This window comes from Pseudactinotalea sp. HY158, assembly GCF_009660225.1.
GTDB lineage: Bacteria > Actinomycetota > Actinomycetes > Actinomycetales > Beutenbergiaceae > HY158.
This window is the reverse complement of sequence record NZ_CP045920.1, coordinates 2,296,348-2,354,018: the sequence shown is the minus strand read 5'-3', so window position 1 is coordinate 2,354,018 and position 57,671 is coordinate 2,296,348. Positions and strand designations below refer to the sequence as shown.

Sequence of the window (57,671 nt, the reverse complement as noted above, 5' to 3'; positions counted from 1 at the left end):
AGCCCGCGCGGATGCGGCACGAACCCGGCGCCCCGGAGCGCGGCGGTGGCGGCCGCGCCGGTCAGGGCGGCCGCGCCGTCGATCGTGGTGAGGGTGATCCGGCCCAGCCGGCCCGCGCGGATCGCCTCGGCGAGCGCGTCGGCGGCGATCGCCAGTACACCCGGCTCCGTGGTGAACGTCAGCAGGGAGCGGCCGCCGCGCTCGAGGTAGAACACGAGCCGGCCGGCCACGAGGGCGACGCACGCGCCGATCTTCCGGCCCGGACGGTGGCCGCCCGGGCCGCATGCCTCGGGCCAGGCGAGCGCGGCGCCGTAGGCCTGCGCCGGGTCCGTGGCGGCGAGCACGAGCCCGGACGGCGGGCCGGGCGCCGGGGCGGCGGCGGCGCGGAGGCGTTCGACCGCCTCGGGCAGCGCGAACTGCGCGGCGCCGAGACCCTCGACGAAGTATCCACGCCGCACCTGCCCCGACTCCTCCGCGCGGGCGAGCACCCGGTAGACCGACCCGAAACCGCCGGGCAGTCCCTCGGGCACCGAGCCGCGCAGCACCACCCCGTCCCGGTCCACCAGCGCGAGCGAGCGGCCGAGGATCCGGGCGGTGGCCTCGCCCGCGCCCGGAACGAGCGACCAGCGTCCGCTCAGGTGCGGCGCGGTGGTCGACGGGGCGTCGATCCGCCGGCGGGCCCGCATCGATCGCAGCCCGGAGCGGGCCCGCGGTGCCCGAGTGGCCCGGGTGGCACGGGTGGCCGGAGCGGCCAGGGTGGCCGGATGGGCGGACCCGCCGAGGCGGGCGCGCAGCGGCGCGAGGGAGTCGTTGCTCAGGAAGCCGGCCCACGCGAGCTCCCAGATCGCCTCCGCGAACTCGGCCGGCGTCGGCGGGGGGAGCGGCGGCGCCGTCGCGCCCGCCCGTGCCGCGACCTCGGGCGCCAGTTCGCGGGCGAATCGGCCGACTCCGGCCGGCCGGGCGGCGAAGATCTCGAGAATCCACCGGGCCGGCTGCGAGAGCTCGGTGATCTCGACCCGCCGATCGGGTGCGAGATCGGCCACCGCGTCGGCCGGGACGAGCGCGACCCAGCCTTCCAGGCCCGTGGCACTCGCCCCGGCCCCGATCCAGACGACCTCCCCGCTCGTGGTCAGCTCGTCGAGGTACTCGGGCCGGTAGTCGACCACCCGCGCCGGGAGCACGAGCGACTCCAGCGCGCTCGCCGCCACCGGGGTGCCGGCGAGGGTCTCGACCGCGGCCGCCACGCCGTCGACGCCCCGCAGCCGGCCGACCTCGTGCCAGCCCGGGAGGAAACCCGCGAACACCTCCGGCGGCACGGGCTCGACGTCGGCCCGCAGCGCCGCGAGGGAGCGCCGGCGGATCCGGCGAAGCACGTCGACGTCGCAGTAGTCCGGGCCGGGCATCCGGGCGCGGCGGGCGCCGGCGCTCGGCGACGCAGGTCGCCGCTCGTCAGGGAGCCGGCGGCCACGAGGGCCGCCAGCGCCGCCATGACCGCGCCGAGCCCGATCCCGTACGCCGCGGCCACCTCGCCCCCGCGGAACGGGCCGTGGGTGCGAGCGAACCGGCGCACCAGCTCGAGCAGCGCCTCGGGATTCGCCCGCGTGAACGGCTCGGGCACCCCCGGCGGGAGGGCGACGCCGAGCCCGTCACGCAACCGGGCGGCGTCCTCGATCACCGCCCACGCCTCCCGGCCGGCGACGCGCACCCGCAGGACGCGCCGCGACCGCTCGAGGTCGTCCAGCCAGGCGGGCACGCCCCCGGGCTCCGCGGCCCGCTGCGCCAGGCCGTCCCCGCTCCGGCCCGGCGAGCCGGAGCACGTCGACGAGCTGCTCGGCGGAGGTGATCCGCCACGCCTCGGTGCGCAGCCCCACCTCCGCCTCGACCGAGGCGATCGCCTCCGGATCGAGCAGGTCGGCCAGGCCGCCGGGGCCGCCGAACCCGTCACCGAGCAGGTCGGAGAGCAGGCCCGGGTCGAGGGTGAGGGCCGCCGCGCGACGCTCGGCGAGCGGGGCGTCGCCGTCGTAGACGAACTGGGCCACGTACCCGAACAGCAGCGACTTCGCGAACGGTGAGGGCGCGGCGGTCTCGACCTCGACGACCCGGACCCGGCGCTGCCGCACCGCCGTCATGAGCTCGACGAGCGCGGCGACGTCGAAGTCGTCACTCAGGCACTCCCGGACCGCCTCGAGCATGACCGGGAACTGCGGGAATCCGGCCGCCACGGCCAGCAGCTGGGCCGCGCGCTGCCGCTGCTGCCACAGGGGCCGGCGCCGATCCGGACGCCGCCGCGGCAACAGCAGGGAGCGGGCGGCGGCCTCGCGGAACCGGGCCGCGAAATGGGCCGACCCGCCGAGCGCGTCGACCACGAGCGAGCGGACCTCCTCCGGCTCGAGCAGCAGCTCCTCCAGCTCGACCCGTGCCCCGCCTCCCGGTCTACCTGGGCCGCCCGGGCCACTGAGGCCGCCCGAGTCATCCGCGCCCACATCGGTGCCGGTCGGGAGGGCGAGCGGGTCGAACGGGTCGATCGCCTCCTCGGTGTCCGGCAGCCGCAGCACGATCCCGTCGTCGGTGTGCATCGCCGCCACGTCCCCGAACCGCTCGCGCAGCCGGGCCGCGAGCACGATCGCCCACGGCGCGTGAACCTGAGCGCCCCAGGGGGAGTGGATGACGATCCGCCAATCGCCCAGCTCGTCGCGGAACCGCTCCACCACGAGCACCTCGTGGGTGGCCAGCCTCGTCGCGCTCGCCCGCTGCTCGCGCAGGTAGGCGAGCAGGTTCGCACTCGCCCACTCGTCCAGCCCCCAGCCGGCGATCGCGGCGGGATCGAAGTCGGCCTCCTCCAGCTCCGCCAGCCGCTCGCCGAGGGCCCGGCCCAGCTCCGCGGGGCGGGCCGGGGAGTCGCCGCGCCAGAACGGCAGCCGGCCCGGCAGCCCGGGGGCGGGGGAGACGAGCACGCGGTCCGGGGTGATCTCCTCGATCCGCCACGTCGAGGACCCGAGGGTGAACGTGTCGCCGGCGCGCGACTCGTAGACCATCTCCTCGTCGAGTTCACCCACCCGCTTGCCGCCCCGGGCCGCGGCGCCGCCCTCGCCGGCGACGTAGACCCCGTAGAGCCCCCGGTCCGGGATCGTCCCGCCGCTCGTGGTCGCGAGCCGCTGCGCGCCCGGCCGGCCGGTGAGCGTATCGCTCACCCGGTCCCACACCACGCGCGGTCGCAGTTCGGCGAACTCCTCGCTCGGGTACCTGCCCGAGAGCATGTCCACGACGGCGACGAGGGTCGCCTCGGTCAGGGTGTGGAACGGGTCGGCCCGGCGCGCGAGCTCGGCCAGCTCGGACATCGTCACGGGGTCGAGGGCGGTGATCGCGACGATGTGCTGGGCGAGCACGTCGAGCGGGTTGCTCAGCACGTGACTGCGTTCGATCAGGCCGGCGCGGGCACGCAGGCAGGTGGTGGCCGCGGCGAGCAGCTCGCCGCGGTGGGTCGGGATGACGACCCCGCGGGAGGCCTCACCCACCTGGTGCCCGGCCCGACCGATCCGCTGGAGCGTGCTCGCCACGCTCGGGGGCGCCCCGACCTGCACCACGAGGTCGACGCTGCCCATGTCGATCCCGAGCTCGAGGGAACTCGTGGCCACGACCGCGGGCAGGGTGCCCTGCTTCAGGGCGGTCTCGATCGCGGTCCGTTCGCTGCGGCTCATCGACCCGTGGTGGGCGCGGGCCAACACGCGGGCCGCGGGGACCGGGAGAGCCGTGCCCGCCTGGCCGGGGAGCTGGGCCGCCCAGGTCGAGCCCGCCGAGCCCGTCGAGCCCGCTGAGCCCGCCGCGCCCGCGTCGACGTCGCCCACGCCCGCCCGCGCGGCCGCCTCCTCGTTGATGCGGGCCGTGAGACGTTCGGCGCCGCGCCGGGAGTTCGCGAACACGATCGTGGACCGGTGTGCGGTGATGAGGTCGACGAGCCGGGAGGTGACATGCGGCCAGATCGACCCGGGTTCGCGCCGGGCGCCGGCCGCGTCACCACTCAGGTCGGCGCCCGGGCCCGAGTCTTGGCCGATCACCGGGCCGATCACCGGGCCGATCGCCGGGCCGATCGCCGGGCCGATCGCCGGGCCGATCGCCCGGCCGGTCGGTGGCCCGGTCGTCGGCGCGGCGGCGAGGTCGGTCAGGTCGGGGACCGGAACGGCGATGTCGATCTCCACCTGCGGCCCCTGACCGGGCGCGATCACGCGGACGTCCCGGCCGCCGTCGGCCCGGTCGCGGTGGCCGGCGAGGAAGGCGGCCACGTCGCCCGGCGGGCGCACCGTGGCCGACAGCCCGATCCGCTGCGCCGGCCGCTCGAGCAGGAGGTCGAGCCGCTCGAGGGAGAGGGCCAGGTGGGCGCCCCGCTTCGTGCCGGCGAGCACGTGGATCTCGTCGACGATGACGGTGCGCACCCCGCGCAACCCCGCCCGCGCCCCGGAGGTGAGCATGAGGAACAGGGACTCTGGCGTGGTGATGAGGATGTCCGGCGGCCGCGTGGCCATCGAGCGCCGTTCGGAGGCGGGGGTGTCGCCGGTGCGGACCCCGACGCGGAGGTCTCCCGCCGCGCCGGTCGCGGGGCCGAGCGCGCGCATCCCCGCCAGCGGCGCCCGGAGGTTGCGCTCGATGTCCGCCGCGAGCGCCTTGAGCGGCGAGACGTACAGCACGCGGCATCGCAGCGCCGGCTCGGGCGTCGGCTCCGTGGCGAGCCGGTCGAGCGCCCAGAAGAATGCCGCGAGGGTCTTGCCCGAGCCCGTCGGGGCGACGACGAGCGCGTGATCGCCCGAGGAGACGGCCTCCCACGTGCCCGCCTGGGCCGGGGTGGGCTCCGGGAACGCACCGGTGAACCAGGCACGGGCGACCGGGCTGAACCCGGCCAGCGCATCCGAGGAGTTCACGCACCCATTGTGCCGACAGCCTCCGACATTCGCACGGGTGCGCGATCCCTCCGACGCACGTTCTCACACGCCGATGCGTGCCCGCACAGATGACCTCGCCGCCGGACGTGATCGAACCTGACGGTGCGTGTGACATCGTGAGCACAAGGCGTTAACATCAGATGTCTGCGGGTGGGGTGCCGTCGTGGCGACCCGCTGCTCGACTCACGATGGAGTGCACATGAATCACTGCGACAGGCCCGCACCGATGCGATCGGCCCACCAGGGACGCCCGCGACGTCGGCGTCGCGGCGGGACATTCGTCGCGGCGACCGGAGCCCTCGGCCTCCTCGCCGCGATGACGAGCTTCGCGGCCATCGGACCGGCGAGCGCGGCCCCGACCGACGACCTGAACATCGGCTTCGCCGGCTCGCTCGTCGACACGACGGGCTACACGACCCAGGGCGAGGAACGGATGCGCGGCGTCGTCCACCGGATCGACGGCGCGGAGGAGCAGCTCGCGACCGGGGGAGTCCGGCTCGACGGCGGCGCCCAGGGCATCGCGTTCGAGGCCGCCGACTTCACGCTGACCGGCGGCGCGGGCAACGCCGGCACGACCGGCTTCGTGGCCGAGGTCGAGTTCACGCCCGCCGGCTGGGGCGACATGTCCACCGTGCTCTCCGCGGGCGGAAACCTGTTCGTGCGCTCGGAGAACGGCCGGCTCGCCTACGGCTTCGACTCGCAGAACCCCGGCGGCGGTTGGTCCAAGCACCGCAACCAGGCGGACCTGCCCGCCATCGGGGAGGAGCACGCCCTCTCCGTGCGCTACGAGGCCGACGGTGCCGGCTCGGCCACCCTCGAGCTCTGGCTCGACGGTGAGCCGCTGCCGACGGTCACCGCGGACGGCCAGGTGGCCGTCAACGCCGCCCTCGTCGACACCTTCGGGTTCGGCAACGAGGTCCACCCCGCCGGCGGCGACCGCGGCATCGCCGGAACCCTGTCGCGGGTGCGGGTCGTCGGCGACTCGGACGCCGACGAGCCGTTCGAGTTCCAGCCCACCCCCCTCGCCACGGACCTGCTCGACCTCGGCTTCGACGGGACCCTCGCCGGTACCGAGTACGAGCCCGCGGCGGGCGACGTGCTTGACGGCGCCCTCGCCGTGCGCTCGGGAACCCAGATCTCCGGCGGCGCACTGGTCACCTCCGCGCCGACCCACGGCGCCGACTTCACCGCGACCGAGGACCCGTTCGGGGCCACCGCGCTCGACGCCGGCTTCGTGACCGAGATCGAGTTCACGCCGAACGGGGAGCAGGCCGAGCTCGGCACGGTGCTCGCCGTCGGCGGCAACTTCTTCGCACGCTTCCAGAACGGCCGGTTCCGTTACGGCTTCTCCTCGAACGCGAGCGGCTCCTGGCAGGACTACGTGCAGGACGTGCCCGCCCCGGCCGCGGGCGAAAGCCACGTGCTCTCCCTCGCCTACGACACGGATGCGGACGGCGTCACGCTCGTCGCGTGGCTCGACGGCGACGAACTTCCGCAGGTGAGCGCGCCTGCGCCGTCCACACGCAGTAGCGGCGCCGAGGCGACGCTCGCCGTCGGCAACGAATTCGCCGGACAGGCTCCGGAGCGTGCCTTCGCCGGCGAGATCGAGCGCGTGCGATTCGCGCTGCTCACCGGCCCGTTCGAGGGCCGCGCGTTCACCTACCAGCAGCTCGACGCGACCGTGTGCGACCCGATCGACGACCTCGAACCCGGCAACTACATCTCGGTCGGCCCGAACGAATGCGCCGAGAACATCATCGGCAAGGCGAACCTCGTGCGCCCGACCACCGAGCAGCTCGACTGGCAGGAACTCGGGCTCACCGCGTTCATCCACTTCGGCATCAACACGTTCTACAACCAGGAATGGGGCCACGGCACCGAGGACCCGGCCCGCTTCGACCCGACCGGTGAGCTCGACGTGGACCAGTGGGTCCAGACCCTGCGCGACACCGGGCATCGCCTCGCGATCCTCGTGGTCAAGCACCACGACGGCTTCCTCTCCTTCCCCTCGCGCTACAGCGACTACTCGGTGGCCTCGACCCCGTGGCAAAACGGAGAGGGCGACATCCTGCGCGACTTCGTGACCGCGGCCCACACGTACGGAATGCAGGTCGGGGTCTACATGTCGCCGGCCGACTCGAATCAGGAGATCGAGGGCACCTTCGGCAACGGGTCGGCCACGACGGAACGGACCATCCCGACCCTCGTCGAGGGCGACGACCGCGCCGGCGAGGACCTGCCCACCTTCACGTACGAGGCGACCGACTACGGCGAGTACTTCCTCAACACGCTCTACGAGGTGCTCACCCAGTACGGCCCCATCGACGAGGTGTGGTTCGACGGCGCCCAGGGCAACACCGCCAAGCACGAGACCTACGACTACCCGGCGTTCTACGACATGATCGGCGAGCTCCAGCCGGACGCCGTCGTGGCCGTCGGCGGCCGGGACGTGCGCTGGGTCGGGACCGAGGCCGGATGGGCGCGGAACGACGAATGGGCCGTCGTGCCCATCTCGAACCCGGCGGACGGCGGCAAGATCGGCCTCGTGGGAACGAGCGGCAACATGGACCAGGCGCTCGGATCACGCGCCCAGATCGAGGCGGCCGCGCGCGCCGGCGCCGACGCCCTGCACTGGTGGCCCACCGAGGCCGACATGAAGCTGACCCAGGGATGGTTCGCGCACCCGAACGACGCGCCGAAGAGCGGCCAGGCCCTGCTCGGGCACTACCTGGAGACGACGGGCCGCAACTCGCTCATGCTCCTCAACACGCCGCCGACGACCACCGGCACCTTCGCACCCGCCTCCGAGGACGCCCTCGCGGACTTCGCGGCGGAGCGGCGCCGCTCGTTCACCCTCGACCACGCCCTCGGCGTGCAGGCGAGCGCGGACGGCGAGGCGACGGCGGCCATCACCGACGGCAACTCCCGCAGCTCCTGGCTCAGCGGCGACGACACCCCCGAGGTCACCCTCGACCTGGGCGCGCCGGAGCGGGTCGACTACGTTGGCCTGAGCGAGGATGCGCTCCGCGGCGGGCAGGTCGTCGAGGGCGTGCGCGTCGACGCCCGGATCGACGGCGCCTGGACCGAGGTCGGCAGCGCCGGGGTCGTCGGCGTGCAGCGGATCATCGACCTGGACGAGCCCGTGACCGCCCAGGAGTTCCGGATCACGATCACCCGGGCGCGCGGCCCGGTCGCCCTCGCCTCGATCAACCTGTGGGAGCGTCTCGACGCCGATCCGGGCAAGCTGACCGAGGTGCACCTCGACCCGAGCGCTCCGGTGGCCGGCGACGGTTCCGCCGAGCGGCCGTTCAACCACCTCGAGCAGTTCCGGCGCGCGGAGCTCGCCCCCGGTGCGAGTGTCGTGCTCCACGGTGGAACGGCGGAGGACGCCGACGTGCCCTTCTGGGGCTACGGCACCGATGACGCCCCGATCACCGTGACCGTGGCCGACGGGGACGGGGCGCCCACCTTCGGGGATCGAACGGCCGCCGACGTCTTCGGCCCGCTCACCGCGCAGGGCTGGGTACTCGACCTCGAGACCGGCGGCGACGGATCGGACGGCGGGTCGGATGGCTCCGACGGCGGCTCCGGCGGTTCGGACGGCTCCGATGGTGGCTCCGATGGTTCGGATGGCTCCGATGGCGGTTCCGATGGTTCGGATGGCTCCGATGGCGGTTCCGATGGTTCGGACGGCTCCGATGGCGGTTCCGATGGTTCGGACGGCTCCGGTGCTTCGGATGCTGGTTCTGACGGCGGGTCGGACGGTTCTGATGGTTCCGACGGCAGTGCCGGCAGTGCCGGTGGTGCCGACGGTTCTGACAGCGGTTCGGACGGGCCCGATGGCACCGATGGCTCCGACGCAGGCGCCGGCAGCGACGAGGACGCGGACGCCGAGGGATCTGGCCCCGGCTCGGGGTCGGGCGACGGTTCCGACGGTGCCGATGACGCGAACGTGGGCGCCTCCGGCGCCTCGGACGCGGGTGCGAACCCGGGCTCCGGGGGCACTCCCACCGGGGCCCTGCCGAGCACGGGCGCTGCGCCGATCGGCCTGGTCGCCGGGGCCTTGGCTCTGCTCCTCGGGGCGGCGGCCCTGCTGACCCGGCGAGCCGCCCGTCGCTGACGGTGCGACCTGGGTGCTCTCGACACGACGTGGTCGGCTTGAGTGCACCCACGTCCGTCGTGGGCTGGAGCTGGGTGGTCTGGACACGACGTGGTCGGCTTGAGGTCACCCAGCTCCGTACGGGCTTGGAGCTGGGTGGTCTGGACACGACCTGATCGGCTTGAGGCCACCCAGGTCGCCCCGGGAGGTGCGGTGTCCGGCCACGAGCCGTGCCCGGACACCGGTGGGAGAGTCGTTACCCTGGGGGCGTGAAGCACTCGGAGTTCGCCGGCGCCGTGGAGGCCACGTTCGGCAGCTACGGCGCGAGCGTGCGCGCGGATCTCGTGCTCTCTGCGCTCGGCGGGCGCACGCCCGATGAGGCGCTCGCGGACGGCGCCGCACCCCAACGCGTCTGGGATGCGATGTGCGACGCCCTCGACCTGGGCGAGGCGCAGCGTTTCCCGCATCGGCGGGGTCACCGCCGCGCCTGAGACCACACGGCGAGGGCGCCGGTGCGATGACCCGCACCGGCGCCCTCGCCGTTCTCCTGGACCGGCCGGCCGTCAGGCCGCCAGGTGTCGCCTGCGCGCCAGCACGACTGCGGCACCGGCTGCCAGCAGGAGCGCCCCGAGGCCGATGAGGCCGCCCGCCTGGCCGCCGGGTGCCCCGGTCGTGGCCAGGTCTCCCGGCGGCGTCGCCCCGTCCGAAGTGTCCGTGCCGTGCGAAGCATCTGCGCCGTCCGGACTATCCGAGGCATCCGGCCCGCCCGTGTCGGTCGGGGACGGCCCGCCGGTGTCCGAGGGGGAGGGCTCGCCGGTGTCGGTCGGGGACGGGCTCGGCTGGGCAGCGATGACCTCGAAGGTGGCGTCGGCGCGGACCGTCGGGTCGTTCGCCTCCGGATCGGCGGGGACGACGCGCACCTCGTACGTCCCCGCCGTCGCGTCCGCGGGGACATCGACGGCCACGACGGCGCGACCGTGCTCGTCCGTGGTGAACGTGGCCGAGCCGAACTCCGTCGTCGCCGTGTAGGCGGTGCCACGCACGAGGCCGGTCACATCGAAGGCGGTCGTGTCCCCGGCCTCGACGTCGCCGGTGATCAGTTCCGGCGTGGGCCGGAACCGGGCGTCCACCATGCATTCGTCGCCGGTGATCACGTTCGAGTGCACGTCCTTGGTCGGCACGCCCTCCGCGCCCGGTATGTCCGCCGGCACCACGAGGGTGTCGACGTAGGCGTTCGCGATCTGCGTGGCGCACTCGGAGCCGCCGTAGGAGGTGTGGCTGTAGCCGGCCACCGTGAGGAGCGTGGCGCCCATCGCGGCGGCGGCCACCACGCCGTTGTCGTACGGTGTCGCCGAGTCGTACGTGGTGGAGACGACCAGCACGTTCGGCATCGCCTCGAGGGTCTCGCCGGCGGGCAGCGTGAACTGTTCCTCGTAGTAGGTGCACCAGTCCTCGACGGGCGCCATTCCGCGCTCGGGATGGCCGTTCGTGCGGGGATCGGTGAACGGCGCCGCCGCATAGTAGCCCTCGAGGTCGGCGATGATGCCGGCCGTGTCCTCGTTGTAGCCCGGCGGGGTGCCGGCGTCGGTGCACCAGATCGACGGGAACGCGGCCAGGTCGAGCGAGTAGGAGCCGTCGGGGCCACGGCCCGCATACGCGTCCGAGAGGATCATCATCCAGTCCTCGTTGCCCTCGACGGCGTCGGTCGCCTCGAGCAGGCCGGAGTTGAGGTAGCCCCAGTAGGCCTCGGTGTACATCGCCATGAGCGTGCCCTGGTTGAAGTCCGCGAAGCTCAGCGGCCGCGGGCCCCCGATCGAGCTGGAATACGTCTGGGCGCCCCAGGCCGCCCGGGCGATGTCGCGGTACCGCTCGAGCAGGGCGGGAACCGTGTTGTCGGGCGTTGCTCCGTCCGGGACGTCGTCGGTGCCCTGATACAGGGCGCACTCGAACGTCTCGGTGGTGCCCGCTTCGTCGACGACGACCTCCTGGCCCTCCATGCCCGCGCACCAGGCGAGGAACTGCTCGAACGTCGCCTGGAAGCCCGCGATCTGAGCGGTCGCGCCGTCCTGCCCGATCGACTTCGCGTACTCGGAGTATTTCGCGAGCTCGTCGGGGTTGTTCTCGAGCACATTGACGACGCCGTCGATCACCATCGCGCGGATGTTGTCCGGGAACTGGCGGGCGTACTCGTAGCCGATCGACGTGCCGTAGGAGAAGCCGATGTAGTTGAGCTTGTCGTCGCCGAGGACGCTGCGCAGCAGGTCGAGATCCTTGACGACGTTCACGGTTCCCGAGGCGCCGATGAGGGCACGGCCGTCGATCCCGAACGGCGCGCCGGTGTTCTCGTAGCACTCGTCGGTGTTGTACTCCAGGATGGCGTTGAGTTCGCTCGCAGCCAGGCCGTCGGACCCCTCCCGTTGCCGGTCCCAGGCGTCGTTCGACTGGCAGCGGATCATCGGAACGGAGGCACCGACGCCGCGCGGGTCGATCCCGACCGTGTCGAAGTCCTCGGCCAGGCCCGCGAACATCCCACTGCCGGCGAGCGCCAGGCCTGGGCTGCCCGGGCCGCCCGGGTCGGTGAACACGGCCCCTCGGCTCTCGCCGGTCGCGTTCGCGCGGGCGACCGCGAGGGCGATCGTGTCCCCGCCCGGGTCGGCGTAGTCGAGGGGGGCGATGACGTAGGCGCACTCGTCGGCCCCGCCGGTGGCGCCGAAGCCCGCGCAGGAGCCCCACACGACCTGCTGGTCGTAGAACTCCTCGAGCCCGTCCGGCACGGTGCCGGCGCCCTCGCCGCCCGGAGCCGGCCGCGGGATCGTGTACTCGTCGTCTCCGGTGGCGAATCGCTCCGCCGCCGGGGCGATGCCGTACCCCTGGGGATCGGGCACGATCGCCTCGAAGTCGGTCGGGTCCGGAACGGGAAGGGCCGAGGGGAGCGGAGCGCTCGCGCGTGCGGCGAACGACCGGATCACCCGTTCGACCTCGTCGGAGCTCGCATCGGGGGCGAGCAGGTCGCCCGCGGGTCCGGGGATCAGAGCGCCGTCCGGCTCGGGTAGCGGTGGCGGTGGTAGCGGATCGGCGGCCGCCGGCCCGGCCGTCAGGAGGGTCGCCACCAGTGCGGCGGCACTGAGAACGGCTGTGCGTTGTCCCCATCGTGGCATCGTGAGCTGACCTCATCATCTTCTCGTGGGCACCCCGGAGGGTCGTCGCATCGGTGCGACACTCCGAGGGTAGCGGGCTCATGGTGCTCGATGGGTGCAGAACCCGACGGGTGGTGCCCGTATCCCGGCGTGTCGGATCCTCGCATTCGAACGTCCGTGCGGTTAGGCTGTGGACTGTGAGGACGACGCGGCTCCGTCCACAGTTCGGGTCGGTGCTGCGGCGGATGTCGGTGGTCGGGCATAGCCTCCCAGGTATCGCGCTCGGAGAGGGCGCAATGGCCTGAACAGACCAGTTCCATACCCGCAGCGGCGACCCGGACGGGGCGCCCGAATGAGAAAGAGGCACCGTTATGGCTGCTCCCAAGGCAGATCGCGAGAAGGCACTCGAGGCCGCCCTCGGCCAGATCGACCGCCAGTTCGGCAAGGGCTCGATCATGCGCCTGGGCGACGACACCCGCCCCCGCGTCGCGGTGATCCCCACCGGGTCGATCGCCCTCGACGTCGCCCTCGGCACCGGCGGCCTCCCCCGAGGCCGGGTCGTCGAGATCTACGGTCCGGAGTCCTCCGGTAAGACCACCGTGGCGCTGCACGCCGTCGCCAACGCCCAACGGGCCGGCGGGATCGCGGCCTTCATCGACGCCGAGCACGCACTCGATCCGGAGTACGCCAAGAAGCTCGGCGTCGACACCGATGCGCTCCTCGTCTCCCAGCCCGACACGGGGGAACAGGCCCTCGAGATCATGGACATGCTCATCCGTTCCGGGGCGCTCGACGTCGTGGTGATCGACTCGGTCGCCGCGCTCGTGCCCAAGGCCGAGATCGAGGGGGAGATGGGCGATTCCCACGTCGGTCTCCAGGCCCGGCTCATGTCGCAGGCGCTGCGCAAGATCACCGGCGCACTCTCGGCCTCGGGCACCACGGCGATCTTCATCAACCAGCTCCGTGAGAAGATCGGCGTCTTCTTCGGCAGCCCGGAGACCACCACGGGCGGCAAGGCCCTCAAGTTCTACGCCTCGGTCCGCATCGACGTGCGCCGGATCGAGACCCTCAAGGACGGCACGAACGCGGTCGGCAACCGCACCCGCGCGAAGATCGTGAAGAACAAGATGGCGCCGCCGTTCAAGCAGGCCGAGTTCGACATCGTCTACGGGCTGGGGATCTCCCGCGAGGGCGGACTCATCGACCTCGGCGTCGAGAACGGCATCGTTCGCAAGTCCGGATCCTGGTACACCTACGAGGGCGATCAGCTCGGCCAGGGCAAGGAGAACGCCAGGAACTTCCTGCGCGACAACCCCGACCTCGCGATCGAGATCGAGGAGAAGATCAAGGCCAAGCTCGGTATCGGTGCCGCCGCGGACACGGCCGCGGAGAACGAGGTCGCCCCGGTACCCGTCGACTTCTGATGGCGGGCACAGACCCGGCTGCGGACGATCCGACCTCAGCCGCGGACGACCCGCCCCCGGCCGGGGACCTGCCGCGGGATCCGGCGAGCGCCGAGGCGACCGCCGACACGATCGCGCAGCTGCGCACGATGCTCGCCGACCACGCGGCCGCCGCCTCCAGCGACCTGTGGCAGGCCTCCGAGCCCGCCGCCGGCACAGGTGAGGCGGCGGCGTCGCCCGAGCCGGCATCGCCGGGATCGGAACCCGCACCCGAGTCGGTACCCGCCGGCCGGCCGGCACCCGCCGGCGGGCCGGTGCCCACTGGCCGGTCGGCACCCGATCCCGCCGGCGAGCCGGCTGCGGAGGAGGAGCGTGAACGCGCCCGCGAGATCGCCCTTCAGCAGCTGTCCTTCTCGGCGCGCTCCCGCCACCAGCTGGCCCAGGCCATGACCGCCCGAGACGTCCCGGAGCCGATCGTGACCGAGCTGCTCGACCGCTTCGAGCAGGTCGGACTCATCGACGACGCCGAGTACGCGGCGATGCTCGTGCGCACCCGGTACCGGGAGCGCGGCCTCGCGCGCCCCGCCCTCGCGCAGGAACTACGCCGCAAGGGGATCACCGGCCCACCGGCCGACGCCGCGCTCGACCAGATCGATTCCGGCGACGAGCGCGCCGCCGCGCGCGACCTGATCGCCCGGCGGATCCGCTCGATGGGCGAGGTCGAGCCGGCCAAGCGCCGGCAACGGCTCTATGCGCTGCTCGCCCGGCGCGGCTACGCCGCGGCCGTGGCGGTCTCCGTCGTCGACGAGGCACTGGCCGCCGAGGGGCTCAACCGCTACTGAGCCCGGTCTGCTCTGCTGGTCACGGGCAGGTCACGGGCAGGCCACGGGCAGGCCACGGGCAGACCAGGGGCAGGCCACGGGCAGAGCATGGGCAGAGCACGGGCAGGGTACGCGTAGACCACGGATAGACCACAGGGGCCCGGATCGCATCGGCGATCCGGGCCCCTGTGGCCTGTGGTCGGTGCCGACCTGGCGGCGCACCGACCTGGCGGGGTCAGCCCTTGACGGAGCCGGACATGAGTCCGCCGACGAAGTACTTTCCGAGCAGGATGTAGACCACGAGGGTCGGCAGCGAGGCGAGGAGTGCGCCCGCCATGGATGCGCCGTAGTCCTGGAGCTGTGCGCCGTTGGCGAGGTTGTTCAGGGCGAGGGTGACGGGCCCATTCGCGGCGGTCGAGAAGAACACCGCGAAGAGGAAGTCGTTCCAGGCGGAGGTGAACTGCCAGATGAGCACGACCACGAAGCTCGGGATCGAGATCGGGAGCACGACCGAGGCGTAGGTACGGAACATGCCCGCGCCGTCCACGCGTGCCGCCTCGATGAGTTCGTTCGGAACGGACTCGTAGTAGTTGCGGAAGATGAGCGTGCAGATCGGGATGCCGTAGACGATGTGCAGCAGCAGCAGGGAGGGCACGCCCGAGGGCACGTTGAGCCCGAGGAGGAGCTGGTTGAGCGGGATGATCACGGCCTGGTAGGGGATGAACATCCCGAACAGGATGAGCGTGAACACGATGTTCGCGCCGCGGAAGCGCCAGCGGCTCAGCACGAAGCCGTTGAGCGATCCGAGGAAGGCCGCGACGATCGCCTGCGGGATGACGAACTGGACGCTGCGCCACATCGAGGGGGAGAGGGTGTCCCACGCCTTGGCCCAGTTCTCGAGGGTCCAGTTCTGGGGCAGGGTCCACGCATTCGTGGCGGTGGCCTCGACGCCGCTCTTGAAGCTGGTCACGAGGAGCACGTAGACGGGGATGAGCACGAGGACGAGCCCGAAGTAGAGCGCCAGGTATCGCAGCGTGCGGGCGGGGCGGAAGCGGGAGGTCGACGTGGTGCGCAGGGGCATGGTCGCGGTGGTCATCGGGCGCCCTCCTCTTTGCTCGTGTAGATCAGGTAGGGCACGACGAGGATCGCGACGATGACCAGCAGGATGCCGCCGACCGCCGCCGCGTTGGCGAAGTCGTAGTTCGACTTGAAGATGTACATGTCGACTGCGGGGACCTTGGTCTGGTAGTTCGAGGCCTTCGAGATCGCCATGATCAGGTCGAAGGACTTGAGCGACATGTGTCCGATGATGATGAGGGCCGAGAGGGCCACCGGCGTCAGCTGCGGGAACACGACGTGGCGGTAGACCTGCCACTCGCTGGCGCCGTCCATGCGTCCGGCCTCGCGCAGCTCGTCGGGGACGCCGCGGAAACCGGCGAGGAAGAGCGCCATGACGTAGCCCGAGAGCTGCCAGACGGCGGGCAGGGCGATCGCCGCCACGCCCCACGAGATGTTGTTCCACCAGGGGTTCTGGAGGAAGTCGAGGCCGACCATCTGGAAGAGCCGGTTGAGGCCGCTGGCGTGCTCGCCCTGGTTGGAGTTGAGGAGCCAGCGCCACACGACACCGGAGGCGATGAAGGAGACGGCCATCGGGAACAGGTAGATCGAGCGGAAGACGCCCTCACCCTTGGTCGGGCGCTCGAGCAGCCAGGCCCACAGGAAGCCGATGACCATCGTGCCCACGAGGAAGACGACCGTGAACACCACGAGGTTGCGCAGCGAGTGCTGGAAGTCGGGATCGGCGAACAGGTCGAGATAGTTGCGGAACCCGACCCAGCTCACCGGCTTGCCGCCGGCCGCCTGCGCGGAGGTGTGGTTGTCCGTGAAGGACGTATTGAAGTTGATCGCTATGAAGCCGTAGACGAAGACTCCGAGCAGCAGGATCGATGGGGCGAGCATCAGCAACGGAGGCCCCAGTCGTTTCAGGCGGTTCACGTGACTCCTTTTCGTGCCTGATTGTGGACGGCGGCGGTGCGTCGGGCGGTCCGGTCCGGATCCGGTGTGGTCCGGACCGGACCCTCCCGTGCGCGATCGGTGGCCGCTTCCGGCCACGGACCGCAGCGGGCGGGTGCCCCGTCCTGGAGCACCCGCCCGGTGTGCGTCGTGCGAGGGGTCAGCCGTTGACGGCTGCTCCGAGCTCGCTCTGGAAGGTGGCCAGGTCGGAGCCACCGGCGGTGAACTTGCTCACCGCGTCGGTCACGCCGTTGAGGACCGCGACCGGAGCGGCCGCGCCGTGCGCGAGCGAGGGAACGATCGTGTCGTTCGCGTAGGACTCGATGGCGGTCTGCTGGTACTCGGAGAACTCCGAGGGGTCCGCGTCGGTCCGGGCCGGGATCGAACCCTTGGCCTTGTTGAACGCGACCTGGCCCTCGAGCGAACCGATCGTCTCGAGCCAGGCCTTCGCGCCCTCGGCGTGCTTGGCGCCCACGGGCAGGGTGAAGGAGTCGGCGAGGAAGCCGAACTGCTCGTCCGAACCCGGGACCGGGAAGTCGACGAAGCCGGTGCCGCGCTCGATGTCGTTCTCCTCGAACAGGGCCACGGCCCAGTCGCCCATGACGTTGTAGCCGGCGACGCCGTCGATGACCTTCTGGGTGGCGTCGGGCCAGTCCAGACCGTCACGGTCGGTGTTCGTGAAGCCGATGAGCGTCTCGAAGTGCTCGAGCGCGCCGGTCACCTCGGCGCTCGCCCAGTCGGTCGAACCGTTCCACAGGCCGTTGTAGCCCTCGGCGCCGAGATCGGCCATGAGCACGGTCTCGAGCAGGTTGACCTGGGTCCAGGGCGCCGCGACCGACAGGGCGGTCGCGCCGGAGTCGGCGACCTTCTGCAGGTCCGCGATCCACGCGTCGATGTCCTCCGGCACCGCGGCCGGGTCGACACCGGCGGCCTCGAGCACCTCGGGGTTGGCCCACACGACGTTCGAGCGGTGGATGTTCGAGGGCACCGAGTAGATCTTGCCGTCGACGGTGAGCAGGTCGAGCAGGTCCTGGGGGAAGACCTCGTTCAGGCCGAACTCGTCGTACAGGCCCGAGACGTCTTCGAGCTGGCCCGCGTCGATGTAGTCCTGCAGCTCCATGCCCGCGTGGGCCTGGAACGTGTCCGGCGGGTCGCCGGCCTGCAGCCGGGTCTGCAGGAGGTCCTTCGCCGCCGAACCGGCGCCGCCGGCGACCGCGCCGTTGATGAACTCGGTGTCGGGGTGCTGCTCGGCGAAGACCGCCTCGAGCGCCTGCAGGCCGGTCAGTTCCGAACCGGCCGCCCACCAGGTGAAGACCTCGACCTTGCTGGCCGAGTTGTCGCCACCGGCGTCGGCGTTGTCGCCGTCGTCGCTACCGCCGCCGCAGGCGGTGAGCACGAGTCCGGCTGCCGCGAGCGCAGCGACCGCTGAGATGCGTCGCATCTGGTCACTCCTTTGTGTAGGGGGAGGGGAGTTAGAGGACATCGTATGCTTCCGCACCGTCGTCCTGACCCACACAAGTCCACAAATACTCAGAAAACAACAAATGTACTCAAACTGTGATCTGGAGCTGGGGGCCGTGCGGGTGTGCCCGATGGGGGGAATCGGGGCCAGGTTGCGCGGATCGAGCGGCGGCGTCGATGTGTGAGCCACACGGTACGGCCCCTTGATAACGTTGTCAACGCGTGTGAGGCCCCTCACTCCGGGAGCGTGTCGCGCGCGGCTTGTACGATCGGTTCCCGTGACCTCTCCAGCAGCCCCGCCGCTCGACTCCCCGGCCGCTCTCCCCGCCGAGGGGGCGGGTGACCGCGGCCGGCCCCGCACCTACCTCGTGCGCACCCTCGGGTGTCAGATGAACGAGCACGACTCGGAGCGGATGGCGGGGCTGCTCACCGACGCCGGCTATGTCGAGGCCCCGACCGCGGGTGCGGGCTCGCTCCTCGGCGAGGTCGACGGCGCCGACGTCGTCGTGATCAACACCTGTGCGGTGCGCGAGAACGCCTCCGACCGGCTCTACGGCAACCTGGGACAGCTCGCCTCCATCAAGAAGCGCCGGCCGGGCTTCCAGATCGCCGTCGGTGGCTGCCTCGCGCAGCAGGATCGGGCCGGGATCGTCGAGCGCGCACCCTACGTCGACGTCGTCTTCGGCACCCACAACATCGACGTCCTGCCGGTGCTGCTCGAACGGGCCCGGCACAACGAGGAGGCCCAGGTCGAGATCGAGGAGGCGCTCAAGACCTTCCCCTCCACGCTGCCCACGAAACGCGACAGCGCCTTCTCGGCCTGGGTCTCCATCTCCGTCGGCTGCAACAACACGTGCGCCTTCTGCATCGTGCCGCACCTGCGTGGCAAGGAGCGCGACCGCCGGCCCGGTGACGTGCTCGCCGAGGTCGGGGCGGTGGTCGCCGAGGGGGCCATCGAGGTCACCCTGCTCGGCCAGAACGTCAACTCCTACGGCGTCGGCTTCGGCGACCGCGGGGCGTTCGCGAAGCTGCTGCGCGCGTGCGGCCGCATCGAGCACCTCGAGCGGCTCCGCTTCACCTCCCCGCACCCGGCGGCGTTCACGGACGACGTGATCGAGGCGATGGCCGAGACCCCGGCCGTCATGCCGACCCTGCACATGCCCCTGCAGTCCGGTTCCGACCGGGTGCTGCGGGCGATGCGCCGGTCGTACCGCTCGGCCAAGTTTCTCGGCATCCTCGACCGCGTCCGCGCCCGCATCCCGGACGCCGCCATCACCACCGACCTGATCGTCGGGTTCCCGGGCGAGACCGAGGAGGACTTCCAGGCCACCCTCGAGGTGGTCGAGCGGTCTCGGTTCTCCTCCGCCTTCACCTTCCAGTACTCCCCGCGCCCCGGCACGCCGGCCGCGACGATGCCCGATCAGGTGCCCGCGGACGTCGTCGCCGACCGCTACCGCCGGCTGCTCGCCCTGCAGGAGCGCATCTCGGGCGAGGAGAACGCGGCCCAGGTGGGCCGCACGGTCGAGGTCCTGCTCGCCGATTCGGACGGCCGCAAGGACGCGGCGACCGCGCGCGTGTCCGGTCGCGCCCCCGACAACCGGCTCGTGCACGTGGGGCTTCCCCCCGACGTCGCCGCCCTCCCCGCCGACCGTCGCCCCCGCCCCGGGGACCTCGTCACCGCCACGATCACCCACGCGGCCCCCCACCACCTCATCGCGGACTCCGGCCCGGCCGGAGGGACGTTCGCGCTGCGGCGCACCCGTGCGGGCGACGCGTGGGAGCGGGCCCGCCACGCCGTCGCGGCCGCACAGGCGGAACCCGCGGGGCCGCGTCCCGTCGGGCTCGGGATGCCCGCCCTCCCGCCGGCCCGGTGACGGCCCGTGATGGACCCGGTGATGGCCCGGTGATGGGCCGGGCGGGAGCCCCCGCGATCCGGCCGGCCGGAGGCGTCGTCGCGATCGTCGGCCCGACGGCGACGGGCAAGTCCGACCTCGCGCTCGATCTGGCCGAGTCGCTCGACGGCGAGATCGTCAACGCGGATGCGATGCAGCTCTACCGGGGGATGGACATCGGCACGGCCAAGGTGCCGGCCTCCGAGCGTCGGGGCATCGCCCACCACCAGCTCGACGTGCTCGAGGTGACCGACGAGGCGAGCGTGGCCGCGTATCAGCGGCATGCCCGCGCGGACCTGGGCAGGATCGCGGCCGCCGGGCGGCGAGCGATCGTCGTCGGCGGCAGCGGGCTCTACGTGCGGGCGCTGCTCGACCGCATCTCCTTTCCCGGCACCGACGAGGCCGTGCGCGCCGGCATCCAGGCCCGCGCCGACGAGCTCGGTCCGGGCCTGCTCCACGACGAGCTGGCCCGGGCGGACCCGGCCGCCGCCGAGCGGATCGACCGTGCCAACACCCGCCGCATCGTGCGGGCGCTCGAGGTGATCGAGCTGACCGGGGAGCCCTTCTCGGCCCGGCTGCCGACGTATACGTACGAGATCGAGGCGGTTCAGCTCGGCATCGCCGTGCCCGCCGTCGACCTCGAGGATGCGATCGGGCGGCGCACGCGGGCGATGTTCGCCGCCGGCCTGGTCGAGGAGACCGAGGAGCTGCTCGCCCGCGGCCTGGCCGGCGGACCCACCGCGGCGAGGGCGGTCGGATACGCCCAGGCGATCGGCGTCGTCCGCGGCGAACTCGGGGTCGAGGAGGCGCGCGACCAGGTCGCCCTCGCCACCCGGCAACTGGCGCGCCGCCAGCTCAAGTGGTTCCGGCGGGACCCGCGCGTGACCTGGCTCGAACCCGGTTCGGACCTGGCCCGCCGAGCGCATAGGCTCTGCCCATGAGCACCGATCCCACCCTCATCGACGAGACCGGCCCCGCGCCCGCGCGGGCCCCGATGATCGACCTGACGAAGGCCCACGGCGCCGCCCGGGCCTATCTCGTGCACTGCGACCGCGACGGAACCGGCGAGCTGAGTGCCGCCTCGGTGCGGGCCGTGACCGATCCGGTGCGCGGGATCGGCGCCACGGGCATCATCCGGCTCGTGCTCAGCTCCGTGCTCGGGAAGTCCGGCCCGGCCTGGTTCGTCTCGGCCATCTCCCCGAGCGGGGGGCCCGCCGTCGTCTCGACCGGCGTGCTGCGCGTCGCGGCCGCCTACCTGCACACCAGCGGTGAGGTGAGTGCGGGGGAGGGCGACACGATCGCCCTGCTCTCGGACGCCGGCCGCCACTACGTCACCTACCGGGACGGTCAGTACGGGATCACCGTCGGCGCCTGGCGCGGCCTCGGCGGCACCAAGACCCTCGACGAGGGCTTCAACGCCACCGTCGCCGTCAGCGGCCTCGACGAGCCGCGGCCCGGTCTCCAACTCGACGTGGGCGCCACCCACACGATCGTCGCCCTCGAGTCCGCCGACGAGCTCGCCGGCCTGGATCTGAGCGCACCCACCCGCGTCGAGCCCGCCACGGACGGCACCGGCAGCCTCGCGTTCGTGGTCCCGCTCGGCGAGCGCGACGTCGAGGTGATCGGCGCCGGCGGCGCGGTGACCGGCTCCGAGCGGATCGGGGCGGCGCAGGTCCGGCTCGCCACCGCCGACGGCGCGGAGCTGCTCGGCGACGACTACGCCGCCGCGGCGGCCACGGTCGCCGTGCGCCACTGGCTCGGTGCGGAGGCGGCTGCCGAGTGGGTCGTGCTCACCCCCGGCGGGTCCCAGCGCGTCATCGTGCACCCGTCGCGGTCGGTCGAGGTGGCCGAGGAGATCGTCTTCCCCGCCACGATCGCATGGAAGGCCCAGCCGGCTCAACCGGTCCAGCAGGCCTGAACGGGTCCGATCGGGCCGACGTCCCGTGCCCGCCCGGCCCCCGCTCGCCGGAGGGTGCCCGGATCGGGACGGTTCAGGTGCGCGCCGGGCGCACCCGCAACACCCGGAAGCCCTTGTGGCTGGCGACCCGCGCGACCGTCACCGGCAGCTCCTGCTCGAGCCAGCGGTGCAGCGAGTCCGAGCCGAGGTTCTTGTTCACCACGAGGTAGGCCTCGCCGGCGGGCGCGAGCCGGGGCAGCCACGTGCGCATCATCTCGTGCAGGACCGCCTTGCCCACCCGGATCGGCGGGTTCGACCAGAGCACGTCGATCGGGGCGGGGCCGGCGAACTCCTCGGGCGCGCGGGCCTCGACCGCGAGTCCGTTGCGGTGGGCGTTCGCCTCCGTCAACGCCCGTGCAGCGGGATTGACGTCGATCCCCACGACCCGCAGCCCCGGCGCGGCATCGGCCATCGCCAGCGCGATCGGCCCCCACCCGCAGCCCAGGTCCACACCGAGGCCGCTCGCCGGCGGGTCCGGGACCTCGCGGAGGAGGACCGCCGTGCCGGGGTCCAGTCGGCCCCCCGAGAACACCCCCGCCGCGGTGCCGGCCGTCATCGGGCGCCCCCGCAGGACCACCCGCACCTCGCGTTCACGCGACCGGGCGGGGGGCTCTGAGCTGAAGTAGTGCGACACGCAGAACAGGATAGGCCCGCGCGGGCGCGCGCTCGCAGCGAAATCACCTTGGCCCGCGACCTGGAGCGTGCGAGAGTGGAGAACACCACTCCACCCCACTCGAAGGATGATATGCCCGCACCTGGTCACGACCGTGGCACCACCGCCCGTGCCGACCACTCCGGCAGCCCGGCACCGGTGAGCGACCACCAGCGCGCCGAGGATCTGGTCGCCCGGATCCTCGCCCGGTCCGGAACGGCCCTGCAGGAGCGGGCGGCCGAGCACACCGACTACGACGGCGACCAGTTCGACGTCGAGGAACGCGCGGCCCTCCGCCGGATCGGCGGGCTCTCGACCGAGCTCGAGGACGTCACCGAGGTCGAGAACAGGCAGCTGCGGCTCGAGCGGGTCGTCCTCGCCGGGATCTACACCTCCGGCCGGACCGAGGCCGCCGAGGTCTCGCTCCGGGAGCTCGCCGCGCTCGCCGAGACCGCGGGCTCGACCGTGCGGGGCGGGGTGCTGCAGCGGCGCCCGCATCCGGACCCGGCCACCTATCTCGGCTCGGGCAAGTCCCGGGAACTCGCCGACATCGTGCGCGAGACGGGGGCGGACACCGTGATCGTCGACTCCGAGCTGGCTCCCTCCCAGCGGCGCGCGCTCGAGGACGTGGTCCGGGTCAAGGTGATCGACCGGACCGCCCTCATCCTCGACATCTTCGCCCAGCACGCCAAGTCCCGAGAGGGCAAGGCCCAGGTCGAGCTCGCCCAGCTCGAGTACCTGCTGCCGCGGCTGCGCGGCTGGGGCGAATCGATGTCGCGGCAGGCGGGCGGCCGCGCGGCCGGCGGCGAGGGGATCGGCTCCCGCGGCCCCGGTGAGACGAAGATCGAGCTCGATCGCCGACGGATCCGCTCGCGGATGTCCAAGTTGCGCCACGAGATCGCCGCGATGGCCCCGGCCCGGGAGACCCAGCGTCAGCACCGGCGCGCGGGCGCCGTGCCCTCGGCGGCGATCGTCGGCTACACGAACGCGGGAAAGTCCTCCCTGCTCAACCGCCTCACCGGCGCCGGGGTGCTCGTGGAGAACGCGCTGTTCGCGACCCTCGATCCGACGGTGCGCCGCTCGCGCACTCCCGACGGGCGCGAGTACACGCTCGCCGACACCGTCGGCTTCGTGCGGAGCCTGCCCACCGAACTGGTCGAGGCGTTCCGATCGACGCTCGAGGAGGTCGGCCTCTCCGACGTCGTCGTGCACGTGGTCGACGCGGCGCACCCGGACCCGGAGGGCCAGATCGTCTCCGTCCGGGACGTGCTGCGCGACATCCCCGGGACCGCCGACCTGCCGGAGCTCGTGGTGCTCAACAAGGCCGACCTCGCCGAACCGGAGACCCTGGCCCGACTGCGCACCGCCGAGCCCGGGGCGATCATCGTCTCCGCGGCCACGGGCGCCGGGATCGAGGAGCTGCGCGAGCGGATCGCCGCGGACCTCCCGCGGCCGCGGATCGAGGTCGACCTCGTCGTGCCCTACGACCGGGGCGACCTCGTGCACCGGGCGTACACGACCGGGGAGGTGCTCAGCGAGCTGCACGACGCCGAGGGCACCCACCTCGTCGCCCGGGTCGACGAGGCGCTGGCGACCGATCTGCGGAAGGCGACCCAGGCGTCGTCCTGACGCCTGCGGGCCGCCCCGGCGACGCGGCTAGACGCTCGCCGGGGGGCGTTCGCCCGAACCCCGTTCGATGAGACGCACGGGCAGCGTGACGTTCTCCGGCGGCCGCGAGTCGCCCGCGATCCGATCGAAGAGCAGCTCGGCCGCACGGCGCCCCATCCCGCTCGCATCCTGCGCCACGACGGTCACGGGCGGGTCGAGAACGTCGGCCAGCTCGAAGTCGTCGAACCCGACGAGTGCGAGTCGCTGCAGGATCCGCCGGCCCGTGCGGAGCGCGGCATGGGTGAGCCGGTTGTTGCCCGTGATGAGCGCCGTGGGAGCCGGATCGAGGTCGAGCAACCGGGCCAGCACGGCGTCGACCTCCGCCACGTTCGGGGTGCCGAGGTGGATGAGGCGCTCGTCGACGCCGGCGCCTGCGGCCTCGAGGGCGGCGCGGTAGCCGGAGGCGCGCTCCCGCGCGGTGTACAGGGACGGGTTGTCGCCGAGGTAGGCGATCCGCCGGTGGCCGTGGGCGAGGAGGTGCTCGGTGGCCAGGCGGGTGCCGCCCGCGTTGTCGGCGAGCACCGTGTCGGCCTCGAGCCCGCGCACCGGCCGGTCGATGAACACGAGCGGGGCGCCCATGCGCAGCTCGGTCGCCAACCCCTCCGACTCGATGCCCTCGGTCGGGGTGAGGAGCTGTCCCTCGACCTGGCGGCCGTTGAAGGTGTTGACGAGCCCGACGGCGCGGGCGGGATCCCCCTCGGAGGAGGCCGCGACGAGGAAGACCTCGCGTGCCGCGGCGACCTCCTCCGCGGCACGGGTGACCACCGAGTAGAACGGGTCGGAGACGTCCTCCATGACGAACGAGATCGTGTTCGTGGAGCCCTGGCGCAGCTGGCGCGCGAACTCGTTGCGGCGATACCCGACGGCATCGATCGCGGCGGTCACGCGCGCTAGCATGTCGTCACTGACGTAGGGATCACCGTTGACTACCCGGGAGACCGTCTTGTGGCTCACGCCCGCGAATGCAGCGACATCGTGCATCGTGGGCCGCGACGTGCCCCGTCGACGTGAGTGGGAGGGCCCGGCAGTCGTCATGGCGGACGATCCTTTCTGGTGTGCTCCGACCGGAGCCAGGTGGCGAGATGGCCGGAATCAAGCGATTGACATCGTTAACAGGACATCCTAACGCTCTTGGGCCCCCGGCGGGGACGATCCGTGGACGCACGTTCGCGCCGACCGCGAACCTGGGAGGATGGGCGGGTGAGTGGCGCAGACGTGGACGAGGTGCTCGACTCCGTCGTCTCGGCGATGGCCGGATCCCGGCGGGAGGGCCAGCACGAGATGGCCCGGGCGGTCTCGGCCGCCGTCGCCGGGGGCGGCCGGCTGCTCGTACAGGCGGGCACCGGCACCGGGAAGTCCATCGCCTACCTGCTGCCGACGCTGCTGCACACGATCCGGACCGGGGAGCGGGCCGTCGTGTCCACGGCGACCCTGGCGCTCCAACGACAGATCGTCGGGGTCGACCTCCCGCGGCTCGAGCCGGTCGTCACCGCCGCGGCCGGCCGCGCACCCGAGGTGGCGCTCCTCAAGGGATGGCACAACTACCTGTGCAAGCACAAGCTCGCCGGCGGCTACCCCGATGAGGAGGAGGCGCTGTTCTCGAGCGAGGGCCTGCGGGCGGAGGACCATGCGCCGCCCGCCGGGGAGTCGGACCCGGGCGAGGGCGGCCGGGAGCGGAGCGGCCTCGCCGCCCAGGTGCTCCGGCTGCGCGACTGGGCCGCCACGAGCGAGACCGGGGATCGCGACGACCTGCCCGCGGGCGTGAGCGACCGGGCCTGGCGGCAGGTCTCGATCAGCGCGCTCGAGTGCCTCGGTCAGAAGTGCCCACTCCTCGACGAGTGCTTCCCCGAGGCGGCGCGCAGGCGATCGCGGGAGGCCGACGTCGTGATCACGAACCACGCCATGCTCGGGGTCGCGGCCTCGGGCTCCCCGCGCGCCCTGCCGGAGCACGATGTGCTCATCATCGACGAGGCGCACGAACTGCCGTCCCGGGTCACCTCCCAGGCGACGGTCGAGCTCTCCGGAGCGGCGGTCGAGCGGGTCGCCCGGCTCGCGCGCCGACACGCGGGCCTGGCGACGACCGCCCTCGACGAGGGGGCCGCGGCCCTGCGGGAGGCGCTGGCCCACGCGCAGCCGGGCCGATGGCCCCGCGGGCTGCCGATCGAGGTGAACGCGGCGGCCCGCGCGATCGACGCCGGCACCCGCGAGGTGCTCACCGCGTTGCGGGAGAGTCGCGGCGCGGGGAAGGGCGACCAGGGTGGCACGCTCATGGCCCGCTCCGCCCTCGTCGAACTCGCCGAGGTGACCGACCGACTCCTGTCGGACTCGATCGCCGAGAACCGTGATGTGGTCTGGTGCGAGGCGCCCCGACAGGCCGGCGAGGCTCCCCGGATCATGGTCGCCCCGCTCGAGGTCGCGGGGCGGATCGCGGGGGAGCTGCTCGGGGAGAAGGCGGTCGTGTGCACCTCCGCCACTCTCACCCTCGGCGGGCGGTTCGAGCCGGTGGCCGCCATGATCGGCCTCGCCGGCGACTACGAGGGAATCGAGGTCGCCTCGCCGTTCGACTACCGCGCCCAGGGCATCGTCTACGTGGCCAAGCACCTGCCGCCACCGGGGCGAGAGGGCCCGAGCGACCAGCTCCTCGACGAGGTGGCCGAGCTGATCACGGCGGCCGGCGGGCGCACGCTCGGCCTGTTCTCCTCGCGCCGGGCCGCCGAGGCCGTGGCCGAGGTCATGCGCGAACGGCTCGAGGTGCCGATCCTCGTCCAGGGCGAGGACTCCATCGGCTCGCTCGTGCGTCGATTCATCGAGGACGACGCCAGTTGCCTCTTCGGCACGCTCACCCTGTGGCAGGGGGTCGACGTGCCGGGGGACACGTGCCGACTCGTGCTCATGGACCGCATCCCGTTCCCGCGGCCGGACGACCCGGTCATGTCGGCGCGTTCCGACGCCGTCAAGGCCCGCGGCGGCAACGGCTTCATGCAGGTGGCGGCCGCGCACGCAGCCCTCCTGCTCGCCCAGGGGGCCGGTCGGCTCATCCGGGGGGTGGGTGACCGCGGCGTCGTGGCGGTCCTGGACCCGCGGCTCGCGACCGCCCGCTACGGCAGCTTCCTCGCGGCGTCCCTGCCTCCGCTGTGGCCCACGACCGACCCTGCGCTCGTGCGGGCCGCCCTCACCCGGCTGCGCGAGGGCTCCTGAGCCTCGTCCCCGCGCCCCAGCAGGAGCGGGGGGGCCGGCGCGAAGAAACGGGCGGCTAGAGTGCGCGCAGAACCGCGACGACGCGCCCGAGGATGACCGCGTGGGTGCCGTCGATGGGGGAGTAGTTCGGGTTCGCCGGGTGGAGCCAGCGGCCGTCGTCCGCGTGCCGCAGCGTCTTGACCGTGGCCTCGCCGTCGATCATGGCGGCGACGATCTCGCCGTTCTCGGCCACGGACTGTGACCGGACCACGACCCAGTCGTCCTCGCAGATGGCGGCCTCGATCATCGAGTCGCCCACCACCTTGAGAAGGAAGAGTTCGCCGTCGCCGACGAGCTGCTTCGGCAGGGGGAAGACGTCGTCGATGGCCTGCTCGGCCAGGATCGGCCCGCCCGCCGCGATTCGTCCCACGACCGGCACGAAGGAGGGCTCGACCGTCACGGCGCCCTCGTTCGTGGCGAAGGTCGGCGCGCCCTCGGTCGAGGGGGCGTCCGCCGCGTCCGTGCCGACGGAACCGTCGGGATCGATGAGCTCGATCGCCCGGGTCGCGATCGGGTCGCGTCGGAGGAGACCCTTCTCCTCGAGCACCTGGAGCTGATACTTGACGGACGACGGGCTGGCGAGTCCCACGGCCTCGCCGATCTCGCGCATCGTGGGCGGGTAGCCGCGTTCGCTCAGGGAGTCGCGGATGCACGCCATGATCCGCGCCTGCCGTTCGGTCAGATCGGCGGCGGGGCGCCCGGTCTCGGCGGTGGGGCTCATGGACTCTCCTTCGTTCCGTTCCGGCCGGGGGCCCGGGACCGGGGCGTGGCCACGCCGCGAACCTCCCGGCGCCGGAGATCCGAACGGGTCGATCGGATGTCGGTGGTCGGTGCTCAGCTTGGTCGTGATGTTGATCAGCCTACGGCCGCAGACACCGGTTCGCCAAACATATGTTCGAACCGCGTGTCGACATCGGCCGGGCTTCCTGTTATCTTCGTACAAGCGTACGACGAACGGACGTTCGAGAGGAACGACGATGAGTGTTCTAGCTTCAACGAAGCCCCACCGTGCCGGCCGCCCACTCCCCGCCGCAGTCCCGCAGCGGGGACCCCGCCCGACCGACCCCGCGCGCCGCTCCCGCCGGGCCCACATGGTGCTCCTGCCCGAATGGAGCGAATCGCCGGAGCGGGCCGAGGACCGTGCTCCCGGCCGCGGGAGCGGAGCGGGCGATGTCGCCGCCCGGCTCCCGATCCGGTCGCTCCCGCATCGTTCCACCACCGTCCCCGCGACCGCACCCGTGACCACCCCGCTCCCGACCCGGGCGCCCGTCGAGCCTCGACGTGAGGCCGCCCCGGCCGTTCGGACCGGGCTCCACCAGCACGTGGGAGAGGCGCTCTCGCTCGTGGTCTCCCGGCCCGTCGGCCGCATCGTCAACCGGCCGGTCGGCCGGATCGAGCCGACGCCGACGCTTACGCGGGCTCCGGCGCGGGTGCCCTCGTCTGCGCCGCGGTCGCTGTCACATGCGGCAGCCACGCACTCGGTAGCCACGCACTCGGTAGCCACGCACTCCGTCGCGGCGAGCCCCGCGCGCCGGCGGAGCTTCTCCCAGCTGACCGTCCGCGGCCAGCGGGTCCTGGTCGGCGCCGGGTTCGCCCTGGCGGTCGGACTCGGATCGCTCGTGGGTGGCCTCGTGCAGTCCGGCGGAGACGTGCCCGCGGCGACCGACGTCGTCACGGTCGAGTCCGGCGAGAGTCTCTGGCAGATCGCCGGCGCCGTGGCCGAGCCGGGCGCGGACCTGCGGCCGCTCATGGAGGAGATCCGCGCGCTCAACTCCCTCGACGGTTCCGCCCTCACCGGCGGCCAGAGCCTCCTCGTCCCCGTGGCGGCGGGCTGAGCATGCCACCGCGGCCACGTGCACCGGCGGGGCGGAGCCCGACGTGCACCGGGGGCGGAGCCCGACGTGCACCGGCGGGGCGGAACTCCACTTGCACCGGCGGGGTGGAACCCGTAGCGTTTCCCGGAGTTACAGATATGTGATTCGAAGGGATGGTGCACGGGTGCATTGCCCATTCTGTCGACACCCCGACTCGCGAGTCGTCGATTCGCGAACCGCCGAGGACGGCTCCTCGATTCGGCGCAGGCGTCAATGCCCCAACTGCGGTCGGCGTTTCACCACGCTCGAGACGACGAGCCTGTCGGTGATGAAGCGCTCCGGCGCGGTCGAGCCGTTCAGTCGTGACAAGGTCATCGCCGGCGTGCGGAAGGCCTGCCAGGGCCGCCCGGTGAGCGAGGATCAGTTCGCGCTGCTCGCCCAGCAGGTGGAGGAGGCGGTGCGCAGCACGGGGGCCGCGGAGATCGACGCGCACGAGGTCGGCCTGACGATCCTCGGCCCGCTCCGGGATCTCGACGAGGTGGCCTACCTGCGCTTCGCCAGCGTCTACCAGGGCTTCAGCTCCCTCACGGACTTCGAGGACGCGATCTCCACGCTGCGACGAGAACGAGACGAGCCCGCGCCCGAGACCCCCTGATCGGCTCTCGCCGCAGCGCGGCGGTGACGCCCTCAGGCGTCGCTCGAGCGGGCCCAGATGTTGATGTCGCCGTCGCGCGCGAAGCGGTCGATGCGCTCGAGTTCGTCCGCCGTGAAGTCCAGGTTCGCCAGCGCACCGAGCGTGTCGCTCAGCTGCTCCACGCTCGAGGCGCCCACGAGGGCGGTGGTCACGCGCGGGTCGCGGAGCACCCAGGCGATCGCCATCTGCGCCAGGCTCTGGCCGCGCGCCTGAGCCACCTCGTGGAGTGAACGGATCGCCGTCAGATTCTGCTCGCTGAGATGCTCGGAGCGGAGCGAACCGTGCCGCGCGGCCCGAGAGCCCTCCGGGACTCCGTGCAGGTACTTTCCGGTGAGCAGTCCCTGTGCCAGCGGGGAGAACACGACCGAGCCCATGCCCGCCGACCCGAGCACGTCGAGGACGCTCTCGCCCGAGGTGTCGGGCTCCTCGATCCAGCGATTGAGCATCGAGTAGGACGGCTGGTGCACGAGCAGGTCGAGGCCGATGTCGGCACAGACGGCCAGGGCCTCGCGAGTGCGGGTCGCCGAGTACGAGGAGATCCCCGCGTACAGCGCCCGGCCCGAGTCGACCGCGGTCTTGAGGGCCCCCATCGTCTCCCGCAGCGGCGTGTTCGGATCGAATCGGTGACTGTAGAAGATGTCGACGTACGGCAGGCCGAGTCGGTCGAGGGAGGCGTCGAGCGAGGCGAGCAGGTACTTGCGGGAGCCCCATTGGCCGTAGGGCCCGGGCCACATGTCGTACCCGGCCTTCGTCGTGACGACGAGCTGGTCGCGCAGGCCGGCGAGGTCCGAGTGGAGCACTCGGGCGAAGTTGCGCTCGGCCGACCCCGGCGGCGGTCCGTAGTTGTTCGCCAGGTCGATCTGCGTGATCCCCTGGTCGATCGCGTGCAGGATGATGTCGCGCTGGCGCTGCAGCGGCGTGTTGTCGCCGAAGTTCTGCCACAGGCCCAGCGAGATCGCTGGGAGGTCCAAGCCGCTGCGTCCGGCGCGACGCATGGGCATCCGGTCATATCGATCAGCTGCGGGGGTGTACATGCCCCGACCCTATCGGCACCGATCGGGGGTGGGCCCCGAGTGATCCGGGCCGATCCGGTCCGATCCGGTCCCGGCCGACCCGGGCGCGGCCGGGCCGACGCGGGCCACGCCGTCAATAAGCTGGGCAGCCGCGACCGTCCTTGGCAAGCTGGGGGGAGTGGGTCAGCCGGACCCCGGTACAGACAGGTCACTAGGAGGCTCAGATGGCTGAGAACCAGGACGAATACGCCGACGCGAAGGCGAAGATGCGCGCAGCGCTCGAACGGAAGAAGGAGACCGAGCATGCGCGGGCCGACGGCCGCTCCAACACCGGGTCGATCCACGGCTCGGAGGTGACCGGCGCCGAGGGGAGGCGGATGTTCCGCCGCAAGTCCGGCTGAGCGCCACCTGCCGCAGACCAGCGGGGACGCCTGGCCACCCCCCGGGTGGTCGGGCGTCCCCGCTGTGTGTGTCCGCTCCGGGCGACTCAGGCGCCGGCGGGGGTGAGCACGCGCACCCGGATGGTGCCGTCGATCTGCTCCATGCCCGCCACGGCCTCGGCCGCGAGCCGGGAGGAGACGTCGGTCACCGCGTAGCCGAGGTGGCCCACGGTCCCGAGCACCTGGGACTCGATGTTCGCGCCCGCGGTCGAGAGCACCTGGTTGATGCCGGCCAGCACGCCGGGAACGTTGCGGTGCAGGTGCGTCACGCGCACGTTCGACCCCCGCGGGGTCTCGAGCACGAGCGCCGGCACGTTGACGGAGAGGTTCGTGGTGCCCAGCGTGAAGTAGTCGCGCAGCTTCGCCGAGACGAACTTGCCGATATCGGCCTGCGCCTCCTCGGTCGAGCCGCCCACGTGCGGGGTGAGGATGACGTTGGGCAGGTCGCGCAGCTCCGAGTCGAACGCGTCGCCCTGCACCTTCGGCTCGGTCGGGAAGACGTCGACCGCCGCGCCCGCGAGTCGGCCGGAGAGGATCTCCTCGCGCAGGTACGCGTAGTCCACGAGGAACCCGCGGGAGAGGTTGAGGAAGATCGAGCCGTCCTTCATCCCGCGGAACTGCGGCGGGCCGAACATCCCGGCATTGCCCGGGCGGCCGTCGACGTGGAGCGTGACCACGTCCGCCTCGGCGAGCAGGTCCTCCAGCGAGGTCATCCGCCGGGCGTTGCCCAGGGCGAGCTTCTCGGCCGTGTCGTAGAAGATGACGCGCATGCCGAGCGCCTCGGCCACGACGGACAGCTGGGTGCCGATGTTGCCGTAGCCCACGATGCCCAGGGTGCGCCCGCGCACCTCGTGCGAGCCCGTGGCGGACTTGTCCCAGACGCCGGCGTGCAGCGCCTTGTCCTTCTCGGTCAGGCGGCGGGTCAGCGCGATGATCTCCGAGAGCGCCAGCTCGACCACGGAGCGGGTGTTCGAGAACGGGGCGTTGAACGCGGCGACGCCGGCCTCGGCCGCGGCCTGCAGGTCGATCTGGTTCGTGCCGATGCAGAACGCGCCGACCGCGAGCAGGTCGGGCGACTCGGCGATCACGCGCGACGTCAGGTGCGTCTTCGACCGGATACCGAGGAGCTGCACCCCGGACAGTGCCGAGATGAGCTCGTCCTCGTCGAGCGCCCCCTTGGCGGTGGTCACCTCCACCCCGGCCTTTTCGAGGGATTCCCGCGCGAACGGATGGATGCTTTCGAGAAGGAGTGCCTTGACCACGTCGTCTATCATGACCCATCCCGCCGATCGGACCAAACGGATATCACGCAGTGGACGGCGCCCGCTCGCGCCCCGCCGGTCAGGCGAGCCCGGCCGGCAGCTCCTCGCTGTGGACGACGTCGAGGTGCCGGGTCGGCCGCGTCATCGCCACATACAGGTCGCCCGGCCCGTGCCCCTCCCGCTGGATCCGGGCCGGCTCCACCAGCACGACGTGATCGAATTCGAGGCCCTTCGCCTGCCCGGGAGTGAGCACCACCACAGGGTCGCGCAGGTCGCCGTCGAGACTCACACCGAGCGTCCGGGCCACGTCCGCCACGAGTGTGGCGGGCGCGATGACCGCGATCGCGCCGGTGTCCGCGGGGATCGCCGCGACCACCGCGGCCGTGGTGGCGGGGGCGTCGAGGGCGTGATGACGACGCAGCGCCCCCTCGACGTCTCGGGCGGAGGTGAGCGTGGCGGGGGGATGGGCGGGGTCGGCCGCCGCGGCCACCGCGTGGGCCGCCGCCATGATCGAGGCCGGGGTGCGGTAGTTGACGCTCAGCGTCTCGAGCCGCCAGCCGTCGCGCAGGCGGGAGTCGAGCGCCTCGCCCCAGCTGCGGGCACCGGCGGCGGTGGAGGTCTGGGCCACGTCGCCGACCACGGTCATCGACCGGGACGGATTGCGCCGCAGCACGGCACGCCAGGCCATCGCCGACAGCTCCTGCGCCTCGTCGATGACGACGTGCCCGTAGGTCCATTGCCGGTCTGCGCGGGCCCGGTCGGCGAGGGAGCCCACGGCGGCGCCCCCGTCGAATCGGTCGGCGAGCATCTCGGCGCTCACCATGCCGCCGCCGGCGCCCGAGGCGCTGAGCATCTCCTGCGCATAGGCCACCGCCTCCGCCCGCCGGGCGGCCTCCCGGCGCGAGTGTTCACGGTCGAGGGAGTCGTCGGCCCCGAGGAGCTCGGCCAGCTCGTCGAGGAGCGGCACGTCCGCGGGGGTCCACTCGGCCACTCGCCGCCCGGGCCGGGCACGCGATCGGCCGGCCAGGCGAGCCGGGCCCGGGTGCGCGCGCCGAGTTCGGGGGCGGCCTCGAGCAGCCGGTGCGGCTTCGTGTACAGATCCCGCAGGAGGGAGGCGGGGGTGAGCGGCATCCAGGCGAGGTTGAGTGCGACCCGCACGTCCCGCGCGGAGCGCACCTCCTCGGTCAGCTCCGCCCAGTCGGCCTCGCCCACCTCCTCGCCGAGGGCCTGCGCGTACTGCTGCGCGAGCGCGGTGAGCATGTGCCGCACGAACGTCACCCGGGCCTCGTTGTGGGGCTTGCCGGTGCGGCGTGCCTTCGCCTGCGCGGTGCGCAGGTCGGCCGGGCGCAGGGTGAGGGTCTCCCGGGCCACGCGCAGCGGCCGCTCCGAGAGCACCCGCTGCCGGGCCCGCACGGCGCGCGGCAGGATCCGGGCCCACACGCCCCGGCCCTTGATCGTGGCGATCTCGTCCGGCTCCGTGCCCGTGGCGGTCACGTCCGGGAGCAGGCCGGCGATCGTCATCGAGACGACCCCCGTCTCCCCGAGGGCGGGCAGCACCTGTTCGATATAGCGCAGGAACACCGGCGTCGGCCCGATCACGAGCACCCCGGAGCGTTCGAGCCGCTCGCGGTGGGCGTAGAGCAGGTAGGCCGCCCGGTGCAGGGCGACCGCGGTCTTCCCGGTGCCCGGTCCGCCCTGAACCACGAGCACGCCGGCCGAGTCGGAGCGGATGATCGCGTCCTGCTCCGCCTGGATCGTCGCCACGATGTCGCCCATCCGGCCGGTGCGGTGCTGGGCCAGGGCCGCCAGGAGGGCTCCCTGGCCGGCCACCTGCGAGGGGTCGGTCACGGCGTCGAGGTCGAGCACGTCGTCCTCGATCGAGACCACGGAGCGCAGCCGCGTCTGGATGTGTCGGCGCAGGACCACACCGCCGGGGTGGGCGGCGGTCGCCTGATAGAACGGCTCGGCCGCCGGCGCGCGCCAGTCGGTGAGCAGTTGGGAGTGCTCGGCGTCCGAGAGGCCGATCCGGCCCACGTAGCGCTCCTCGCCGTCGGTCAGGTCGAGCCGGCCGAACACGAGCCGCTCCTCGACGGATTCGAGCTGTGCCAGCCGGTCCTCGTAGAGGGTGGCGAAGGCGTCGCGTTCGCTCCGGTTCTGCGGCGAGCCGCTCGGGCCCTCGCGGCGCACGTGGGCGAGCCGGCCGCGGGTGTGGGCGCGCAGTTCGTCGAGCCGGAGGTAGACCTCGTCGAGGTGGAGCTGTTCGTCGGTCAGGGGGGTGGGCGTGGGTCGGGGATCAGCGGCAGCCGACACGATCACGGGTCCTTTACGCGCAGGGGAGGCCGGAATTCCGCCGCCAGGGGCGGACCGTCTATTATCCATCCGGCGGGCCGGGATCGAGCCCGGAAGTCCGCCAGCAGGCACGTGCGCGGGTGTGACGTGGCCCGCACCGGGCGGCGACGGGCGGGGAATGTCCCAGGCCGTCCACGTGTTGTGACCAGCGAGGTGATACCCGATATGAGCAACCCGCGCAACCCCCGTGATCTGTTCGTCCGCTCCGAGGAGCCGGCCGAGGCCGTCGCCGTGCTCGTGCACGCGTTCCAGGGCGCCTTCGACGCGGGCCAGGCGGGTCAGCAGGCCGCCGACCACCTGACCGCGACCCTCGGCGGCGAGCGCGTCGCCACGTTCCGTGTGGACGAGCTGCTCGACTACCGCTCTCGCCGCCCGGCGATGATGTTCGAGAACGGCGCCTTCACCGACTACGACCGGCCCGAGCTCGTGGTCGACCTGCTCCGTGACGACGAGGGTGAGCCGCTGCTTCTCCTGCACGGGCCCGAGCCCGACCTGCAGTGGGACTCCTTCGTCGACGCCGTCGAGGCGATCGTCGACGACTTCGGGGTGCGGCTGACCATCGGCATGCACGGCATCCCGATGGGGGTCCCGCACACGCGCCCGCTCACCGTGACGGCCCACGCGACCCGGCGCGACCTCATCGCCGATCACCCGAACTTCATCGGCTCGGTCCAGGTGCCCGCCTCGGTCTCCGCGCTGCTCGAGTACGAGTTGGGGCGCCGCGGCCGCGACGCGCTCGGGATCTCCGTCAACGTGCCCCACTACCTCGCCCAGACCGAGTTCCCGCAGGCGGCGGCCGAGCTCCTGCGGCAGGTCTCGCGCGCCGGCGACCTGTCGCTGCCCCTCGGCGACCTCGAGGCCGAGGGCGTGCGGGTGCTCGAGGAGATCGACCGCCAGGTGGGCGAATCGGCGGAGGTGAGCGGCGTCGTCCATGCGCTCGAACGCAACTACGACGAGCACGCCCAGCGGGCCGTCGCCGAGGGGCGCCACCCCCTGCCCGCGCCGGTCGACGTGCCCAGCGCCGACGACATCGCGGCCCAGGTCGAGGCCTTCCTCGCCGGCCACGAGTCCGAGACCGACTCCGGCGACGAGTTCGGGCCACAGGGGCCGGCGGCGGAGTGAGGTGGGCCGTTCGGCCCGGCATCCGGGTGTCCACCTGGTGGGCGGTTCGGTGTGCCGCCCGTCGCGATAGTGGCGATCACGCGGCGTCCATGCAAGACTGTCCCGCAGTTGCACCAGTTTCTCTTACGTAGCACCCGGGATAATCACCCAAAGCACGACGTGGGCGAGGCAATGCGGCACCGCGAGACGGACACACGGTCCGTCTCGACAGAAAGTCCCGGAAGGACACAGCAACATGGCACAGGGAACCGTCAAGTGGTTCAACGCTGAAAAGGGCTACGGCTTCATCGCCCAGGATGGTGGCGGGGACGACGTCTTCGTGCACTACTCGGCGATCGAGAGCGACGGCTACCGCTCGCTCGAGGAGGCTCAGCGCGTGGAGTTCGACATCACCCAGGGCCCCAAGGGCCCGCAGGCGGAGAGCGTTCGCGCCGTCTGATCCAGGCGTGAGGCGGGCCCGTGACCGGTTGGTCACGGGCCCGTCGTCGTTTCTCATGGACGACGAGTCCCCGGCTCCGGCGGTCCCGGCGGCTGCGGTGACGTCGGCGACTCCGGCGAACGTTCGCGACTCGGGCGACTCGGGGCCGAGGCGGCTCAGGGGGCGGGCGGGTCCTCGAACGGGCGGTGACCGGCGAGGAAGTCGAGCGCCTGCGGGCCGGTGACCAGGCGGGCCGCCACGGGCATGGAGCGCAGGAGCCGCGCCGCGGTGTCGGGGAGCGGGCGGTGGGAGCCGACGAGCACGACGTTGCCGTAACGGCGCCCGCGCAGGATGGCCGGCTCGGCGACGATCCCGACGTGGGCGAACACCGCGGCCAGCGTGGCGGCCTCCCGGCGCGCGACCGGCAGGGGTGGGCGGTCGGCGACGTTGGCCAGGTAGATTCCGTCCTCGGTCAGCCGGGCGGCGACCGCACGTGTGAACTCCACCGTGCGCAGGTGCTGGGGAACGACCCGATCGGCGAAGGCGTCGCGCAGGACGACCTCATAGCGCGCGGGGCCCGGGGAGTCGACCGCCGCGCGCGCATCGCCCACACGGATCCGCAGCCGTGGCGCCCGGGGCAGCTCGAACCATTCCCGCATGTACTGCGCGAGCAGGCCGTCGATCTCAACGGCGAGCTGCCGCGAGTCGGGCCATTCGGCCTCGATCGCGCGGGCCATGGCGCAACCGGCGGCCCCCAGGTGCAGCGCGCGCAGCCGCGGGGCGCCGCCCGGGCCCGCCGGCGGGAAGGCCGCGCGGATCACCGCCTGCATGTGCTGCATGTACTCGAAGGTGAGGTCGGCCGGGTCGAGCAGGTTGAGGTGCGAGCTCTCGACCCCGCCGAGGAGCACGGTCACCTGCGTGCGTTCGATGTCGTAGGCCAGTTCTACGGTGGTGCACGAGGTGGCCACGGGCCCCTCCGGCCAGCCGTCCGCTCCCTGGGGCGTGCGGCGGGCGCGGGCAGCCGAACCGGAGCGACGGGAGCGGGATGAGGACGACGACCGACGGGGCACGTGGGCAGCCTAGCCGCCGGGCCGATCGGGCCGATCGGGTGGCTCGGGCCGATCGGGTGGCTCGGGCCGATCGGGTGGCTCGGGCTGATCGGGTAGGTCGGGCCGGTGGGGCCGATCGCTCCGGAACCCTTGACTCGTTCAAACGGATGTTCGATACTGGTGTCGGGAGGGCATCATGACCATCGCAGCGCATCGGCAACTCACCCGGGCCCACGGCGAACTCGACGACGCCGCGCGGGCGCGGGCCGACACCGAGATCTTCCTCCACGCCCACATGGCCGCGCTGCGGGCGGCGGCCGCCGTGACGGCGGGCAGTTCTGCCACGGGACGGCGGCGCCTGCGCAGCGTGTGGGAGCAGCTGGCCGAGCGCGGCGGGCCGTGGGAGCCCTGGGCGGAGCGATTCGCGGCGGGAGCGCCCATCCGCGCGGGCATCGAGTCCGGGCAGCTCGACTCGCTCCCGCCGGGGCGGGCCGCCGCGGCCCTGGCCGCCGCCGGCGAGTTCGTCGCCGCCGTCGAGCGCGAGCTCGACGGCCGGGCGGCGACGCTCGTGCCGTGGACGATGGCCCCGAGTGCGGATCGGTTCGGGCGGGCCTTCGCCCGCGACGGCCACGGGGCGGCGAAGGCCTCGTGAGCCGCTCCCCCCGCGCCGCGGGCGTGCGCCGCGACTGGGGCGAGGACGACTCCTCCGCCCCGATCCTGCACGTCGACATGGACGCGTTCTTCGCTGCGGTCGAGCTGATCGACCGCCCCGAGTTGCGCGGGCTACCGGTCATCGTCGGCGGGGAACACCGGGGCGTCGTGCTCTCGGCCACGTACGAGGCGCGCGCCCTCGGGGTGCGGTCGGCGATGCCGATGCGCCGGGCCCGGATCCTCGCCCCCCGGGCGATCGTCATCCGCCCCGATCACGCCCGCTACCGGGAGGTCTCGCGGTCGGTCATGCAGATCCTCGGGGACATCACCCCCGTGATCGAACCGGTCTCGATCGACGAGGCCTTCCTCGACGTCTCCGGCGCGCGGCGGCGGATCGGCGGCCCCAGTCGGATCAGCCGGCTCATCCGGGCCCGCATCGCCGCGGAACTGCACGTCGTGGCCTCGGTCGGCATCGCCTCGACGAAGTTCGTGGCGAAGCTCGCCTCGCAGCACGCCAAGCCCGACGGGATGCTCCTCGTCCCGCACGAGGCCACGATCGACTTCCTCCACCAGCTCCCGGTCGGCGCGCTCTGGGGCGTGGGGGAGCGCACCGAGGCGGGCCTCGCCGGGGCGGGGATCACCACGGTCGCCGCGCTCGCCGAGACCCCGGTGGCGCGCCTCGCCGCCCTCGTCGGCGTCCGCGGCGCGGAGCGGCTCCACGACCTCTCGTGGGGAAGGGATCCGCGCCCGGTCGAACCCGTGCGCGCGGAGAAGTCCATCGGGCACGAGCAGACCTTCCCCACGGACCTGACCGACCTCGACGAGCTGAACGCCGCGCTCCTCGATCAGGCGCACCGCTGTGCCGCGAGGCTGCGAGCCGCCGAGGTGCTCGGAGGCACCGTCTCCATCAAGGTGCGCATGCACGACTTCACCACCCTGAGCCGTTCCCGCACGCTCGCGGCCCCCACCGACGTCGCGCACGAGCTGTACGGGGCGGCCAAGGCCCTGCTCGCGGGGATGAGCGGCCTGAGCCGGGGCGTGCGGCTCCTGGGGATCCGGTGCGAGTCGCTGCAGCCCGCGGCGACCGTCGCGATCCAAGCCGCATTCGACGATCCGGGTCCCGAACGGCGTGACGCCGAACGGGCGATGGACGAGGTGCGGGCGAGATTCGGGTCGGAGGCGATGCGAGTTGGCTCACTGGTCCGCGGTCCGGGTACCGAGAACGGCGAAGGGGAACTATCCTAGAGAAAAGCACCGATCCCCGATGCCGAGCGACCCGTCAGGAGCCGACATGCCACTCTCCGAGTACGAGCAGCGCGTGTTGGAGCAGCTGGAGCAGCAGCTCCGCTCCGATGACCCCCGCCTCGTCGAGGTCATCTCGCGGCAGGGGCCGCGTCGACCGCTGACTGTGGCGATCGGTGTCCTCATCGTACTCCTCGGCCTCGGCGGACTCATCGGAGGCGTCGCCTCGGGGCACATCTGGCTCGGTTCGCTCGGCTTCGTTGCGATGTTCGGCGGAGTCCTCCTCGCGATGCGGCGCAGTGGCCCTCCGAGCGATCCGCGCGGTCACTCCGGCCGGGGCGGGAGCCCGCGCGGAAACAAGCCGCACGGAGGCAAGGCGCCCACGTCCAAGCGCCCACTCCTCGATCGCCTCGACGACCGGTGGGAGAAGCGCCGCCGCGACCGCTGAGCCGCCCTTCGCTACCCGCCGAGCGCGGCGGCGAGTTGGTCGGCCCACCGCCACGCCTGCTCGGGAGTGGCCCGCGATCCGGCCGGGCCGTAGCGGTGGTCGTTCATCGCGACCGCGAGCGAGCGCAGCGCGGCGATCGCCGCTGCGCCGTCGGCGGTCTCGAGCTCGCCGAGTCGATCGGCCCCCAGCGCGGCCACCTGGAGCGGGGTGAGCGCGTCCACGTCGTCCAGCCCGGACCGGCCGAGCATGCGCAGCGCATGGTCCCAGGCGGCTGAGATCGACGTGGCCCGCCGCTCGCGATCCCGGCGGCGGGTGAGCACGATCCCGGCGGCGGCCGCCGCCGCGACGATCGCTGCCGCGAGCGCGAGCGTCCACCCGCGCGTGGAGCCGCCGGTATCCTCCCCGGCGATCGCCGCGGCGGCCGTGGTCGAGGTCGCGGTGGTCGGGTCCTCGCTCGCGGGCTCGGTGGACGCCGTGGTGCTCGGCGCCTCGGTGGGAGGCGCGTCGGCGGGGTCGGACGCCCAGGCCGGAGCCGTCGACGTGCGGTCGGAGGGGGTCGGCTCGAACCGGACCCAGCCGGCCTCCGGGAACCGCACCTGGGGCCAGGCGTGCGCGTCGTGGGCGCGCACGACCCCGCCCCCGCCCTCGTCGTCGCCGGGCAGGTAGCCCACGGCCATGCGGGCCTCGATCCCGAGGGTGCGCACCATGACGATCATCGCGGTGGCGAACTGCACGCAGTAGCCGCGGCCGTCGTTGAGGAAGTCCCAGACCGCGTCGTTCGTGTGTTCGGGCCCCACCGAGGTCGTGTACTGGAACGAGGGATCGTTGCGCAGGTAGTTCTGGATCGCGAGCACCTGTTCGTACGGGCTCGCGGCGCCGGCGGTCACCTCGGCCGCGCGGGCGGCGATCTCGTCCTCGAAGCCCGTGGCGGGCACGTCGAGGTACGTCGGGTTCCGGTCGAGGGTCGAGGGGTCGAGGCCGCGCCAGTAGTCGAGGGAGTCCGGCCGCTCGACGAGCGTGAGCGTGAGGCTCTGCCCGCCCTCGTCCTGGGCCATGAGCTCGTCCCGCTCGGGCAGGTAGGCCTGCGGCGTCTGCGCCACGCGCGGCATCTCCGGCAGTGGAAGCCGGCCGTCGGGGACCCCCGGGAGCGTGAACGTCACCTCCTCGTTCGCGGCCGAAGGATCGGGAGCGGTCGGCCACAGCCGGGTCGTGAGCACGATGTGCTCCTCGGCCGTGGACCGGGCCCGCCACTGGCGCCCGGTGAAGTCGCTCAGGGTATGGGTGTGGAGCGCTCCGAGCTCGCCCGGGCTCACGCCGGTGTAGGTGAACACCGGGGAGTTCGGTCCGCGGATGAGATCGTCGCGCAGGTCGAGGCCCAGGTCGAGCCGCTGCCCCGACCCCGCCGCGGCGATGTCGGTGTACGTGCGCGGCACGTCCAGTGCGGCCACCCGGGGCACGACGGCGACGGCGAGCGCGAGCGCGACGGCGGCGCAGGCGAGCGTCGTGGCCGTGGCCGTGACCGAGCCGCGCGCCCGTTCCGGTCGTGCCTGCGCGGCGAGCACGAGCAGGAAGGCGCCGATCGTCACCGCGATCGCCGCGCCCGCGACCTGGCCGTTCCACAGCAGCGCGGGGGTCCACAGCGCGAGCAGCGGCAGGCCCGCGAGGGCGGGTGCCCGGCAGCCGACCGCGAAGGCCTCGGCCAGCAGGAAGGCGACGAGGGCCCCGGCGGCCACGACGAGCCCGAGGCCCGCCTCCGCCTCGACGGGGGCCGCCTGGGAGGAGATCGCCTCGAGCCCCGCCCGCACGCGAGCCGCCACCGCCGTGAGCGCCGTGGGGGAGGGGAGCACGAGCCAGCGCTCCTGCGGGTTCTCCATCGCGATGACGGCGAGCGAGCCGGTCGCCGCCGCGAGGAGGCTCGGCACGCCGAAGGGCCGGATCCGCGGCCGGGCGAGCGCGAGCGTCAGTCCCGCGACCGCGAGGCCCGCGACCGTGATCGACCACCACGCCGCGGGATCGATGAGAGGGCGCAGCACGGTGGTCGGGGCGAGCACGGCGGCCACGAGCGCCGCCCACGTGACCACGTCGGCCGCCGCGGGCGCACGGGAGTCGGCCCGGGCACTCATATGATCCGCACCCCCCAGCCGGCCCGCTCGAACCGCGCGACCCAGGTCCCGGGCCGGGGCAGGTGGGCAAGGCCCGGGTGGCTCGCCCAGTCGAGCAGTGCGCCGATGGTCGCGGGGTCCTCCTCGCCCAGGACCACGAGCGCCGTGCCCACGAGCGCGCCCCGCGGCGGCTCCACGGGGCCGGGCGGTGGGCCCGGAAGCAGCGCGAGGTCGGTCAGCGCGTCCGCCAGGACCGGCACCGGCCGGCCGGTGAGCCGGCCCGAGGGATCGGGAGTCCACAGGGTCACCGCCCAGCCCTCCCCGTGGACCGAGGCGAGCAGGGAGGCGGCGACGTCGACCAGCCGGTCGAGGCCCTCCGCATCCGCGGCCCGGCCGGGAACGAGGACCACGTGGAAGAGCTCGGCCTCGGACGGGTCCTCCTGGCGAACGAGCAGCGTGGAGTGCCGGGCGGTCGCCTTCCAGTGCACGCGCTCGAGCGGATCGCCGGGCCGGTATTCGCGCAGCGTCGCGTCGTCCACGTCGCCGACCGGATGCCCGGCGGGCCGCGTGGCCACGCTCAGCTCGCCCCAGGGCGTGTCCACCTCGATCGCATCCGTCCGGGGCCACACGACCTCGAGGGTGCTCGGCCGGGTCACCCGGCGCCACCGCGTCAGGGCGAACGGGTCGGATCCGGTGAGCAGCACCGGGCCGAGCCGCAGCCGTCCGCGCCGGCGGGCCTCGATCGTCGCCGAGACGGCGCCGCCGGTGCGGCGGGCACCCTCGGGGATCCGATCGCTCAGCTGCGACCACGGGGGAATCGGGCCCTGGACGGACAGGTCCATCGCGGCGGGCCTGCCGACCTGCAATCGAGCGGGCCGCAGCACCCGGACGACGCGGACGCGCCGATCCAGCGGGGCCCGCACGAGGCCGTACCCGAGGCCGGTGAGCACGAGGCACACGAGCGCCACCCCGAACCACATGAGCTCGGGGCGCCGGGTCGTCGCCCCTGCCCCGGCCAGGGCGAGCCCGACGAGGAGCAGGCCGACCCCGCGCGCCGTCGGCAGCGGCGGCCGGGGACGGGTCGACTGTCGAGGCACGCTCAGGGCACCGGCAGCTGTGCGCGCAGCTCGGCGAGCACCTGGGCGGGCGTTCGGCCCGCCGATCGGGCCTCCCGGGTGAGCGCGAGCCGGTGCCCGAGCACGGGCACGAGGATGTCCTGGATGTCGTCGGGGAGCACGAAGTCCCGCCCGGCCAGCGCGGCCCAGGCCCGCGCGAGCGCGACGAGGTGCAGCCCGGCCCGCGGGGAGGCTCCCAGGGCGACGTCGGCGTGATCCCGGGTCGCCCGCACGAGGGCGAGCACATAGCGGTGCACCGCCTCGGCGACGTAGACCCCGCTCACCTGGTCGATCGCCGCGGCCGCGGCTCCCGGGTCGAGGGCGCTCGCAGCCGTGCCATTGCCGCCATTGCCGCCATTTCCGGCATTGCTGCCATTGCTGCCGTTGCCGCCATTGCCGCCATTGCCGCCATTTCCGGTATTGCTGCCATTGCCGCCATGGGGGGCATCGGCGGCGTGCTCGGCATCCGGCCTGCCGGTGAGCACGCGCAACTCGTGCTCGGCGTCCGGGTAGCCGATCGAGGTCTGGGCCATGAAGCGGTCCCGCTGGGCCTCGGGCAGGGGATAGGTGCCGGCCATCTCCACCGGGTTCTGCGTCGCGATGACCATGAACGGCTCGGGCAGGGCGTGCGTCGTGCCGTCCACCGTGACCTGACGCTCCTGCATCGCCTCGAGCAGCGCCGACTGGGTCTTCGGCGAGGCCCGGTTGATCTCGTCGCCGATGACCACCGTCGCGAACAGCGGCCCGGGGCGGAACTCGAACTCGTTCAACTGCTGCCGGTAGATCGTGATTCCGGTGAGGTCCGAGGGCAGCAGGTCCGGGGTGAACTGGATCCGCCCGACCGTGCCGCCCACGGCCCGGGCCAGTGCCTTGGCCAGGGTCGTCTTGCCCACGCCGGGCACGTCCTCGAGCAACAGGTGCCCCCGGGCGAGGAAGACCGCGCTCGCGAGCCGGACCACCTCGGGGCGACCGTGCAGGGACCGAGCCAGCGAGCGCTCGAGGCCCGTGAGGTCGAGGGTGAGTGTGGCCGATGTCATAACGAGAGCCTAATCCAGCGCCCGGCGGGGCGGGACCGGGCGGGGCACCCGGACGTGTGGGATCGCGGATCCCTCCACCAGCAGGATCCTGAGGATTCCGCCGATCGGAGTCGATGATTCGGGCCCGTATCCGTTGACGAGGGAGGGAAGTGGAGTAATGTGGGGCCTGTTGGTGTAGCCGGGATGAAGATCGGGGGTGACATGTTCCTCGGAACGTACGAGCCGAAGCTCGACGACAAGGGTCGGTTGATCCTGCCCGCGAAGTACCGCGAGGCCATGGCACCGGGCGTGATCGTCACCCGCGGGCAGGAGCGCTGCCTCTACGCCTTCCCCCGCCAGCGCTTCGAACAGGTGCTCGCCGAACTCGAGGACTCCCCGCTCACCTCCAAGCAGAACCGCGCCTACACCCGCGTGTTCCTCTCGGGCGCCTCGGACGAGATCCCCGACAAGCAGGGCCGGGTCACGATCCCGGCCGTGTTGCGCAAGTACGCGGGCCTGAGCCGCGATCTCGCGGTGATCGGCTCCGGCACCAAGATCGAGATCTGGGACGCCGCGGCCTGGCAGACCTACCTCGAGGAACAGGAAGACCTCTACACCGAGCTGACCGAGGAGGTGGTGCGCGGCCTCTGATTCGGATCGCCACAGGGCGAGGTCTCTCACCGCGGTTCTGACGCACTTCCCCGGCGGCAGAACCAGTCGGGGGGAGTCCTGGCCAGGTGGCTCCGACAGCCGCCCTCCCGGTCCGCTCCACCCCGCTCCACCGATCCCTCCACATCGCTCCACCCGTTCCCCTCGCCCCGATCCGAAAGCAGCCCATGGACCAGCCACGCAGCGGCGGCCCCGCAGCCGGCCCCTCGCCGGGAGAGCGGCACGTGCCGGTGCTCGCGCAGCGCTGCGTCGACCTGCTCGCGCCCGCGCTCGGTGCCCGCGGGGCGACGGTCGTCGATGCCACGCTCGGCATGGGGGGCCACAGCGACCTGCTGCTCGAGACGTTCCCCGGCCTGCGGGTCCTCGGCATCGACCGCGACCCGCAGGCGCTCGACCTGGCGAGCGAGCGGCTCGCGCGCCATCGCGACCGGTTCACGCCGGTTCACGCCGTCTACGACGAGGTGAGCGACGTCGTCGCCACGCACGTGCCCGGCCCGGGCGGAGGGACCGTCCAGGGAGTCCTGTTCGACCTGGGCGTCTCCTCCCTCCAACTCGACGAGCCGGACCGCGGGTTCGCCTACTCCCGGGACGCGCCGCTGGACATGCGGATGGATCAGACGAGGGGGACGACGGCCGCCGACCTGATCGCGAGCGCGCCCGAGGCCGAGCTGCGCCGGATCCTGTCCTGGTACGGCGAGGAGAAGTTCGCAGGTCGGATCGCCGCCGCGATCGTCCGCACCCGCGATCTCGACCCGATCACCCACTCGGCGGCCCTCGTCGACCTCGTCCGCGGGGCCATTCCGGCGGCGGCCCGGCGCACCGGCGGGAATCCCGCCAAACGTACCTTCCAGGCGCTGCGGATCGCCGTGAACGCCGAACTCGACGTGCTCGAACGCGCGATCCCCGCGGCGATCGACTCGATCGGCGTCGGCGGCCGCATCGTGGTGCTCTCCTACCAGTCGCTCGAGGACCGGCTCGTCAAGCGCGCCTTCACCGCCGGGGCCACCTCGACCGCGCCCCCGGACCTGCCCGTGGAACTGCCCGACCACGCGCCGTTCCTGCGGCTGCTCACGCGCGGGGCCGAGCGTGCCGACGCCGAGGAGATCGAGCGCAACCCGCGGGCCGCCTCGGTCCGACTCCGCGCCGTCGAGCGGATCCGTCCCCTGCCGAAGGAGGTCTCATGACCGCCGCCCGCGCCGTTCGCGCCCCGGCCACCCGGCCGTCCGCCCCGGCCACCCGCCGCCCGAAGCTGCGGCTCGTCCACGCCCCCGCCGCGGCGCGCTCCCGCGTGCCGTTCTTCCTCCTGTGCATCACGATCCTCGGAGGAGCGATGCTCGTGGCCCTCATGCTCAACACGTCCATGGCGGCGACCGCCTACGACATCCACTCCACCGAGGTGGAGCTCGCGCGGCTCTCGCAGACCAACCAGGAACTCGCGACCGAGGTCGACGAGCTCTCGGCGCCCGCCCGGCTGGCCCGGCGCGCCACGGAGCTCGGCATGGTCCGCAGCGCCGAGGTGAGCTTCATCCGCCTGGCCGACGGGAGCGTCGTGGGCCCGAAGGTGGAGGGCGGCGGTGAGTAGCCCGATGACGGCGGTCGGCGACCCGGCCAAGCGCCAGAAGTGGATCATGGCGATCGTGCTCGTGCTCGTCATCGTCTTCGCCGCCCGGCTCGTGTACGTGCAGGCGATCGCGGGCCCGGCGCTCGCGCAGGAGGGGCGCAACCTGCGGGTGAGCAGGCCCGAGCCGATCCCCGCCGCCCGGGGCCAGATCCTCGACGCGAACGGCGTCGTGCTCGCGACCACGGTCGAGACCTTCGACATCCGCGCCGACCTCTCCCAGCTGCCCGACTACGTGCTCACCGACGACGAGGGCGAGACGATCGGCCGCGGCGCCCTCGCCGCCGCCGACCAGCTCATCTCCGTGCTCGGCAGCCCCGCCGGGGTCGAGGACGCCGCCTACCGCGCCGAGCTCGGCGCCGACCTCGTGGGAACGAACGGCTGGTACCTCATCGCCGCCGGCGTCACGCGCGAGCTCTGGGATCAGGTCCGTGAGCTCGGGATCCCCGGCCTGTACGCCGAGCACTCGCAGCGCCGGGAATACCCCAATCAGACCGTGGCCGGCTCGATGCTCGGCTTCGTCGACGGCAGCGGCGAGGGCGCGGCGGGCCTCGAGTACCGGCTGCAGTCCGAGCTCTCCGGGACCGACGGCTCCCAGGTGCTCGAACGCGGCGTCGGTGGCCAGACCATCCCCACCGGCATCCAGGAGGTCACCCCGGCCGTGCCGGGCTGCGACGTCACCTTGACGATCGACTCGGATCTGCAGTGGCACAGCCAGCAGGTGCTCGACGAGACGGTCGAGACCTACGGCGCCGAATGGGGGGCGGCCGTCGTCATCGAGGCCGACACCGGCCGCGTGCTCGCGCTCGCCGACTCGGGCTCGGGCAACCCGAACAAGCCCGGCAAGGGGCCGGACTCGGCGTGGCGGCTCAACTCCGTCCAGGGCTTCTACGACCCGGGCTCGACCGGGAAGGTGCTCACCGTGCTCTCCGCCCTCGAGGAGGGCGAGGTCGAGCCGGAGACCGCGATCAACGACCCGTATCAGCTCACGACCCCGAACGGGCAGACCTTCACCGATCACAGCCCGCACCCCGACCAGGTCCTCACCGTCGCCGGCGTGCTCGCCCAGTCCGCCAACACCGGCACGATCAACATCGGCTCGCGCATGAGCGACGAGACCCGGTACGAGTACATGCGCCTCATGGGCTGGGGCGAGCCCACCGGGATCGAGCTGCCGAACGAGACCGCCGGACTCGTTCCCGAGCCGGACACCTGGGACGGCCGCCAGCGGTACACCACCATGTTCGGGCAGGGTCTCAACGTCAGCCTGCTGCAGAACACCGGGGTCTTCGCCACCGTCGCGAACGACGGGGTGGCCATCGCCCCGCGCCTCATCGACTCGATGAACTGCGACGGGCGGACCACGGTGCCGGAGCGGCCCGATCCCGTGCGGGTCGTCTCGGCCGAGCACAGCCGGGAGATGATCCGGATGCTCGAATCGGTGGTCAACGCCGATCACGGCACGGGAAAGCGCGCCGGCCTGCAGAACTACCGGGTCGCGGGCAAGACCGGCACCGCGCAGATCCGGGACCGGGCCGGCGGCCTGACCGACACGGCCGCCTCCTTCGTGGGCATCACCCCCGCCGAGGATCCCGAGCTCATCATCGGCGTGGTCGTCTACCGGCCCACGAGCGGCTTCTACGGCGGCACGATCGCCGCGCCCGTGTTCCACGACATCGCCAACTACGCGCTTCCGAGCCGGGGGATCGAGCCCTCGACCACGGACCCGAAGCCGTACCGGCTCGTCGTGGACGACGGATCGTGACGGGTTGTGACGGGCCGTGACGAAGCCGACGTTCCCGGGGCGCCGTCCCCCCGCGGACCCGGGACGGCGGTAGATTGCGGGCAGGACCGGCTCCGGCCGGAGCGAAGACCAGACCAGGGAGGAGGCGTGGGCATCCGCCCCGCACCTACGAGACACGATGATCGCGCTGACACCGTCCCTAGCCGCCGAGCTCCTCGGCGCCACCCTTGAACCCGGGACCCCACCGACCGCAGCGGCGGAGTTGACCGACGCGGTCGTCGACTCCCGCAAGGTGAGGCCCGGATCCCTCTTCGTGGCGCTCCCGGGCGACCACGTCGACGGCCACGACTACGTGGCCACGGCCCACGCCGCCGGCGCCGCCGCCGCCCTCGTGAGCAGACTCGTGCCCGGCGGGGGACCCCAGATCCTCGTGAGCGACCCCGCCGCCGCCCTCGGCACCCTGGCCCGCCACCACCTGGCCGGGCTGCGGGAGCGGGCGGCCGCGGCCGGGCGCCCCTTCGACGTCGTGGCCGTGACCGGTTCGGTGGGCAAGACGACCACGAAGGATCTGCTCGCCGCGCTGCTCGGCGAGCTCGGCGAGGTCGTCGCCCCCGTCGCCTCCTTCAACAACGAGATCGGCCTGCCGCTCACGGTGCTGAGCGCCGGGGAGCAGACCCGCACCCTCGTGCTCGAGATGGGCGCCGACGCCCCCGGCAACCTCACCTACCTCACCTCGATCGCGCCGCCCGACCTGGCGATCGTGCTCAAGGTCGGCCGCGCGCACCTGCAGGGCTTCGGCTCGATCGAGGGGGTCGCCCGCGCCAAGGCCGAGCTGGTCGAGGGGCTGCGCCCCGGCGGGGTCGCGCTGCTCAACCTCGACGACCCGCGGGTGGCCGCGATGGCCGGCCTGACCGAGCACGTGCGCACCTTCGGGGAGAGCCCGGAGGCCGACTTCCGCGCCACCCACGTGCGCACCGACGACGACGGCCGCGCGTCCTTCACCCTGACCGGACGCGCCGGCGGTGCGGCGGGCGCAACGAGCCCGACCGAGGTGAGTCTGGCCCTCGTGGGGGAGCATCACGTCGTGAACGGCCTCGCCGCCGCCGCCGCGGCCCTCCTACTGGGGCTGAGCGCGGACGCCGTCGCCGCCCGACTGGCGCGCACGGGCCCGGCCAGCGCCCACCGCATGCACCTGATCGACACCGCCGGCGGCATCCGGATCGTCGACGACGCCTACAACGCCAACCCCGAATCGGTCCGGGCCGCGCTCAAGGCCCTCGCGGCCATGAGCGTGCGGGCCGGTGCGGGCCGAGAGCGGCGCCGCACCATCGCCGTGCTCGGGGAGATGCGCGAGCTCGGCCCGGACAGCATCGGCGAACACGATGCGATCGGCCGGCTGGCCGTGCGGCTGAACATCGACAAGCTCCTCGTGGTCGGCGAGGGCGCCCGCCCGATCCACACCGGCGCCGTCCAGGAGGGCTCCTGGGGGGCCGAGGCCGCCCATGTCGACACGATCGAGGAGGCCCTGACCGTGCTGCTGACCGAGCTGCGCCCCGGCGACATCGTGTTGCTCAAGTCCTCCAACGGCGCCGGGCTGGCCCGGCTCGCCGACCGGCTCGTCGCCGACCTCGCCGAGGTGAGTGCCCCGTGATCGCCGTCCTCGTCGCGGGCGGCGTGAGCCTGCTCGTCTCACTCTCCGGCACCTCGCCGTTCATCCGCTTCCTCACGCGCCGCAACTACGGCCAGTTCATCCGCCAGGACGGCCCCACCGCCCACTTCACCAAGCGCGGCACCCCGACGATGGGCGGGGTGGTCATCATCGGCGCGACCCTCGCCGGGTTCGCGCTGGCGTTCGTGTTCGCGGGCCGGCTGCCGTCGATCTCGGGGCTGCTGCTGCTCTTCCTCATGGTCGGGCTCGGGGTCATCGGCTTCCTCGACGACTTCATCAAGATCAGCCGGCAGCGTTCCCTCGGCCTCAGTCCGGTCTGGAAGATCGTCGGCCAGGGCGCCGTGGGCGTCGTCTTCTCCGTGCTCGTGCTGCAGTTCCCCAACGAGCGCTTCCGCACGCCCGCCTCGACCCAGATCTCCTTCACCCGGGACCTCGGCTGGGACCTGGCCTACTGGGGCGTGGGGCTGGGCGTCGTGCTCTTCGTGCTGTGGTCGAACTTCCTCATCACCGCCTGGTCGAACGCGGTGAACCTGACCGACGGGCTCGACGGGCTCGCCACGGGCGTGAGCATGCTCGTCTTCGGGGCCTACGTCGTGGTCACGCTGTGGCAGTCGAACCAGAACTGCCAGAACCTCTCCCAGGTGGGCGGTGGGTGCTACGAGGTCCGCGATCCCCAGGATCTGGCCATCGCCTCGGCCGCCATCGTCGGCGCCTGCGTCGGCTTCCTGTGGTGGAACGCCTCGCCCGCGCGGATCTTCATGGGCGACACCGGCTCCCTCGCCCTCGGCGGCGCCCTCGCCGGCCTGTCGATCCTCACCCGCACCGAGCTGCTCACCGCGATCATCGGGGGCCTGTTCGTGCTCATCGTGCTCTCCGATGTCATCCAGATCGGCTTCTTCAAGGCCACCGGCAGGCGCGTGTTCAAGATGGCCCCGCTGCACCACCACTTCGAGCTCAAGGGCTGGGCGGAGGTGACGATCGTCATCCGCTTCTGGATCATCGCCGCCCTGTTCGTCGCGGTCGGCGTCGCGATCTTCTACGGGGAGTGGATCGCGCGGTGACCTCGCTCGAGCCGAACCGGCGGTTCGCGGCGCCGCTCGCGGACCCGTCCGCGCGGCGCGGCCCGGAGGCGTTCGCAGGCGCCCACGTGCTCGTCGCCGGCTGGGGCGCCACCGGCCGGTCCGCCACCGCGGCGCTCACCGAGCTCGGCGCGCGCGTGACCGTGCTCGAGGGAGGGTCGCCCGCGGAGCTGTCCGGCCTGCCCGCGGCGGTCGAGGTGATTACGGACGACGACCCGCACCGTCTCGCCGACCGCGCCCGATCCGCGGTCGCCGCGGGCGCGAGCCTGCTCGTCGCCTCCCCGGGGTGGGCGCCGAGCCATCCCGTGATCCGCGCGGTGGGCGGCCGACGCGGCACGGGTGACGAGAGCGGACAGAGCAGGCAGGGCGGAGAGGGCGGACGGAGCCGACAGAGCCGACAGAGCCGACAGAGCGGACGGTCGATACCGATCTGGAGCGAGGTCGAGCTCGCCTGGCACCTGAGCGACCCGGCCACGCACTGGCTCACCCTGACCGGAACGAACGGCAAGACCACGACCGTGGGGATGCTCGCCGCGATCCTGGCCGCGGCGGGGCGCAACGCCCCCGCCGTCGGCAACGTCGGCGTGCCGATCGCCACGACCGTGCTCGGCTCCCGCGGCTCCGGCCGGCCACTCGACGCCCTCGCGGTGGAACTGTCGAGCTTCCAGCTCCACTTCACCTCCTCCGTCTCCGCCGTGGCCAGCGCCGTGATCAACCTCGCCGACGACCACCTCGACTGGCACGGCTCGGCCGAGGCGTATGCCGCGGACAAGGGCCGCATCCACACCCACACCCGGCGCGCGTGCATCTACAACGACGCGAGCCCGATCACCCGGGAGCTCGTCGAGCGGGCCGACGTGATCGAGGGCGCCCGGGGGATCGGGTTCACCCTCGCCGCCCCCGCCGTGGGCCAGGTCGGCCTCGTCGAGACCGCGCTCGTGGACCGGGCCTTCATCCACGGGCGGCACTCTCACGGTCAGGTGCTCGCGGACCTGAGCGACCTGGCCCGGCTCGCCGGCCCGACCGGACTCGCCCCGCACCTGGTCGCCGACGCCCTCGCCGCGGCGGCGCTCGCCCGCGCCGACGACGTGCCCCCCGAGGCCGTCACCGGCGGACTGCGGGCCTACGACCCGGGCCGCCACCGCCTCGAGGACGTCGCCACCGTGGCCGGCGTGCACTACGTCGACGACTCGAAGGCCACGAACGCCCACGCCGCCGCGGCGGCCCTCGCCGGGCACCCGGCCTCCTCGATCGTGTGGATCGCCGGCGGGCTCGCCAAGGGCGCCCGGTTCGACGAGCTCGTGTCCGCGCATGGCCACCGGCTGCGGGCCGCCGTGCTCATCGGCGTCGACGAGGAGCCGTTCACCGACGCGCTCACGCGACACGCGCCGCAGGTCCCGCGCGTACGCGTCGACCCAGGCGACGATGATGTGATGCGATCCGCGATCCGAGCCGCCGCCGCGCTCGCCCACCCGGGCGACACGGTCCTGCTCGCCCCCGCGGGAGCCTCGATGGACCAGTTCGCGAGCTATGCGGCCCGGGGCGAGGCCTTCGTCCGGGCGGTGCGCGACCTCGAGGCGCAGGCATGAGCGTGATCGAGCGGCCCGGCCGTGCCGCCCGGGGCCGAGCGCCCGCGGCGAGCGACGCCGTCCCCAAACGATCGAGCCGGCGGATCGCGGCCTGGGACGCGCCGACCGCCACCTACTATCTCGTGGTCGGCACGACCGCGGCGCTGCTGGCGATCGGGCTGGTCATGGTGCTGTCGGCCTCGACCGTCTACTCGCTCAAGGCCACCGGCGGGCGCACCCCGTTCGAGGGCTTCCTCTCGCAGGCGAAGTTCGCGCTGCTCGCGCTGCCGCTCATGATCGTCGTCTCCCGGCTCAAGGTCTCGTGGCTGCGGTTCCTCAGCTGGCCGATCCTGCTCCTCACCGCCGCGATGCAGCTGCTGCTGTTCGTGCCGGCGTTCCGGCTGAGCAAGGGCGGGAACGCGGCGTGGGTCTCGATCGCCGGGCAGAACTTCCAGCCGAGCGAGTTCGCCAAGTTCGGGCTCGCCGTGTGGCTCGGGGCCGTGCTCGCAGCGAAGGGGCCGCTGCTCAAGGACTGGAAGCACGTGCTGCTGCCCGGCGGCGTCATGTCGGCCTACATGATCGGCATGGTGTTCTACACCCGGGATCTGGGCACCGCGCTCATCTTCGGACTCCTCATCGCCGGCGCCTTCTGGGTGGCCGGGGTGCCGCGGATCATGTTCTACGGGGTGGGCATGGTCGCGGTCGGGGTGGTCGCCGCGTTCGTCGTCTCCTCCGGCAACCGGATGCACCGCATCACGGAGTTCCTCGGCCGGGGGGAGTCGGATCCGCTCGGCACGAGCATGCAGTCGATCCGCGCGCTGCAGGGGTTCGGCACGGGCGGCCTGTTCGGGGTGGGTCTCGGAGCGTCCCGGTCGAAGTGGCTCTATCTGCCCGAGGCCGACAACGACTTCATCTTCGCGATCATCGGGGAGGAGCTCGGGCTGCTCGGCGCGCTCGTGGTGCTCGGGCTGTACCTGCTGCTCGCGATCGGGATGATGCGCATCATCAAGCGCCACCCGGACCCGTTCGCCAAGATCGCCACCGCCGCGATCGCCGCCTGGGTGATCGGCCAGGCGCTCATCAACATCGCCAGTGCGATCGGCATGGCCCCGGTCATCGGGGTGCCGTTGCCGCTCATCTCCTCGGGAGGATCCTCGTTGGTCACCACCATGGCCGCGCTCGCGTTCGTCATCGCGTTCGCGCGCACCGAACCCGGCTGCCGGGAGGTGCTGCAGGCGCGTTCGGCGGGCCTGCGGTCCTCGCTCGCCGTGCTCGCCCCGAGGCGCGGGCGTGGCTGAGCGCCGGGTCGTGCTCGCCGGGGGAGGCTCCGCGGGCCACGTCAACCCCCTCCTGGCCACCGCCGCGGGCCTGCGGGCGGCGGGCATCGAGGTGACCGTCCTGGGAACCGCGGAGGGCCTCGAGGCGGACCTCGTGCCCGCGGCCGGATTCGACCTCGTGCCGATCCCGAAGGTGCCGCTGCCACGCCGACCCTCGCCGGCCCTGTTCACCTTCCCCTCCCGGTGGCGCGCCGCAGTCGCCGCGGCCCGCGCGGCCATCGAGGACAGCCCCCGGGCGGGGGCGGTCGTCGGCTTCGGCGGCTACGTCTCCACCCCCGCCTATCTGGCCGCCCGCAGCGCGGGCGTGCCCGTGGTCATCCACGAGCAGAACGCCCGGCCCGGCCTCGCGAACCGGCTCGGCGCCCGGTTCGCGCACACGATCGCCCTCACGTTCCCCGGCACACCGCTGCGATCCCGCCGCCACACCGTGACCGTGGGCCTGCCGCTGCGGCCACAGATCTCCGAGCTCATCGAGGCCCGGCGGCGCGACGCCCGGGCCGCCCGGGTCGCCGGCGCCGCCGCGCTCGGGCTCGACCCGGACCGGCCGATCGTGCTCGTCACGGGCGGCTCACTCGGGGCGCAACGCCTGAACGAGACCATGCCCGCCGCGGCCCCCGCCCTGCTCGGCACCGGGGCGCAGGTCTACCACCTGACCGGGCGCGGCAAGTCCGCCGGACCCACTGGATCTGCCGGATCTACTGGATCTGACGAGCCTGATGGGAACGGCGGGCCAGGCCCGGACTATCACGTGGCCGAGTACCTCGTGGACATGGCCCAGGCGCTCGCCTGCGCGGACCTGGTCGTCTGCCGCGCCGGCGCCGGCACGGTCGCCGAGCTCACGGCGCTCGGTCTCCCCGCGATCTACGTGCCGCTGCCCGTGGGCAACGGCGAGCAGCGCCTCAACGCGGCCGATGTCGTGACCGCCGGCGGGGGAGTGCTCGTTCCCGATTCCGAGTTCACCCCGGCCTGGGTGGAGTCGGTCGTCGTGCCGCTGCTCGAGGATTCCGCGGCGCTCGCGGAGATGGCCGACCGTGCGGCCTCCGCGGGCGTCCAGGACGGCGCCGAGCGGCTCACCGCGACGATCCTCGCCATCCTCGCCGGCTCCGAGGACGGGGCAGACGGCGGGGCCGGTGACGGCTCCGAGGACGGCGCCGGCGACGGGGCCGACGGTGGTGCCGGCGAGGCGACCCCGGGGGCGTCGTCATGAGGATCCACTTCATCGCCATCGGCGGGGCCGGGATGAGCGTCGTGGCCGAGCTGCTGCTCGCCGCCGGACACGACGTCCAGGGCTCCGACCAGCGCGAGTCGACCGCGCTCGACCGGCTCCGCGGCCTCGGCGCCCGGGTCTGGGTGGGCCACGACGCCGACCACGTCGCCGGGGCCGACCTCGTGGTCGTCTCCACCGCGATCCGCGAGAACAACGTCGAGCTCGTCGCGGCCCGGGCGGGCGGCATCGAGGTGATCCACCGCTCCGAGGCGCTCGCGATGGCCGCCGCGGACGCCGACTTCGTGGCCGTCGCCGGGGCGCACGGGAAGACCTCGACCTCGGGCATGCTGGCCGTCGCGCTCCGGGAGGCCGGGCTCGATCCCGGGTTCGCCGTGGGTGCGATCGTCGTCGGCGTCGGCTCCGGGGCCCACGCGGGCACGGGCCCGTTCGTGGCCGAGGCCGACGAGTCGGACGGCTCGTTCCTCAACTACCGCCCCCGGATCGGGATCGTCACGAACATCGAACCCGACCACCTCGATCACTACGGCAGCGTCCGCGCGGTCTACACCGCCTTCGAGGAGTTCGCAGGCCGGATCGTTCCCGGCGGGCTGCTCGTCGCCTGCGCCGATGACATCGGCTCGGCGGCGCTCGCGGCCCTCGCGGCCGCCCGGGGGATCCGCGCCTGCACGTACGGCACCTCGCCGGGGGCCGACGTCCGCCTCGAGCACCTGCATTCCGGGGCCGGGAGCGCGAGCGCGGTGCTCACCACCGACGACCTGTCGCTGCGGCTCGACCTGGCCGTGCCCGGGGAGCACAACGTGCTCAACGCCGCCGCGGCCTGGTGCGCCGGGGTGGAGCTCGGGGTGTCGCCGGTGGCGATGGCGGACGCGCTGGCCACCTTCGGCGGCACGTCCCGCCGGTTCGAGACCAAGGGCGAGGTCGGCGGCATCCGCGTGATCGACGACTACGCCCACCACCCCACGGAGGTCACCGCCCTCCTGCGCACGGCCCGGCAGGTCGCCGGACCGGGCCGGGTGCTCGCCGTGTTCCAGCCGCACCTGTTCTCCCGCACGGCCGCGTTCGCCGCGGAGTTCGCCGGCGCCCTCGCGCTCGCCGACGAGGCGTTCGTGCTGCCGATCTACCCCGCCCGGGAGGAGCCGCAGCCGGGCGTGACCTCCGCGCTCATCACCGATGCCGCGCCCGCCCTGCGGCCCGCGGCCTCGTTCGACGACGCCGTCGACGCGATCCGGCGCGACGCCCGGCCGGGCGACCTCGTGCTCACGATCGGCGCCGGCGACGTGACGGCCCTCGGCCCCCGGCTCGTGGCGTCCCTGCGCGCGCGCCGGGACGGCGACGATGGCTGAGCCGCCGCCGTCCTTCGCGCCGGCGAACCCGCGGCCACGACCGACCCTGCCGACGCCCCCGTCGCCGCCGCCCGATCGGCAGGTCGAGCCGGGGCCCGGCGTCGACGCGGGCCGGGCCGGCGCCGCGAGCCCCCTCAGTCCCGGGAGCCCGATCAGCCCGACCAGCGCGCCGGAGCCGACCGATGGAATCGCGGAGTCGGACGCCCGCCCGGCCGCGATCCCGCCGCGGATCCGGCCGGCCCGGCTGAACCGCCGCACGCCGCCCGTCGAGCTTCCCGGGCCGCCCGCGCGGCCGGCACCGACGGTGAGCACGGGGCTGGCCGACCGGCTCGCCGAACGCAGCGCCGCGCTCCGGGCCCGACGCATGCGCCTGGTCGGCATCGGCGCGGGTGCCCTGCTCGTGCTCGGATTCCTCGGCTGGGTGGTCGGCTTCTCGCCCTGGCTGGCCCTCGAGGAGTCGGAGATCGCCATCACCGGGGGCTCCGCGCAGGCCTCGACCGAGGAGATCGCGGCCTTCGTCACGCCCGCGGTCGGCACGCCGCTCGCCCGCCTCGACACCGCCGGGATGGTCGCCGGGATCGAGTCGATCATCGGCGTCAAGGAGGCGACGATCACCCGCTCATGGCCGCACGGCCTCGAGGTCGACGTCGTCGCGCGCAAGCCCGAGGCCGCGGTCGAGCACGAGGGGGCCTACGTCGTCGTGGATGCCGACGGGGTGGAGCTCAATCACCTCGAGGAGGCGCCCGAGGGGCTGCCCGTGGTCGAGGTGCCGATCGGTGACCTCACCGGTCCGACCGTCGAGGCCGCGCTCACGGTCATGGCCTCGCTGGCCGACGACGTCGAGGTGGCCGCCGTGAGCGCAACCGGTCCGGAGACGATCCGGCTCGAGCTCGCGGACGGCGCAAGGGTCGAGTGGGGCAGCGCCGAGGAGAGCGACCTCAAGGCCGCCGTGCTCGAGACCCTGCTCCAGGTGGAGGCGTCGGTCTACAACGTCGCCGAGCCGCTCTCACCCACGACCTCCTGATCGGCCCGGTGCGGCCCGGCGCGGACCCGTGACCACGCCGGTGTGGGGGATCCGCTCCGCCCGGTGGTGACCCGCCCGCGAAACACGCCCGCGAATGTCGTTGCCCCCGACGGCCCGCACACCTACGGTCATCGGTGCAGGAAAATGACATAACTTTAAGCCTCTACCTGAGGTTGAAGGTTGCGATCGGCGACGAGAGGGAACGACGTGGCGGCACCGCAGAACTACCTGGCGGTCATCAAAGTCGTGGGCATCGGCGGTGGCGGTGTCAATGCCGTCAACCGGATGATCGAGGTCGGGTTGAAGGGCGTGGAGTTCATCGCCGTCAACACCGATGCGCAGGCGCTCTTGATGTCCGATGCCGACGTCAAGCTCGACGTCGG

44 protein-coding genes and 1 pseudogene (2 of these 45 only partly in view) are annotated in these 57,671 nt (G+C 73.0%); 29 read left to right on the top strand and 16 right to left on the bottom strand.

Translation table 11 applies throughout. The features are described from left to right. Positions 1-4,913: pseudogene (locus GCE65_RS16635) on the bottom strand (DEAD/DEAH box helicase); it reaches 133 nt to the left of the window's first position. A 220-nt stretch (positions 4,914-5,133) separates the two neighbouring features. On the opposite strand from GCE65_RS16635, the gene GCE65_RS10345 reads away from it, so the two are divergent. Together GCE65_RS10345 and GCE65_RS10340 are read left to right on the top strand one after the other, a co-directional pair. Further along, positions 5,134-9,054: an alpha-L-fucosidase gene (locus GCE65_RS10345; RefSeq protein WP_153878330.1), complete on the top strand. Its 3,921-nt coding sequence runs from the start codon at positions 5,134-5,136 to the stop codon at positions 9,052-9,054. A 248-nt stretch (positions 9,055-9,302) separates the two neighbouring features. After that, entirely contained in the window at positions 9,303-9,524 is a 222-nt protein-coding gene (locus tag GCE65_RS10340) for a DUF3046 domain-containing protein (protein WP_153878329.1), read from the top strand. 72 nt (positions 9,525-9,596) lie between these two features. Here GCE65_RS10340 and GCE65_RS10335 read toward each other — a convergent pair whose 3' ends face one another. Next, a complete protein-coding gene (locus tag GCE65_RS10335; protein ID WP_153878328.1) occupies positions 9,597-12,143 on the bottom strand; it encodes an alpha/beta fold hydrolase in 2,547 nt (848 codons plus the stop codon). A gap of 398 nt (positions 12,144-12,541) precedes the next feature. On the opposite strand from GCE65_RS10335, the gene recA reads away from it, so the two are divergent. Both recA and GCE65_RS16630 read left to right on the top strand, forming a co-directional pair. After that, on the top strand, positions 12,542-13,594 hold the full coding sequence (gene recA, locus GCE65_RS10330) for a recombinase RecA (RefSeq protein ID WP_152818352.1): 1,053 nt from the start codon (positions 12,542-12,544) through the stop codon (positions 13,592-13,594). Then, complete coding sequence (locus tag GCE65_RS16630; protein WP_228759895.1) at positions 13,594-14,415, top strand: RecX family transcriptional regulator; 822 nt, start codon at positions 13,594-13,596, stop codon at positions 14,413-14,415. Before recA ends, GCE65_RS16630 begins: the two co-directional genes overlap by 1 nt. Positions 14,416-14,629: 214 nt before the next feature. Here GCE65_RS16630 and GCE65_RS10320 read toward each other — a convergent pair whose 3' ends face one another. The 3 genes from GCE65_RS10320 to GCE65_RS10310 all read right to left on the bottom strand — a co-directional run bounded on the left by GCE65_RS10320 (position 14,630) and on the right by GCE65_RS10310 (position 17,848). Beyond that, positions 14,630-15,490, bottom strand: a complete 861-nt coding sequence (locus tag GCE65_RS10320; RefSeq protein WP_152818351.1) for a carbohydrate ABC transporter permease — start codon at positions 15,488-15,490, stop codon at positions 14,630-14,632. Further along, a complete protein-coding gene (locus GCE65_RS10315; protein WP_152818460.1) occupies positions 15,487-16,353 on the bottom strand; it encodes a carbohydrate ABC transporter permease in 867 nt (288 codons plus the stop codon). The genes GCE65_RS10320 and GCE65_RS10315 overlap by 4 nt, the downstream gene beginning before the upstream one ends. 214 nt (positions 16,354-16,567) lie before the next feature. Continuing rightward, positions 16,568-17,848, bottom strand: coding sequence for an ABC transporter substrate-binding protein (locus GCE65_RS10310; protein WP_152818350.1), 1,281 nt, complete (start codon positions 17,846-17,848; stop codon positions 16,568-16,570). A 298-nt stretch (positions 17,849-18,146) separates the two neighbouring features. On the opposite strand from GCE65_RS10310, the gene miaB reads away from it, so the two are divergent. From miaB to GCE65_RS10295, 3 genes are read left to right on the top strand one after another with little or no spacing between them, the layout of a single operon-like run. After that, the gene (miaB, locus tag GCE65_RS10305) at positions 18,147-19,742 is read left to right on the top strand and encodes a tRNA (N6-isopentenyl adenosine(37)-C2)-methylthiotransferase MiaB (RefSeq protein ID WP_153878327.1); all 1,596 of its coding nucleotides are present in this window, start codon (positions 18,147-18,149) and stop codon (positions 19,740-19,742) included. A 32-nt stretch (positions 19,743-19,774) separates the two neighbouring features. Further along, the gene (gene miaA / locus GCE65_RS10300) at positions 19,775-20,701 is read left to right on the top strand and encodes a tRNA (adenosine(37)-N6)-dimethylallyltransferase MiaA (RefSeq protein ID WP_152818348.1); all 927 of its coding nucleotides are present in this window, start codon (positions 19,775-19,777) and stop codon (positions 20,699-20,701) included. Beyond that, positions 20,698-21,678: a hypothetical protein gene (locus GCE65_RS10295; protein ID WP_153878326.1), complete on the top strand. Its 981-nt coding sequence runs from the start codon at positions 20,698-20,700 to the stop codon at positions 21,676-21,678. The genes miaA and GCE65_RS10295 overlap by 4 nt, the downstream gene beginning before the upstream one ends. 73 nt (positions 21,679-21,751) lie before the next feature. Here GCE65_RS10295 and GCE65_RS10290 read toward each other — a convergent pair whose 3' ends face one another. Continuing rightward, positions 21,752-22,351 (bottom strand): class I SAM-dependent methyltransferase, encoded by a 600-nt coding sequence (locus GCE65_RS10290; protein ID WP_228759894.1) that lies wholly within the window; start codon positions 22,349-22,351, stop codon positions 21,752-21,754. A gap of 111 nt (positions 22,352-22,462) precedes the next feature. Here GCE65_RS10290 and hflX point away from each other — a divergent pair, with 111 nt between their 5' ends. After that, positions 22,463-23,998 carry a GTPase HflX gene (gene hflX, locus GCE65_RS10285; protein ID WP_153878325.1) on the top strand — a complete coding sequence of 512 codons (1,536 nt, stop codon included), beginning with the start codon at positions 22,463-22,465 and terminating at the stop codon, positions 23,996-23,998. Between the two features lie 27 nt (positions 23,999-24,025). On the opposite strand, the gene GCE65_RS10280 is transcribed toward hflX, so the two are convergent. Continuing rightward, entirely contained in the window at positions 24,026-25,018 is a 993-nt protein-coding gene (locus GCE65_RS10280) for a LacI family DNA-binding transcriptional regulator (RefSeq protein ID WP_152818458.1), read from the bottom strand. A 219-nt stretch (positions 25,019-25,237) separates the two neighbouring features. On the opposite strand from GCE65_RS10280, the gene GCE65_RS10275 reads away from it, so the two are divergent. Beyond that, positions 25,238-27,235: an ATP-dependent DNA helicase gene (locus GCE65_RS10275; protein ID WP_370460106.1), complete on the top strand. Its 1,998-nt coding sequence runs from the start codon at positions 25,238-25,240 to the stop codon at positions 27,233-27,235. 55 nt (positions 27,236-27,290) lie between these two features. Here the strand turns inward: GCE65_RS10275 and lexA are convergent, their stop codons facing one another. Then, complete coding sequence (gene lexA / locus GCE65_RS10270; protein ID WP_152818344.1) at positions 27,291-27,995, bottom strand: transcriptional repressor LexA; 705 nt, start codon at positions 27,993-27,995, stop codon at positions 27,291-27,293. A gap of 517 nt (positions 27,996-28,512) precedes the next feature. On the opposite strand from lexA, the gene GCE65_RS16280 reads away from it, so the two are divergent. Both GCE65_RS16280 and nrdR read left to right on the top strand, forming a co-directional pair. Further along, positions 28,513-29,109 (top strand): LysM peptidoglycan-binding domain-containing protein, encoded by a 597-nt coding sequence (locus tag GCE65_RS16280; protein WP_194164961.1) that lies wholly within the window; start codon positions 28,513-28,515, stop codon positions 29,107-29,109. A gap of 163 nt (positions 29,110-29,272) precedes the next feature. Further along, the gene (gene nrdR / locus GCE65_RS10260; protein ID WP_153878323.1) at positions 29,273-29,743 is read left to right on the top strand and encodes a transcriptional regulator NrdR; all 471 of its coding nucleotides are present in this window, start codon (positions 29,273-29,275) and stop codon (positions 29,741-29,743) included. Positions 29,744-29,775: 32 nt separating this feature from the next. Here the strand turns inward: nrdR and mgrA are convergent, their stop codons facing one another. Next, complete coding sequence (mgrA, locus tag GCE65_RS10255; RefSeq protein ID WP_152818342.1) at positions 29,776-30,816, bottom strand: L-glyceraldehyde 3-phosphate reductase; 1,041 nt, start codon at positions 30,814-30,816, stop codon at positions 29,776-29,778. Positions 30,817-31,019: 203 nt separating this feature from the next. Between mgrA and GCE65_RS16275 the strand changes: the two genes are divergently transcribed. Further along, complete coding sequence (locus tag GCE65_RS16275; RefSeq protein WP_194164960.1) at positions 31,020-31,196, top strand: DUF5302 domain-containing protein; 177 nt, start codon at positions 31,020-31,022, stop codon at positions 31,194-31,196. 86 nt (positions 31,197-31,282) lie between these two features. On the opposite strand, the gene serA is transcribed toward GCE65_RS16275, so the two are convergent. The 3 genes from serA to GCE65_RS10245 form a co-directional block, all read right to left on the bottom strand. After that, positions 31,283-32,509 carry a phosphoglycerate dehydrogenase gene (gene serA, locus GCE65_RS10250; RefSeq protein ID WP_228759893.1) on the bottom strand — a complete coding sequence of 409 codons (1,227 nt, stop codon included), beginning with the start codon at positions 32,507-32,509 and terminating at the stop codon, positions 31,283-31,285. A gap of 67 nt (positions 32,510-32,576) precedes the next feature. Continuing rightward, positions 32,577-33,350 (bottom strand): hypothetical protein, encoded by a 774-nt coding sequence (locus GCE65_RS17100; protein ID WP_370460105.1) that lies wholly within the window; start codon positions 33,348-33,350, stop codon positions 32,577-32,579. Further along, complete coding sequence (locus GCE65_RS10245) at positions 33,314-34,807, bottom strand: hypothetical protein (RefSeq protein ID WP_370460104.1); 1,494 nt, start codon at positions 34,805-34,807, stop codon at positions 33,314-33,316. The genes GCE65_RS17100 and GCE65_RS10245 overlap by 37 nt, the downstream gene beginning before the upstream one ends. Positions 34,808-35,011: 204 nt before the next feature. Here GCE65_RS10245 and GCE65_RS10240 point away from each other — a divergent pair, with 204 nt between their 5' ends. After that, entirely contained in the window at positions 35,012-35,968 is a 957-nt protein-coding gene (locus GCE65_RS10240; protein WP_152818339.1) for a proteasome assembly chaperone family protein, read from the top strand. 235 nt (positions 35,969-36,203) lie between these two features. Next, positions 36,204-36,407: a cold-shock protein gene (locus tag GCE65_RS10235; protein ID WP_152818338.1), complete on the top strand. Its 204-nt coding sequence runs from the start codon at positions 36,204-36,206 to the stop codon at positions 36,405-36,407. A gap of 155 nt (positions 36,408-36,562) precedes the next feature. On the opposite strand, the gene GCE65_RS10230 is transcribed toward GCE65_RS10235, so the two are convergent. Continuing rightward, positions 36,563-37,354, bottom strand: coding sequence for a spermidine synthase (locus GCE65_RS10230; RefSeq protein ID WP_153878322.1), 792 nt, complete (start codon positions 37,352-37,354; stop codon positions 36,563-36,565). Between the two features lie 277 nt (positions 37,355-37,631). Between GCE65_RS10230 and GCE65_RS10225 the strand changes: the two genes are divergently transcribed. The 3 genes from GCE65_RS10225 to GCE65_RS10215 are packed head-to-tail and all read left to right on the top strand — an operon-like array spanning position 37,632 to position 39,776. Further along, the gene (locus GCE65_RS10225; RefSeq protein ID WP_152818336.1) at positions 37,632-38,087 is read left to right on the top strand and encodes an SAV_6107 family HEPN domain-containing protein; all 456 of its coding nucleotides are present in this window, start codon (positions 37,632-37,634) and stop codon (positions 38,085-38,087) included. Further along, a complete protein-coding gene (gene dinB, locus GCE65_RS10220; protein WP_153878321.1) occupies positions 38,084-39,331 on the top strand; it encodes a DNA polymerase IV in 1,248 nt (415 codons plus the stop codon). Before GCE65_RS10225 ends, dinB begins: the two co-directional genes overlap by 4 nt. Before the next feature lie 46 nt (positions 39,332-39,377). Next, positions 39,378-39,776: a DUF3040 domain-containing protein gene (locus GCE65_RS10215; protein WP_194164959.1), complete on the top strand. Its 399-nt coding sequence runs from the start codon at positions 39,378-39,380 to the stop codon at positions 39,774-39,776. Positions 39,777-39,787: 11 nt separating this feature from the next. Here GCE65_RS10215 and GCE65_RS10210 read toward each other — a convergent pair whose 3' ends face one another. Genes GCE65_RS10210 through GCE65_RS10200 form a run of 3 tightly spaced genes read right to left on the bottom strand, consistent with a single transcriptional unit; the run spans position 39,788 to position 44,030 of the window. After that, positions 39,788-41,899 (bottom strand): transglutaminase domain-containing protein, encoded by a 2,112-nt coding sequence (locus tag GCE65_RS10210; protein WP_153878320.1) that lies wholly within the window; start codon positions 41,897-41,899, stop codon positions 39,788-39,790. Then, the gene (locus GCE65_RS10205; protein WP_153878319.1) at positions 41,896-42,975 is read right to left on the bottom strand and encodes a DUF58 domain-containing protein; all 1,080 of its coding nucleotides are present in this window, start codon (positions 42,973-42,975) and stop codon (positions 41,896-41,898) included. Before GCE65_RS10205 ends, GCE65_RS10210 begins: the two co-directional genes overlap by 4 nt. Before the next feature lie 2 nt (positions 42,976-42,977). Next, on the bottom strand, positions 42,978-44,030 hold the full coding sequence (locus GCE65_RS10200; protein ID WP_153878318.1) for a MoxR family ATPase: 1,053 nt from the start codon (positions 44,028-44,030) through the stop codon (positions 42,978-42,980). A 201-nt stretch (positions 44,031-44,231) separates the two neighbouring features. On the opposite strand from GCE65_RS10200, the gene mraZ reads away from it, so the two are divergent. The 12 genes from mraZ to ftsZ form a co-directional block, all read left to right on the top strand. Further along, positions 44,232-44,660 carry a division/cell wall cluster transcriptional repressor MraZ gene (gene mraZ / locus GCE65_RS10195; protein ID WP_152818455.1) on the top strand — a complete coding sequence of 143 codons (429 nt, stop codon included), beginning with the start codon at positions 44,232-44,234 and terminating at the stop codon, positions 44,658-44,660. A gap of 185 nt (positions 44,661-44,845) precedes the next feature. Further along, positions 44,846-45,862 (top strand): 16S rRNA (cytosine(1402)-N(4))-methyltransferase RsmH, encoded by a 1,017-nt coding sequence (rsmH, locus tag GCE65_RS10190; RefSeq protein WP_153878317.1) that lies wholly within the window; start codon positions 44,846-44,848, stop codon positions 45,860-45,862. Next, positions 45,859-46,260, top strand: a complete 402-nt coding sequence (locus GCE65_RS10185) for a septum formation initiator family protein (RefSeq protein WP_152818330.1) — start codon at positions 45,859-45,861, stop codon at positions 46,258-46,260. The genes rsmH and GCE65_RS10185 overlap by 4 nt, the downstream gene beginning before the upstream one ends. Beyond that, positions 46,253-48,061, top strand: coding sequence for a penicillin-binding protein 2 (locus GCE65_RS10180; protein WP_152818329.1), 1,809 nt, complete (start codon positions 46,253-46,255; stop codon positions 48,059-48,061). The genes GCE65_RS10185 and GCE65_RS10180 overlap by 8 nt, the downstream gene beginning before the upstream one ends. 157 nt (positions 48,062-48,218) lie before the next feature. Next, on the top strand, positions 48,219-49,691 hold the full coding sequence (murF, locus tag GCE65_RS10175; RefSeq protein ID WP_153878316.1) for a UDP-N-acetylmuramoyl-tripeptide--D-alanyl-D-alanine ligase: 1,473 nt from the start codon (positions 48,219-48,221) through the stop codon (positions 49,689-49,691). After that, entirely contained in the window at positions 49,688-50,770 is a 1,083-nt protein-coding gene (gene mraY, locus GCE65_RS10170) for a phospho-N-acetylmuramoyl-pentapeptide-transferase (protein WP_153878315.1), read from the top strand. The genes murF and mraY overlap by 4 nt, the downstream gene beginning before the upstream one ends. Next, on the top strand, positions 50,767-52,377 hold the full coding sequence (gene murD, locus GCE65_RS10165; RefSeq protein WP_228759892.1) for a UDP-N-acetylmuramoyl-L-alanine--D-glutamate ligase: 1,611 nt from the start codon (positions 50,767-50,769) through the stop codon (positions 52,375-52,377). Before mraY ends, murD begins: the two co-directional genes overlap by 4 nt. Continuing rightward, positions 52,374-53,654, top strand: coding sequence for a putative peptidoglycan glycosyltransferase FtsW (locus tag GCE65_RS10160; RefSeq protein WP_153878314.1), 1,281 nt, complete (start codon positions 52,374-52,376; stop codon positions 53,652-53,654). Before murD ends, GCE65_RS10160 begins: the two co-directional genes overlap by 4 nt. Then, on the top strand, positions 53,647-54,900 hold the full coding sequence (gene murG, locus GCE65_RS10155; protein WP_228759891.1) for an undecaprenyldiphospho-muramoylpentapeptide beta-N-acetylglucosaminyltransferase: 1,254 nt from the start codon (positions 53,647-53,649) through the stop codon (positions 54,898-54,900). The genes GCE65_RS10160 and murG overlap by 8 nt, the downstream gene beginning before the upstream one ends. Continuing rightward, positions 54,897-56,264, top strand: a complete 1,368-nt coding sequence (gene murC, locus GCE65_RS10150; protein WP_153878313.1) for a UDP-N-acetylmuramate--L-alanine ligase — start codon at positions 54,897-54,899, stop codon at positions 56,262-56,264. Before murG ends, murC begins: the two co-directional genes overlap by 4 nt. Beyond that, positions 56,257-57,288 (top strand): cell division protein FtsQ/DivIB, encoded by a 1,032-nt coding sequence (locus GCE65_RS10145; protein WP_153878312.1) that lies wholly within the window; start codon positions 56,257-56,259, stop codon positions 57,286-57,288. The genes murC and GCE65_RS10145 overlap by 8 nt, the downstream gene beginning before the upstream one ends. A 207-nt stretch (positions 57,289-57,495) precedes the next feature. Continuing rightward, on the top strand, positions 57,496-57,671 hold the beginning of the coding sequence (ftsZ, locus tag GCE65_RS10140; protein ID WP_153878311.1) for a cell division protein FtsZ. Its footprint extends 1,084 nt past the window's final position; 176 of the gene's 1,260 nt are visible here — the first part of the coding sequence; its start codon is at positions 57,496-57,498; the stop codon falls past the right edge of the window.

Bases quoted from the DNA above. Each gene is read 5' to 3' on its own strand.
- GCE65_RS10345 (WP_153878330.1), top strand. From the start codon at position 5,134: ATGAATCACTGCGACAGGCCCGCACCGATGCGATCGGCCCACCAGGGA.
- recA (WP_152818352.1), top strand. From the start codon at position 12,542: ATGGCTGCTCCCAAGGCAGATCGCGAGAAGGCACTCGAGGCCGCCCTC.
- GCE65_RS16630 (WP_228759895.1), top strand. From the start codon at position 13,594: ATGGCGGGCACAGACCCGGCTGCGGACGATCCGACCTCAGCCGCGGAC.
- GCE65_RS10320 (WP_152818351.1), bottom strand. From the start codon at position 15,490: ATGACCACCGCGACCATGCCCCTGCGCACCACGTCGACCTCCCGCTTC.
- GCE65_RS10315 (WP_152818460.1), bottom strand. From the start codon at position 16,353: ATGCTCGCCCCATCGATCCTGCTGCTCGGAGTCTTCGTCTACGGCTTC.
- GCE65_RS10310 (WP_152818350.1), bottom strand. From the start codon at position 17,848: ATGCGACGCATCTCAGCGGTCGCTGCGCTCGCGGCAGCCGGACTCGTG.
- miaA (WP_152818348.1), top strand. From the start codon at position 19,775: ATGGGCCGGGCGGGAGCCCCCGCGATCCGGCCGGCCGGAGGCGTCGTC.
- GCE65_RS10295 (WP_153878326.1), top strand. From the start codon at position 20,698: ATGAGCACCGATCCCACCCTCATCGACGAGACCGGCCCCGCGCCCGCG.
- hflX (WP_153878325.1), top strand. From the start codon at position 22,463: ATGCCCGCACCTGGTCACGACCGTGGCACCACCGCCCGTGCCGACCAC.
- GCE65_RS10280 (WP_152818458.1), bottom strand. From the start codon at position 25,018: ATGCACGATGTCGCTGCATTCGCGGGCGTGAGCCACAAGACGGTCTCC.
- lexA (WP_152818344.1), bottom strand. From the start codon at position 27,995: ATGAGCCCCACCGCCGAGACCGGGCGCCCCGCCGCCGATCTGACCGAA.
- mgrA (WP_152818342.1), bottom strand. From the start codon at position 30,816: ATGTACACCCCCGCAGCTGATCGATATGACCGGATGCCCATGCGTCGC.
- GCE65_RS16275 (WP_194164960.1), top strand. From the start codon at position 31,020: ATGGCTGAGAACCAGGACGAATACGCCGACGCGAAGGCGAAGATGCGC.
- serA (WP_228759893.1), bottom strand. From the start codon at position 32,509: ATGATAGACGACGTGGTCAAGGCACTCCTTCTCGAAAGCATCCATCCG.
- GCE65_RS17100 (WP_370460105.1), bottom strand. From the start codon at position 33,350: ATGCTCAGCGCCTCGGGCGCCGGCGGCGGCATGGTGAGCGCCGAGATG.
- GCE65_RS10240 (WP_152818339.1), top strand. From the start codon at position 35,012: ATGAGCAACCCGCGCAACCCCCGTGATCTGTTCGTCCGCTCCGAGGAG.
- GCE65_RS10235 (WP_152818338.1), top strand. From the start codon at position 36,204: ATGGCACAGGGAACCGTCAAGTGGTTCAACGCTGAAAAGGGCTACGGC.
- GCE65_RS10225 (WP_152818336.1), top strand. From the start codon at position 37,632: ATGACCATCGCAGCGCATCGGCAACTCACCCGGGCCCACGGCGAACTC.
- GCE65_RS10215 (WP_194164959.1), top strand. From the start codon at position 39,378: ATGCCACTCTCCGAGTACGAGCAGCGCGTGTTGGAGCAGCTGGAGCAG.
- GCE65_RS10210 (WP_153878320.1), bottom strand. From the start codon at position 41,899: ATGAGTGCCCGGGCCGACTCCCGTGCGCCCGCGGCGGCCGACGTGGTC.
- GCE65_RS10200 (WP_153878318.1), bottom strand. From the start codon at position 44,030: ATGACATCGGCCACACTCACCCTCGACCTCACGGGCCTCGAGCGCTCG.
- mraZ (WP_152818455.1), top strand. From the start codon at position 44,232: ATGTTCCTCGGAACGTACGAGCCGAAGCTCGACGACAAGGGTCGGTTG.
- rsmH (WP_153878317.1), top strand. From the start codon at position 44,846: ATGGACCAGCCACGCAGCGGCGGCCCCGCAGCCGGCCCCTCGCCGGGA.
- GCE65_RS10185 (WP_152818330.1), top strand. From the start codon at position 45,859: ATGACCGCCGCCCGCGCCGTTCGCGCCCCGGCCACCCGGCCGTCCGCC.
- murF (WP_153878316.1), top strand. From the start codon at position 48,219: ATGATCGCGCTGACACCGTCCCTAGCCGCCGAGCTCCTCGGCGCCACC.
- GCE65_RS10160 (WP_153878314.1), top strand. From the start codon at position 52,374: ATGAGCGTGATCGAGCGGCCCGGCCGTGCCGCCCGGGGCCGAGCGCCC.
- murC (WP_153878313.1), top strand. From the start codon at position 54,897: ATGAGGATCCACTTCATCGCCATCGGCGGGGCCGGGATGAGCGTCGTG.
- GCE65_RS10145 (WP_153878312.1), top strand. From the start codon at position 56,257: ATGGCTGAGCCGCCGCCGTCCTTCGCGCCGGCGAACCCGCGGCCACGA.